Raw genomic sequence first — 45,108 nt, 5'->3', positions numbered from 1 at the left:
GTCCTGAACGGGGAGATGTGCCGTAGTTCGTGCCTCCGTTACGGCCTGTCGAGAAGGGGGTTTTCAGTGTTGCGCGTCGCCATCATCGGAATGGGTCCTATTGGAAACCGCCACGCGGACTGCTATCGCGCCATTGCCGGGTGCGAAGTAGTGGGCGTATGCGACCGAATTGCCGAACGGGCGGATTCCGCCTCGGCGCGGACGGGCGCACCGGCGTATTACGATGCGGAAGAAATGCTCGGGAAGGTTAAGCCCGATGTCTGTGCCATAACCACTGGGGGGTACGAATACGGCAGCGACCATTATGAGCCTACCATGCAGGCTCTCGAGGCGGGATGCCACGTGCTCGGCGAGAAGCCGATCTCGAACGAGATCGCTCAGGCGGAGGAGATGGTCGCCTTGGCGCGCAGGAAGAATTTATGTTACGGCATCAACCTGAACCATCGCTTCACCATGCTGACCCGGATCGCCAAAGAATGGGTCGATAGCGGCAAGGTGGGTCACCTGCTCTTCGTGAACATGGCCATGTGGATCAAGAATCCGGCGGAGAGTTCGCCATGGTTTCAGCTGAAGGCTTTGCACCCTCACACGGTTGACGTCATGCGTCACTTCTGCGGCGACATCGAGGCCGTGCAGTGTTTCGCCGCAAAAGCTCCCGGCCGCACCATCTGGACCACCGCGCACTTCAACATGAAATTCGTGAATGGCGCGGTGGGAGGGCTCACGGGCAGCTACGACATCGAGCGAGGCCACCCCATGGAGCGTTGCGAAGTGGCCGGCACCGGCGGACGGTTCGTTCTGGAGGACATGTTCTCGCAGCTCACCTTTTATCCTGCGGGCAGCATCGAGAAGACGGTCATTACGAATACGGCCTTTGGGGGGATTCCTGAGAAGCGCTTCGAAGACACCTTTATGAACCGGATCAGGCGCTTCGTGGAGCAGGTTCAAGCGGGCGACCGTCCGGAGGATATCGAAGGCGCGGGCGCCGAAGGTTTAGCCGCGCAGAAGGTGCTCGCCGCCGCAATCGAGTCCATCGAACAGGGCACCGTCGTGAAGGTCGAGTGACCGTTTTATTGCGAGCCGCCATTCTCTGCCGGGCTTGAATTCAGGAGGGCACGGGATAGAATCCGCCCCCGCCACGTTCAAACAATCGGGTCAGCATCAACAGCGGCCTTATCGCAACATATCCGTCACGTCGATGTCCTGATGCAGGAACATGCCAGCGCTGAGTTCAATGGGCAAGGAAGCTTCAACGTGTTCTCCCGTACCTGTTCTTACCAACAGTATTCTCAGAACTCCATCGCCTGCCGGTATATCCTCCATACGGTAGAATCCATCGTTTCCAGCTACAGCACAGACTTCTTCCTCGCCGGACGGCGACACGACGCTTAGCGTAGTACGAGCATATTCTATCTGGGCCCAATCATGGAACAAGAGATTACCCTCGAGCACAGCGTCCGCCTCAGGCACATCAAAATGAATCACGCTGGTCTCATTGTTTCTGACATCGACAATCTGTCTCGGGCCACGAGTACATGGATACCAACTGCTGACTCTGATCTGGAGATGGACGGACGCTTCGCCAGATGGAAGCTGGGAGAAACTGAATGAACCGTCAGTCGTGATGTCGGCATACCGGAGAGGAGCATTGAACTGAGGATATCTGACGAATACTCTGCAACTCTCGCGTTCGATACTTTCAGGGAGCGCCACGCCGCCTTGAATCGCGCCGCCATGCTCAAGTGTGATTATCAAGGGGTTAGATAAATCCATCTTGGGGGGTATTCCCACGAGTCTCGTGGCATAAGAAGGGTGCTGGACAGAGATTGACTGGGCGCTATCCGGAAAAGACTGCAACGTAAACGTGCCATCCGGAGCCGTCCTGGCCGCCGGCCCAAAGTTGGCATTGGGCTCTCCATAGAATACACCAGCCCCTCCGATACGCTCTCCGTCTTCATTTCTCACAATCCCGTGCAGGTCATATCCCCGCGCCAGCCGCACGACGACATCCTGCCTTGACTGACCATCATTCGGGACTACAGGCAGCAGAGCGGTCGAATAGCCCACAGCACGAACTGCAAGTAAATACCTCTTCGGAAGCGGCAGGGTAAGTTCGAAGCAACCGTCGGTATCGATGACCTGCTGGAACCTGTTGGAGAGACTGGCATCCAGCATGCTTTCCCGACTGTTTACGAACGCGTACTCAAACTCGCCGAGGGGCTTTGAAGTTTGGGCATCAACCACCTGAACGCCCAGGATGCGCTCTTTGACAACGAAGTCGACGCCTTTACTCCCCGCCCGAACGAACTGTCGAGAAAGGTCGAATTCAATGCCCTTGGATCGGGTATACTTGTGCACAAACACCCCGTAGATGCCATCTTCAAGTCCTGAAAGCACATAACAACCATCAGCATCTGTGACAACTTCATTGTCACTGCCACGCGAATTGCCGCACAACACTTTTGCGTCGGCTATGGGGCGTCCATCTGCGTATGCAACGCGACCCGTGATAGAAAGTGTCCCCCGCTCGTACAGCAAGTCCAGGTTTGAAATCTCCTCATTCGCTGCGAGCTCAAAACGGGCATTACTCACCCCCTCGCCATGTTCACTATGGGGCCATTCGGGCAGATTGAGCACGTAAACCCCCGCGGCGAGTCCATCGAGAGAATAGGTCCCGAGTTCATTGGATGTTCTGTGAATGCCATAGACCCGCTTGTTGCCATTTGGAGATGCAATAATCTCAATATTGGGGACGGGTGCACCCTTGCTGTCAAAGACGGCGCCGCTGACCACCGAGGCGGCGTCAACAATGAGTTCAACATTCCGAAGCCCGTCTTCTGGCAAGGAAAAGAGCTTGTGCGGCGAAACCAGGCCGCTCTCGGTCTTTGCCTGCAGACTCAGACCTTCCGTCGGCCCGAGGTTATGGAAACAAAACGTTCCGTCACGGCCGGATTCAACCGAGGCAGCAACAGGGCGATTGGTGCCACCGTGCAGCATAACCGTCGCCATGGGTACCGCATTACGTTGTGAATCGAGCACAATCCCGCTTAGAGGCACTTCTCTCTCGAGTGGAAAGTCGACGGCGTTGACCTCTTGCCCCGGCTCAAGCGAAACGGAGATTCCTTCGGAAAAGGCGGGTTCTCGATAACCCGCTGGCGTATCGCTGCATGCAATCTGGTAACCGCTTCCAAGGAGGCTAGATATCCGATATGAGCCGGAAGAGTCTGTTGGCTCGCTCAGCACGCGCGTTCCGTTTGGCCCCGATGCGGTTGCTCGTATGACAACGCCGGCAATGCCGCGCTCAGTTTTGGCATCATACACACGACCGCTGACGGTGCCGCCCTTGGGCTCAGGAATTATCATTACTCTGTCGGGAGCTGAAGGAGCGGAGCGGGGTACGCTAGGCGCTTCCTCCGTTTTCGTACTGACGGTCGGTATCGAAATGTCCGGTTTCTCAGATCCTTCGTGTGTGGCAATCCAGAAAACCACTGGGGCCAGAATTACAATGACGGCAACGGCGATCTTTTTCACGAGGATCGTTCCTCCAATCGTATTGACGAGGTCTGCTGCTGCTTGGACCCCTGTCGCTTTTGTACTGTGTGCCAACGCAAGCTTCCCGAGTGAGGCCGCGAGAGATGAGGGCACTGGAGAGGCCTCGGCGAGGTTTGCCGCAAGCATGGAGGCGAGGGCAACGGCGGCCACGCGGATGCCGCGCCGACGCAGGGCCTTTCCCAGCAGATATACGGCGCGCTTTATCCGATGCGATACGGTTTGTGGCGAGACATTCAGACCCTTCGCAATATCAGACTGGCTCTCATTCTGAAGAAAATGCGCAACGATCGGAATGCGGTACTTGTCAGGCAGTTCCGCCAGTGCCTCGTCCACATATTGGTAGATGTCCTGCCACTCGAGCTCGGTATGCGCGCTGCGCTGAGAAGCGAATCGTTTCTCGCGCTCTTTACGTCGACTGTCAGAACGAATGCGTTTGATGGAAATATTGGTCGCGACACGATGGAGCCATGGTCCGACGTTACTGCCAGTCACATTGTCTGACTGAGCAAGAGCCTCGAAACACTCCTGGGTGACGTCCTCAGCCTCAGTGCCGTTACCAAGAATCCGCCAGCACGTGGAGAGTACCATGGCGGAATGTCTCGTAACGATTTCGCGAAACGCCTCGGCGTCCCTGTGAGCAGCCCATCGATCGAGGGCGATTCTGTCAGAATGACCCATTGGGCGTAGCCCTCTGCAAGTTTGAAGACCATTTTACCTATAGATCCCCGCCCGGACACCAATCTCAAAGGAAAAATCCAGCAACCGGACCTGGATAAACGGGGCCAAACGGATATTCCTGGCGAAGCGGTGAGAATCTGGGATGCCCCAGAAAAGACTTTGCTCTCTTTGGAACCTCCATTGCGAGAGACGATCGAGTTCGAAGTTCATTGTCGTACGGGACATACAGGGCTTGGCGCAGTCCCGACGAAATCGAGGCCCCGGGCGCTGAAGGTCTAGCCGCGCAAAAAGTGCTCACCGCCGCGATCGAGTCCATTGAGGAGGGCTTCGTAGTCACGTTTCAAAAGCCGCCGTATTACGCCACTTCAGGATGCAGAACTCCCGCAACGCAGATCGCCGCCTCCCTGAGCCCTGATTCAGGGCGTGGCAATTGGCATCCGCTGTCGATCTGGGAATCTGCCAGCTTTGGAAACAATGGCTCCTCTCGATGCTGACGTGAAACAGCGGGCGCTGGCGGCGCGGCAAACACTGGCACGTTTCGGAACGGTCCGCGCCGTGTATGTGTTTGGCTCGCGTGTATCCGGCTCAGCGGATCAATGGAGCGATATCGACGTGGCTGCTTTCATGGATGGGATCGATAACTGGGATCTCCAACGTCGTGCCCGTGCGATGACGCAGGTCCAACAGGAAGCCGGCCTGAATGTCGAAGCTCACATCTTCCCGGACACAGCCCGTCGCCACCCCCAACGCGGAAGCTTTGCCGAGCACATCTTGAAGCATGGCGTCCATATCGATGAACCTGAATAGCGCGTACAACGCGTTGCGGCACCGACGTTTGGGGTTTTTCAGGGCACGCACAGGAATCACATAGCCGCCCACGGTTGCCGCAGCCATGCCTTTGGTGTGCCCGCATCTGACGGACAGGACACCGGAGCGGGTTTTCAACCCATCTCCGCGGCCAGTTTGTTCAACGCTTCGACGCCGCGCTCGATGGTGGCGTCGTCGGCAGCGAAACTGAGGCGGAAATTGGTTTTCCGCTCGCTGAACACGCTTCCAGGAATGACGAGAATGTTGTTTTTGATGGCCTTGGCCACGAACGCGTCGCCATCGCCCCCGGGGGCTTCGGGGAAGATATAGAATGCGCCTTCCGGCTTGACGACGTTGAACTGTTTGGCCAGACCCTGGTAAATCATGTCACGCTTGCGTTTGTATGCCGCGATCTTCTCGGCGGGATCGGTGCGCAGCGCCGTTACTGCGGCCTTCTGGGCAAACGATGGCGCGCAGACGAAGGTGTATTGCTGCAGAGTGTTCATCTCCTGAATAATGTCAGCGGGCCCGGCCGCAAATCCCACGCGCCAGCCGGTCATGGCGGCCATCTTCGAGAAACCGTTCAGCACAAGGAGATTCTCGCACATGCCTGCCATGGACGCAGGGGTATCTTCATAGAAGAACTGCTCGTAGATCTCGTCTGAAATGGTCAGAATGCCGTATTCTGCGGCCACATCGGCCAGTTTCTTGAGTTCCACCTTGTTGAGCGTGACGCCCGTAGGGTTACAGGGCGAATTGACGATGAGGAGCTTGGTCTTGTCCGTGATGGCTTCCTCGACATCGACGGCTTTCAGCTTGAAGTCGGGGTAAGTGCTGATGGGAACACACACGCCCCCCAGCAGGTTCACGAGTTGCTTGTACATGACGAAGTAGGGATCGCCAAGGATGACCTCGTCGCCCGGATCGACAGTAGCCAGCAGGGCCAGGAACAGGCCGCCCGAGACGCCCGAGGTTATCATGACATTCTCGAGGGGCGTGCCGAAGCGGCGCTGATAGTAGGCCGAGGCTTCCTCGCGCAGTTCATCGAGTCCCCACGTCTGCGTGTATTTGTTCAAGCCGGCCTGAATGGCGGCGATGGCCTCATGCTTAACGGCATCGTCGACATCAAAATCGGGCTGGCCGATGCTCAAGTTGATGGGATTCTGGAGATTGGCCGCCAGGGCGAACACTTTGCGGATTCCGCTCGCGTCAATACGGTTCATGCGCTCGGCGCGAAAACTCATGATTCCTCCTTCGTAGCCGCGGGAGATGGGGCGGATAAACGGGTGCACGTCCCCCGGAGGGCATGTCTATGCGTATTGTATCGCATCGGGATGGACGCCTCAACGGCGCCATGCCCGCCGGAAGGAGAAAACCCCGCGGGCAGGGACTGACGGAAGCAAGAGCAGCGAAAGGCCCCACGGACGGTGTTCTGGCGAGGCCTCCGAGATGGCACGGAAGCCCCCGGTGGGCAATGCCGTTACGCCGCGGAGAAGCCCCTTGATGCGGCAGGAAGGCTGCGTTATCATGAAGATGGAAGGGTCCTTAAGGGGTTTTTATCCAAAGAGACTGAGGCTGCATGGGTTCTTCGAACAACGGCAACGACAAGCGAACTGCTTGGTTCTTTTTCAGACAATTCATTGCGCACCCCAAAGAAGTCGGGGCGTTTGCTGCGAGTTCAAAGCACTTGGCGAACGCAGTGACGAATGCGGCGGGTGTGCCGGACGCGAATGTGGTCGTGGAATTCGGCGCTGGCACGGGCACGATAACGCGGGTCCTGTGCACGAGATTGCGTCAAGATGCAACGTTCTTTGCTCTCGAGATCAACCCGGATTTTGTCAAGATGTGCCGTAACTGCCTTCCTGGCGTCGAGATTATCGAGGGGTCGGCCGAGAATACGCTGAGGTATCTGCAGGAACACGGAAAGAGCGAGTGCGACAGCATCGTGTCGGGCCTGCCGTGGGCTGCGTTCGAAGAATTGTTGCAGGACCGGCTGCTTGATGCGACCGTGGACGCGTTGCGTCCGGGGGGAAAGTTCGCCACATATATGTATCTGAGCAGTGTATTGTTGCCCTCGGGCCGCCGCTTCAAGAAGAAGCTTGAGAGCCGCTTTTCGAAGGTGGGACATTCCCGCGTGTGCTGGAAGAACCTGCCGCCGGCTATCGTACTCTGGGGCGAGAAATAGGGCGAAACGGAACTCGTCCCGTTTCAAGGCCAATCACCAGGAGCAAGCTATGCGCAAGACCGTATTGATGGTGTGGGGCGGTTGGGACGGCCATGAGCCGCGGCAGTGCGTCGAAAAGGTCGCGCCGGTTCTGGAGGCGGAGGGGTTTGACGTTCGGGTATCCGATTCCATGGAAGTCTACGCGGACGCGGCTGTGATGAATGCGCTCAGCCTGGTTGTGCCTTGTTGGACCATGGGGGAGATTGCCCCGGAGCAGGAGAAGGGCCTGCTCGAAGCAGTCAGGAACGGCGTGGGCGTCGCTGGATGGCACGGCGGCATGTGCGATTCCTTTCGCAACAACACGTCATACCAGTTCATGACCGGCGGGCAGTGGGTCGAACATCCCGGCGGCATCGTGGAGTATACCGTCAATATCATCAAGCCCGAGGACCCCATCGTCTCAGGACTGAACGATTTCCGCATGCGTTCGGAGTGCTATTATCTGCATGTGGACCCGTCGAACGAGGTGTTGGCCGCGACAACGTTTTCCGGCGGCGTGTATCCGTGGATAGCGGGGTGCGTGATGCCGGTGGTGTGGAAACGCCGTTACGGGGCGGGACGTGTATTCTATAGTTCACTGGGGCATGTGGCAGCGGACTTCGATGTGCCGGAGGTGATGGAGATAGCCAGGCGCGGCTGCCTTTGGGCGGCACGGTGAAGGAGAGAGGCATGAAGCCAGTCAATGTCGGCTTGATCGGGTGTGGGAACATTTCGGGCACCTATTTCAAGAACGGCGCCGTATTCAACAGCATCGCCATAGTGGCATGTGCGGACATTGTTCGCGAGCGCGCGGAGGCCAGCGCTGAGCAATTCTCGGTCCCGAAGGTTTGCACGGTCGAAGAACTGCTTGCGGACCCTGATATCGAGCTCGTGTTGAACCTGACCATCCCGAAAGCGCATGCCCCTCTGGGGCTTGCCGCGCTCGAAGCGGGTAAGAACCTTCACACGGAGAAGCCGCTCGCTGTCACGCGCGAAGACGGCAAACGCATGGTGAGACTGGCGAAGGAAAAAGGAGTGCTTCTGGGCGCGGCGCCTGACACGTTCATGGGCGCGGGGCTCCAGACGTGCCGAAAGCTCATCGACGACGGGTGGATCGGCGAGCCCGTGGCCGCGACGGCGTTCATGCAGTGCCACGGACACGAACACTGGCACCCCGACCCGGATTTCTTCTACCAGCCGGGGGGCGGGCCCATGTTCGACATGGGGCCTTACTACATCACCGCGCTCGTGACGCTGATGGGCCCGGTAACGCGGGTGTCCGGTCTGACGAGCGCCGCCTTTTCCGACCGTCTGATCACAAGCGAACAACATTACGGCGAGATCATCAAGGTCAACACCGCTACACACGTTGCGGGCACCATGCGTTTTTCCAACGGCGCGATCGCCACCATGGTGATGAGCTTCGACGTTTGGGGCCATCACCTGCCCTGCCTCGAAATCCACGGCACGGAGGGGTCGCTCAGCGTCCCGGATCCCAACTGCTTCGGGGGGGTGGTCCAGGTATGCCGTCCGCGCACCCGCGAATGGGAGACGGTGCCCCTGACGCACCAATATGCCGACAATGCGCGCGGAATCGGTCCGGCTGACATGGCGTGCGCCTTACGGACCGGCCGCAGGCACCGCGCAAACGAGGCGTTGGCGTATCACGTGCTCGATGTAATGCATGCCTTTCAGGATTCGAACGACAAAGGCACGCACGTGACTATCGAGAGCACGTGCGAACGGCCGGCGCCGTTGCCCATGAATCCGGCTCCCGGCGAGATAGACGGGTAACGCATCAGACGAACCGGTAACGTGAACGAACGGGGGAGAGGTCACGATGAGTTTCTGGCGGTGCATGTTCTTAGTGTGGCTGGTTCTCGCGGGCATTGCCAGGCCGGTTCTGGGAGCGGCGGTCGTCACGGGTTCCGGGCCCGCGGGCGCGGAATATGTGCCGGCTCCCGAGAACCTCGAGGCGCGCGAATGGTTTCAGAACGCCAAGTTCGGCATGTTCATCGTCTGGGGCGTATACAGCGTGCTGGAACGCGGCGAATGGGTCATGCACAACGAGAGCATTCCCATCGAGGAGTACGAAAAGCTTCCGGCGCAGTTCAATCCCACCCATTTCGACCCGGACGCCTGGTGCCAGCTCGCCAAAAACGCCGGCATGCGCTACATCACCTTCACGGCCAAGCATCATGACGGGTTCCTCATGTACAACACCAGACTCAGCGACTGGGACGTGGTTGATCGCACGCCGTACGGCAAGGATGTGCTGGCCCAACTGGCCGAGGCGTGCCGGCGGCATGGCTTAGGATTGTTTGTGTACTATTCGCACCTTGACTGGCACCATCCCGACTATTTTCCCCTGGGCAAAACCGGCAAAAAGACCGGACGCCCTGAATCGGGAGAATGGACGCGCTATCTGGACTACATGGATGGGCAGTTGACGGAACTGCTCAGCAATTATGGCCAGATTTCTGGAGTATGGTTTGATGGATGGTGGGACAAGCCCGACGCTGACTGGCGGCTGTCGAGAACCTACAGCGTCATTCATCAGCTCCAACCCGCTGCCCTGATCGGTAACAACCATCACGTGGGAGTTTTCCCTGGCGAAGATTTCCAGATGTTCGAGCGGGGCATGCCCGGACACGATCCTTTCAGCAAGGTGGATGCCGTTTCCGAGTTGCCCCTCGAGAGTTGCGAGACCATCAACGGCAGCTGGGGATATACGGCCGCCGATACGCAGCACAAGAGCCCGCTCGAATTGTTGCATCTGTTGATTCGAGCCGCCGGACACAATGCCAATCTGTTATTGAACGCGTGTGTGAAGCCGGACGGGTCCATTCAGGAAGAGCATGCCGGGCGCCTGGCCGTGATGGGCAAGTGGCTGGACTTGTATGGCGACTCCATCTTCGGTACCCGGGGCGGCCCTGTGCCTCCGCAGAGCTGGGGCGTGACGACCCAGCGCGGAGATGTCGTCTATGTCCACGTCCTCAACACGACGGATCAGACGATTGGCTTGCCAGATCTCGGGCGTGACATAGAGAGCATTACGTTGCTGAACGGCGAGGATGTCGCCTATGTGCCTTCTCCGATCGGGACGCTGCTTGTGCTTCCTGAAGATGACCGTGATCCCGTGGACACCATTGTTGTGATCCAGACGTCGCCGCGAACCGCGGAGGGCGTTCAGCCGCTGGTGCTCAAGAAATAGGGGCGCTCACCAGGGTCTGCCGTTGAGATCTACGGGCGGCCCAGGCCATGGGCGGGCTGTGAGGGGGAGCACCATGGCCTCTTCCTCCCAGTGCGCATCGCCATCGTCCTGGGCAAAGCTCACGGGGCCCTCGCTTTGTCGCCAACCCAAGCGCTGGTAATAATGAAGAAGCTTTGAAGAACAGAAAAGAAACCCGAACTCGAGGTGCAGTGTGTCCCGTATGAAGTCGTGGGCCCGCAACATCGCGGCTCGGGCGTGGCCCTTGCCCTGGTACTTCGGGGACGTCATCACGCCGCCGATGCCACCGACGCGGGCGGGCTCTGAATTCGCGGTCACCGTGCGCTGGGTGATCGCCGCGTGCGCGGCCAGCTCGCCGTCCACGCGGACCAGCACCCGCCAATCCGGCGTCGCCCAATCGTACTCGTCCTCGGCAGCCCCGAAGAGTTCCCGGGTCCACTTTTGAATGATTTCTCGGTCTTCCGGGCGCAGGTCATGCTCTGCGACGACTTCGAGCTGACGAACCATGACTACCTCCCCCGATTGGCCCATGGCATACCCACCGCAGAGTACCCTCGTCTGCGGGCGGTGGTCAAGTTGCAGTCCGGACAGTTGCTGCAGAGCGCGACGGAAACGGAAAAGAGCCCTCGCGCAGTGCAAGGGCTCGAAAAGGCCTCGTGATACCGCTTATTGGCCGGTTGCGATAAGGGTCATCCGGTGCGCGAGGTCTGTCATATATGCTTCGTCGCCGCCGTCAACCTCAGCCGTGCAGAATCCGGTATAGCCCACCTCGGCAAGGGCCTTGCGGACCTCGGGCCAGTTGATTTCGCCTTCGCGCAACGGTTTGAAGGCATTTTCTTTGCGCGAATAATCCTTCAGATGGATCCGGTGAATGCGCGGGCCAAGGGTGCGGATCCAATCCTGAGGATATCCGAATTTCACAACATTGCCGCAATCGAAGTATGCCTTGAGGTTGGGGCTTCCGAACTCGTCGACGTAGCGGGCGAATTCGAGGGGACTCAACAGAAAATCGTTCCACACATTCTCGACCGCGATAGTGACGCCTAATTCTTCCGCGAGAGGCAGCACTTTCCGGATATTCTTCTGCGAGCGCTCGTAAGCGTCGGCGTAACGCACCTCCTCCGTGACTTTGGCCGGCACCAGCAGGACGTTGTCGACGCCCATGGCGTTGGCGCAACGCAATGCGTTCTCGAATGATTTGAGCCCTTTGTCCACGACGGCCTCATCCGGGTCTGAGAACAGGGCGCTCCACCCGCCGTAAAGCAAGCTGTGGATAACGATGCCGGCTTCGCGCGCGACAGCGGCTTGCGCTTTGGCGGCCTCGTGGTCTTCCATGGGATGTGCTTCAACGCCGTCTATCCCACAGCGCTTGGCAAACGCGAACTTCTCCTTGTCAGGCAACTTCTCCGGAAGCATTCCGATAATGACGGAGATGGGGAGTTTTGGATATTCCTGAGCGGCCGCGGTTCCAGACCATGCCGCTGCGACCGCGCCTGCCGCACCGGCAGCCAGGGCGGTGCGTTTTACAAAATCCCGTCGCGAGATGGATGTGTTCTGCATGAGTCGAGCGCTCCTTTCGCAAGATTGCCGGGGCGATATCCACACCTCAGGCGTACCGCATCCCAGCATGGTCCTCGTGTAACGTACAAAGGGCAGTTTCAAGCGTAAGCGTAATCGCGGGACCGCCCGGGATCAAGTCGTGGTTTGACCGGGCTTCCGGTCTTCTCTGCCAGGTGAGATCCGAAAGGAATAAGTTTCATGATCAAGTCCATCGCCCGATTCTTGCTGCTTGCGCGCATTTTGTGCCCCTCAGTTCTGTAATCGCCAGGAATTTGTCTTCATACAACACAATGTCTCTCCCATATTGATGCGGATACTGTTGTTCAGAGGGGCGGCTGGGCAAGCGCAAGAGCATCTTCAGAACGGGCGACGACGTTCATCTGGGTCAACGTCAAGGGTATGTTTTGGGCATAGTAGCGGGTCCCCGGACCTGTGATGCGGAAACGGACAACGGAGCGGGAGGGAAGCCCGGAGAAGGCCCGAACAGCGTCAAACTGCTCGAGCGGGGGAGAGTTTACCACGATGCCGTGAGCGGCGGTTTCAGGCAGGATGCGCCTGCGCTGCGTTTCGCCGCCAGCGAACTCGAATTCGATGAATATGGGGGGGACGCGAAGCGCGGTCTTCATCATGTGGCCCTTCCAGGTCAATTGAAACTGCGGCGCTGCGACCAGTATTCCTTCGGTGGCCGGCACCTCCACCCATTGTTCGAAGGTGACGGTCAGTTCTTTTGAGGGAAGAGGAGAGAGCATGACGGGGACCCCGCGACGGGCAAGCAACAGCAACTTGCGGTCGGTCTCGACGTCCACGAGGCGGTAGTATTTAAGCAGTGTGCGCCATGTTGCCGGGACATCGAAAGGCAGACACCGCTGGTCAAATTCTCGCCAGTCGATAACTAGAAAATCGGGGGCTGAGCCCGTGCTGAAATGGCGAGCGAGGCGCTCGTCCAGGAGTGCGGTATAGGCCAAGTGGGTCTGGACTGTTGGATTGGGAATCCAGGGGATCCCGTTCGCCGGGCAGTACATGATTTCCGAGGGGAGGACGTCCATCGCGCCCCGGTTTTCCTTGATGAGGAGCGTCCATGAATCCGGGAGGCGCACGCTGGCCAGATTCTCCTCAGCCGCTTTCTCGAGCCGATGCCGGGTTTCGGAAAGGTTGGCCATGGCTTTGATATTGGCGAGGCCTTGTTCTCCGGACAGGAGGTCGACGGCGCCTGAGTAACGATAGGCGCTCCGGGCGGATGCAATTGGCGTAATCACCAGCACGGTCCCAAGAAACAACAGACAGACGAGCGCTACTTCGTCATAGCGGCGGCTTACGAGGATGAGAACGGCAACCAAACCGATATAGGGCGCGAAGAAGAACATCACATGTTCGTCCTGGCGCTCGAAGCCGTGTTTGAAAAGGGTAAACAAGGTGGGGAAGAGGATGATGGCGACGACCGACACCTCGGAGCGCATCCTCATCAAAACTATGCTTGCTCCTGCAAACGCAGCAACACAGAACACGCCGGCAATAAGCTCGCTGCGGGGGCCGTCGGTGGCCATGGCCACGGCGTTGTACCTCATATACTCGAGGGTCATGATTACCCACGCCCGGAACGGTTCCCAAGCACCAAAGAAACGCAGCCACAAGGCGGCGCTCAATACAGCGAAAGGCCCCGCCGACCGCAAGAGGACGGCGTAGAAACGGGTGTATCCACGCAGGAACCGCGCCAGTTCGGCCAGGCAGGTCATGGTGACCAGCGAGAGCGCCAGCGCGGGTTCGATGAAAACGCATGCCGCCGCCAGCGCCGCCAGCGGCGGGAGCGAGAAATTGCCCGCTTGCGCGTTCTGAACCGCTATTGCCGCCCATAAAGCGCCGGTAACCACCAGTTGCGACTCGTACTTCAGTCCGAAGAGCGCGGCAAACAGGTAGGCGGCCATGAAGAGCAGGGCAGGGAAAACGCCCGCGATTCGCAGACCTGCGTACGTTATGCCCAGTCCGAAGAGAAGATGGACGAGCAGGCGAAATCCCGCCGTAACCGCGAGATTCGAGGCGATGTCCATCGGATACAGCAGAAACCCCAGCGGACCATACGTGAAAGTTACGTCGCTGCCGTATCGGAGACCGCTGTCAGGCAAGTAGTTCATGGCATAAAACGAGGAAGAATCGAGTCCGGCCTTCAGCGGCAGATAATCTCCCGGGAATGTGAGAAGAAGAAAAAGCAGCAATGCAGGGAACAGAACGACGGCCCTGCGCCCCGGGCCGAAATCAAAAGAGCGGGCCAACTCGCCGTTCACACTCACGTTCTGGTCTTGCATGCTTATGCCTTTGGGACAAAGCGGGTTACAGATCCAAAAGAAGCATGATACGACTGTCGTCGGCGCTTAGCAAGCCAGGGCCGGCGCGCGGATTACTCGGGCGGGGGCGAAACCGTCTCCGGGTTATCCGCGGGTTTGGTGTCCGATGTGGCGCCGCCCGGGCGGATTACGCCGATAAAGCCGCGCGATGCCTCTTCTTTCTGCGCCTGCTCTTGGGCCTTTTTCCGTTTGTCGTACCAGCTTGTCCACGCCTGTGGACTGTTCCCGAGGTTGATGCCAGTGATGCGGGTGAGAGCCATCGCCGCCGTGTCTCGCGCTTCAGGATAGCGGTTCATGGCGTGGATCAACGTCGCGATCGAGCTTGGACCTCCCATGATCCCGATGTAGTAAACAGCACTGCGCCGCGTATGTGGATCGCTTTCCCGCGGGTTTGTGGCCATTTCTTCGATGGCAGACAACGCGACCGGCCCTCCGATTCGCGCAAGTCCAACCAGAGCCGACGCCCGGACCTCCGCATTAGAGTGGCGCGACAGCTCCTGTAAAGCAGGAAGAGCCTCCGGAGAACCAATCTCAACGAGTGCCCGAGCGGCTGCTTTGCTCAACGAAACATGCGGGCCAAGAGCAGCCGAGGAAAGGGCTTGTATCGCCGCCTCGCTGCCCATGCTGCCCAGCGCGCGGGCGACAGCAGTGCGGGTCCCGGTATCCGCGTCGGGCGACTCGAACAGGGACAGCATAGGGGTTTCGACGTATTCCCGAAGCAGTGGCAGTGCCCGTTCCACCGCCGTACGCGCAGCCTCATCGTTCGAAATCAAACGATATACCAGCTCCCTGGTCAGCAGGGCCGCATCCAGCTCGGCAAGTTTGCTCAGGGCCGCGTTACGCACCTCCGGTGCAGGGTCGTCAAGAGCGTATACGAGAATGCTTGTGATTTCAGGCACATCCGCCACCGTCAGGCCGAGAAGTCCTTGTTTACGGGTCTCGGGTTCCGGATCGTTCATCATGGCCATCAAAGCGCTGCTAGCGTCGCCAGCCGCTCGGATACTTGGCCTGGACGGCCATTGGACCTCCATGCCCACGACCGTATCGCGTAACCTATTGATTGGCAATTGATTAGAGGAGGATGGCGACTGCGTTTCGCAGTAGATTCCCAGGGTATCAGGGACGGGAATGAGATCCGCATGCGCATCATAAGATACTGTAAATAAATGGGTTATAATAATGGCTGCGGCAAGGAATGGAAGGCCCCTTGCCAATACCGTTGGGACCAGTGAGTGCCGTTGGCGTATGACTCGAGACGGTCCCGACCCTGCTGGTCGCGGGGTTCCCGCGTACCCGGAGGAAGAATTCAGGATTTTTCTACATCTTTTGCGTTGTCCGGGGAATAGGGTCTGCATAGGGTGTGTTACTATATGCGGCTGCGGCACACGCCTTTCCCCCAGGCAGGCCGCAGAGGCAGTCAGAAATGACTGGTTCCCACCACCGGCGAGTGCGTGAACGGCAGTTCCCCCGCTGCCCGCACTCGCCTCCTTTTTTTTGCGCAAGTCCAAGAGTTCCAAGCGTGTAAATAAGCCCTTGGCCGCGAGAAGACCCCTGGGGAATTCTCCGTGGTGTGCAAAAAAACGCATTATTGGGGAAGTGCGGGTATTTCGACAATTGGATACCTGATTGTACGATTTCGCGCAACTATTGACAATTCGGGCAGAATTCCATAAAATATTTGCGCTCACGCGCCTGAGTTCGGTTATGGTCCAAACAGCCATTACGTCGGACCTATGGCCACCGTAGGTGGGACTCCATTTGTTCTCGTTTTTCATACGCATCACTCAGCATACCACATGTGACCGCGCACAGGAGCGTGGCAATAGGAGAATGAAATGACCCCTAAAATTGCAGCTACCTTGGAAATATTCTCGGGGTCTGCGGACAGGTATTGTCCGAATGGCTACCGCGAACCGCTTCGCATGCAGGAGCGGCTTGCAGCCTTGTCGAAGATCAAGGCGATCAAGGCTATAGAGGTTGCGCAGAGCGACGTGACTCAGGAGCTCCCGGGAAAAGAGTTGAAGCGGATGCTGAAGGATTACGGTCTCGCGTGTTCGGGCGTATCCGCCAATTTGGCGTACGACCGCCGCTTCGCGCTTGCCGCTTTTGGCCACCAGCATCCCAAGACTCGCAATGCCGCGATCGACGAAGGCAGGAAGGCCGTGGACCTCGCCCGGCAGCTTACCGCTACGGAGATTACGTTGCGGCTGTACAGCGATGGGTTTGATTACCCCTTCCACATTGATTATGCGGCCCATTGGAACACGCTCATATCGTCGATCAAGACCATCGCGAAGTACGCTTCGCCGGATGTGAACGTAGCTATCGCGTATAAGGCCACTGAGCCGCGTAAGTTCCTCACGGTCTCCTCTGTGGGCAAGGCCCTCTCGCTTTGTCAGGAAATTGCCATGAAGAACGTGGGAGTCGCCCTGGACTTTTCCCATGCGCTCATGGCGGGCGAGAACCCGGCCGAGGCCATCGCTTTTCTATCACGGTCGAACAAGCTGTTTCAACTCTATTTCAGCGACAGCTACCATAGTCCGGACGACATGCTCGTCTCGGCCAGTGTTCATATGTGGGAAACAATGGAGGCCCTCTTCTACCTCAAGGTATCCAAATACAAGGGTTATTTGACCTTGGACATGCAGCCAAAACGGATCGATCCCGCTCAGGCCTGTCAGATCGCTGCCGGAAACGTTGCGATTCTCTGGAAGAAACTCGAAAAGATCGACACGACAGAGTTGCGGAAAGCACAAAAGACGCTTGACGCCGTTGAGAGCCAGAAGATCATTCGGCGGGCAATGTTGCAATAGGGCACGTTCCTTTCGGCACCTGAGATGCCCGGGCCAGACGAGCGAGGGCTCGGGCATTTCTGTTGGTGGATGTCTCCCGGGGTTCGCTTGCATTGCCCTCGGGCGCTTGCTACCCTGACTCATAGCGCGCACGACCAGTGGCACATAAGCAATTCATCTGAAACAGTCGAGGAACCAGCAATTCACCTCATTGGCAATACCAAGGGTCTAAAGGCTTCTCCTCTCAAACGGTTACAGAAACTGGGCAACCGCAAGACCTCCGCGGAGCATCTTGTCACTGTGGAACTGGCGCGCGCTCTCACGGAGATTTCCGGCGAAATCCAGCGCCAAGTGGGTGTGCTGATCGATCGCCGGGGCCACGTCCGGGCCTGCATCGTTGGAGATGCGCGCTCGGTGTTCTTGCCTGACCTTTCCGCTTATCGCCGGGGACGCGCGCGCCTCTGCGGGCTGCGCTTGGTCCACACGCACCTGAACCACGAACCGCTGGACGATGATGATTTTACAGACCTTGCTCTCTTGCGGCTTGATTTCGTTGCTGCGCTCGAGGTGCTGGGGGACGGGCTTCCCGGCAGGCTGTATGCCGCCCATTTGCTGCCCGGGGGAGGCGATGGACATCCCTGGGAGGTGCTGCCTCCAATTACCGTTCACGAGCTGCAGGACGATTTCCTTGCCGCGGTGGATGCTCTCGAAGATGAGTTTGCCCGTCTTCGCAGACCTCGATTGGCAGGGGATTGCCGCGAGAGGGCCATGCTGGTGCATGTCTCGGACGCCCCACGAAGCGCTGCTGAGGAATCGATTGCTGAATTGGCGGAACTCGCGGCCAGCGCCGGCATCGAAATCATGGAAACGGTGATTCAACGCCGCTTGACCGAGCCCCGGTACGTGGTCGGGAAGGGGCGGCTTACGCAGACCGTTATCAAGGCGATGCAGCTTGGAGCGGAGGCGCTGGTTTTCGACTTGAACCTCACGCCGGCGCAAGTCCAGACCCTTGCGGAACACACGGACCTCAAAATCCTGGATCGCACGCAAGTCATTCTGGATATTTTCGCGCAGCGCGCCAGAACGCGCGAGGGCAAGTTGCAGGTCGAGCTTGCACAGCTTCGCTATATGCTGCCGCGCCTCGGCGCCAAGCAGTCCGCAAGCGCGTTCTCGCGCTTAAGCGGAGGCATTGGGGGCCGGGGTCCGGGCGAAACCAAGCTGGAGGTCGACCGGCGGCGCGTCCAGGACCGCGTGGCGCAGCTGGAGCGGGAAGTCGATAAGCTGGGCGCGCGGCGGAAACTTCGCCGTTCACGGCGACTGCGCAACGAGGTGCCGATCGTCTCGATTGTGGGGTACACCAACGCCGGTAAGTCCACGTTGCTCAACCGGCTGACAGAAAGCGATGTGGTGGCGGAAGATAAGATGTTCGCCACGTTGAACCCCGTCTCGCGCCGTCTGCGGTTTCCCAGGGAACGGGAAGTCGTTGTGACGGAAACGGTGGGCTTCATTCGCAATTTGCCGCAGGAGTTGAAGGAGGCCTTCCGCACGACGCTCGAGGAGCTTGACGAGGCCGACCTGTTGTTGCATGTGCTCGATGCCTCACGCGACAATGTGGAGGAACTTCATGAGGCTGTCATGCAGATACTCGCGGAACTGCATCTTCAGGAGAAGCACGTCGTGACGGTATTGAACAAGACCGATCTCTGCGAACCGGAGCGGGTGGCGGTGTTGGCGCGCCGGTTCCGCGGAGTGCCGGTCTGCGCGCTTGCTCCTTCATCATTCGGTCCGCTGCTGGACGTTCTGGAGGAGCATCTGTGGGCTGGAGAGAGGGCGGCGGCTTGGGAGGCGCAGGCGAGATGAGTAGATTCGGTGGCTGCATGCTCGGAGGGATCGTGGCACTGGCTTTCTGCGCTGGGGCCTCGGAAGAGGCCAGCGCGCCGGCCGGGTCGGGAGTTCTGTGGGAGGCCCGCACGATGGCGGCGCAGGCCCGGCAGCAGCTTCAGGCTGCCGTAAGCGCGGGGCGCGCAGGCAGCGTGGACGCGTATCGTGAGAATGAGGCGAAGGCCAACAAGATGTTTGAGGAAGCCCGGAGGCTGTTCGAAGAGGCCGGCGGCCTCAGCCTGGAGGACGCCGAAGCGCTGGCGGATTTCGCGGGCGTGCTTCAGTCGCTGAACGATTCGGATTTGGCGGCGGATGCCCTTCGGAGAGCCGCGCGTCTCCAGCCCGATCACGCTGGGCTGTGGCTTGCCTTGGGGCGGGGACTGCTGACGCCGTTGTACCGCAGGCCGCAGGAAGCCGAGGGCGCGCTCAAGCGGGCCATCGAGGCGGGCAAGGGAACGCCCGTCGAGGGGGAAGCGCGTGCCGTTCTGGGGCGTCTTTACTGGGACAGGGCACTGACGGATTTCGCGGAACAAGAGTGGGCAGGCGCGCTTGAGGTATCGCCTGATAATGTAATCGCTCAGATAGGAATGGCTGCCCTACTGGCACGGCGCGGCGAAATGGTTGCGGCCTCGCAGCGGGTTCAGCAGGCTGCTCAAGCCTCCCCCGAGGTCCTTGCGATTGCGGCAGAGTTGATAGGTAAGGGTCTGCAGGATTTTGAGCGCTCGGGGCTGTGGTTTGAAGATACGGCGGAAGCCCACTATGCGTACGCGTCGCTGCTGTTGAGGGCAGGACGATATGCGGAGAGCGTGGCGCCTCTCGAGCGCACCGTCAAACTTGCCCCTGAAAACCATGTGGCATGGAACATGCTGGGTTCGGTATGCGCGCAGCTTGGCCACACCGAACGGGCTCGGGAAGCTTTCAAGCGCTCGCTGGAGATAGAACCGGCGCAAGAGCGCACGCGCGAGGCATTGAAGGCCTTGTCCCCAGCGGAATCGCCGGCCGGCGCTGAACAAGAGGGCGGCGCGCAAGGCGGGGGAGAGGCTGGCGCGGCTGAACCTCAGGGTTCGGGCACGGGCGTTTCGTCGGGCGTTTCGAAATAGTCCCGAAACGCCGTCTCGAAATCATCCATTACTTGCTTCATCCCGGGCGGCCGTTGCATTGCTTCGGCCAGGGAACACACCGGCTTATCCTGGATGCCACAGGGCACGATAAGCCGGAAATGGCTCATATCTGGAGCGACGTTCAGCGCGATCCCGTGAAAAGTGACCCAGTTATGCACGCCCACCCCGATAGCGGCCATTTTCGCGCCGTTCACCCATACTCCCGTGAAACCTTCGGCGCGCTCCGCCGGGAGGCCGTACCCCCGCAACAGTGCTATGAGCACGGACTCGAGCGAGCGCAGGTACCAGCGATAGGACTGCTTCCAGGCAGTCAAGGCCAGAACGGGATAGGCGACCAGTTGCCCGGGGCCATGGTAGGTCACGTCGCCGCCACGGTCGGTCTCAACCAGTTCGATGCCCTTCTTTGCCAGCTCTTCTCTTGAAAGCAGCACATTGGCAGGGTCTGATTTTCGGCCCAGGGTAATCACGGGGGTGTGTTCGAGCAGAAACAGCGTGTTCGAGGCGGCGCCTCTCTCAACCGCCTCGCGGCGCTTTTGCTGAAGGGCCATCATTGCGGCGTATGGCACCGGCTGCTCAAAACGGATGGTTTCTATCCAACGTGTCATGGTCGCTCAGGTTCACGTCACGCGGGCCTGCAGGATTGCAGGTCCGCTTCGGCCGGGGATACGGATCGTTCCCGGGGCCGCCGGGCGCCGCCGTCACACCTCAACTGGTTTTCGAGTCTCCAGCTGCATTGCATCGAGCACGGAATCTTCTTCGGCATCGATGGTCGTGGGTTCTTCGGCCGCCTTGATCGCGCTGTCGGGGTCTTTTAGCCCGTGTCCGGTAAGAATGCACACGAGACGCAGTTTCTCCCCCCGGAAGGGGGTGAAATGGTCGAAGTATCCCTTTTCGGCGTACTTGATAACGCCGGCGATGGTGGCGGCGCTGGCCGGTTCGGCGAAGATGCCTTCGAGCGAGGCCAATTTCTTGTACGCGGCGCGGATCTCGTCGTCTGTGACCATATCGATGACGCCGTGTGATTCGTCGCGGGCCGCCTCGGCGGTTTTCCAGCTCGCGGGATTGCCGATACGGATAGCGGTAGCGAAGGTTTGGGGTTGCTCGACGGGGTGGCCGAGAACGATGGGCGCCGCGCCCGCTGCCTGGAACCCCAGCATGCGGGGAAGATTCTGCGATTTCCCTGCCGCATGATATTCCTTGTAGCCTTTCCAATAGGCCGTGATATTGCCGGCGTTGCCGACGGGCAAAACATGGAAATCGGGGGCGGCGCCGTCAAAGTCGTCCACGATCTCGAACGCGCCGGTCTTCTGGCCCTCGATCCGGTACGGGTTGATGGAGTTGACAAGAGCAATGGGATGATGTTCGGTGATGGTGCGCACCAAGCGCAAGGCATCGTCGAAATTGCCGCGTATCTGAATCACTTTGGCGCCGTGAATCATGGCCTGCGAAAGTTTTCCAAGAGCGATCTTTCCCTCAGGGATAATGACGGCGCAGCGCATCCTTGCGCGGCTGGCGTAAGCCGCAGCCGACGCGGAAGTGTTGCCCGTCGAAGCGCAAATGACTGCCTGGAAACCCTCCTCAAGGGCTTTGGTGATGGCCATGGTCATTCCACGGTCCTTAAAAGAGCCTGTGGGATTGAGCCCTTCGTACTTGAGATATATTTCGAGACGCGGGTGTATTGCCGCGCTGAGGTTCAATGCGTGAATCAAGGGCGTCGACCCTTCGTTAAGCGTGATGACGCGGGTATGCCGCGTCACGGGAAGATACTGGCGGTAACGATTGATGACGCCTTCGATAAGCATGGTCTACTCCTGCAAGACGCGGATGACGTGAGTGGGTTCGCGGATGAAGTCGAGTTGGTCGATCTCCACCAAGGCCTTCCGCAGATCGCACTCACGGGTTTCATGGGTCATAAGCACGACGGGCACGGGCTTGTCGCCGCGCACCTCCTGCTGGATGAACGAGGCGATGCTCACGCCGTAATTGCCCAGAATGGTGCATACCTTGCCCAGAACCCCGGGCTTATCGAGCGTGGTCAAGCGAAGGTAGTAACGCGACACAACGGCGCCGATATCAAGCACGGGCCGCCTTTTCGCATACACGAACGGGGGAGCAGGAGCGGCGCCCATGCCCCGCGCGGCATCGATAGCGTCCGCGAGGACCGCGCTGGCCGTGGGGAACCGGCCGGCCCCTCTGCCGTAATAGAGTGTCGCATCGGCAACATCGCTCTCGACGTAGACGGCGTTGAATTCGTTGCGCACGGCGGCCAGTTGGTGCCAATGGGGCACCAGAGTGGGATGAACTCGCGCCTCGATGCCGTCTTCCCGGTCTTGAATGATGGCCAACAGTTTGATGGCGTAGCCCATATCGTGAGCGTATGCGACGTCCGCGTGGGTGATCTTCGTGATGCCTTCGACGTAAAGCGCGTCGTAGTCCACTTCCGTCGTGAAGCAGAGCGACGTGAGGATCTGGCACTTGTGAGCCGTGTCGTGGCCCGCGATGTCGAGGTCCGGCGGGGTCTCGGCGAAACCCAGCGCGGTAGCCTGGCTGAGAGCTTGCTCGAACTCGTGCCCGTCTTCGGTCATGCGGCTCAGGATATAGTTGCAGGTGCCGTTCAGAATGCCAAATATGGCCTTGATCCGGTCGGCGGCGAGACCTTCCCGGATCGAGCGGATAATTGGGATCCCGCCGGCAACCGACGCTTCATAGTGCAGCCCCGCGCGGTTGTCGATGGCGGCTTTGCACAACTCAGGCGCGTGATGAGCGAGCAGCATCTTGTTGGCTGTCACGACGTGTTTGCCGGCTTTCAAGGCATCGAGAATGAAGGTTCGGGCCGGTTCCAGGCCGCCAATGAGTTCGCATACAATCTGAACGTTCGGGTCCTGGATGAGTCGGGCGGCATCATTGCTTACTGTTACCCCGGTGAGACCCAATTCCGCCAGGCGTGCCGGGTCCAATTCGGCGACATGAGCCAGGGCGAGGTCCACGCCGCTGCGCGTCTTGATAACGTGACGATGAGTCAGCAGGGTTTGAATTACGCCGCCCCCTACAACTCCTGCGCCGATCACTCCCACGCCTATGGGCATCTTGACTACCCTTTCTTCACTCATGCTTCCAGCCGCAGTCTTGGCCGGACCTCGTTTCCCCTCCGCTGCAACGGGCTGTTGGGTGTCCCGGAAAGAGAGAAGGAAATAGGAACGTCGCGCCGTTGCGATGCGTACATATTGTCAATAGACTACCGAAAAGAGCGGGTTGAGTTCAATGCGAAGGCTTGATAGTGCTTGCGGAAAAGAGACTGGAGGATACCCTTGGCGGTACTAGAGCTCGTCGAGTTTCTCCTTTGCGTACAAGTGTTCTTGCGCGTCTTCAGGGAATTCTTCGACCATTCTGTTGTAAAGCCATTTGAGTCCCGTGCGGTCTTTTTGGGTCAGGTAGCAGGCCTCGAGCTGCAGGAAGGCCTGGCGGCGGTCGGCTGAATCCGGGAATTCCATAATGATCCGCTCGTAACAGCTCGCGGCTTTTGCGTAATCCCCCAATTTCTGCCGATAGAGGTTTCCCATGGCCATGAGGTAGGCGGGAGTATCTTCGGCGCCGGGCTCGGCTTTGAGCTTCTGCTGGTATTCTTCGATCTGGGTGCGCGCCTTTGCCTGTTCGTCAGGCTTTGTGGCGGATTGAAGAGCGTTGAGGCTTTCCTGTGCCGACGGAAGCTTGGTTACGGTCCCGGTGGTTGCGACGTTGCCGGGTGTTTGCGAAGGAGTCTCACTGGAACCCATGAGGAGTTTCACCGCGGCCAGTGCGGCAAACACGGCAAGGGCCGCGATGAGGTACCAGTTTTTTCGTAAGCCTTGGAGGAGTTCTTCCTTGCTCATACATCCGTGCCCAGTTCTCTCCATGACACCTGCAAGAACGTCAGTATCGGATACGCGCCAATCATACCATACGGGAGGTTATCCGCAAGCGCGGGCACCTGGTAGATATCGGGTACGTTGGTTCCCATGTCGAAGTAATTGGAGACGAACGTCCCCATGACAATGGTCTGCTTCTGGCTCCTGACCCGGTTCTGGGCATAGAACCCGCCCATGATTTTCAACTGAGAGGTCATGCCGACATCCATGTTATTGGAGGCCATGAGGCCGAGGCAATTCGCCGCGGGAAAGCTGCCGACGGTCGTGCCGTTGGCGTTTACGGCGAGCAGATCGGTTTCGATGCTCACGTCGCCATGCACCAGGAGGGCCGCCCGTCCGGTGTAGTTAATCGATTTGTCATTGCCTTGTCCCGTGAAGGAGAGGTTTCCATTTATTTGGACTTGGCCATTGATCTGGAGCAGGTTCGTGGCACAATTGAACAATATGTAGTCGTCCGTGGGTTGGCGGTTTGCGGGGTTGGTGTCTCCTGGCCGGGTTGCGTTGTAATAGAAGTTGGTTGTCTTGGCGTTGATTACGATGTTGCCGGTATAGGGTGTGCTCGAGATTGTAGCAAAGTATTCCGCGTGCGTGTAATTGACGCCCGTATTGGGATTCAGCACTGTCGAGCCCGTAATGGGGTCGCGCCAGTCGCTGGAAAAGAGTGGCAGGGTCACCTTGTCGCCCAGTTCGTATGTGTCGTCCCATCCGTTGTCACTGAATACGGCCGTAGGATCGCCGCGGCCACCGTCGATGACGACACTGTTGCCCGTCCATCCGTCGTTGACATAGGTGCCGTCCATGGTCTCTTTGTACGCATTGCCGAACACGTCGGGTTCGCCGATCTCGGAATTGCCCGACATGCCGACGAGGCCGTTTTTCACCCGCAGTTTGGCGTTAAGGGTCTCGATGGTTTCTCCGTTCCAGGTACGCTGCGGCAGCGCGGGCACGCGGTTTCGGAGGTCCGCTATGAGGGACCCATAGTTGTTGTGAATCAAGCTCGTGCCGCTCAGGTCTATGGCAGCCACGGCGAGCCCGCCAGGCAGGATGTCGGTGCCGAGAAGGTGCACCGACCCGTGTATGCTGACGTTGCCGTTGATGAGGCCGCCGGACTGGCCGGTGCCTCCGAAGATGGCGTTACGCCAGACGTTCACGTCGGTGGCCTTGACCACGACCTCGGCTCGGCGTTGAACACCGGCGTTGTTGGCCAAGAGATGGAGCGTGTAGACCCTATTCTCCTCAATACCGTCAACAATACCGTCGCCGTTATTGTCGATGCCGTCGTTATCCCAGTCCTCGACGGCGGCCATGAACTGCACGCCGGGCATATTGGGGACCTGTACGGGCGCGATGTCGTCCGCATCGAAGGTGGGCAGTGTAAACGGACCTTCGCTGTACGGGTCCCATGTTCCGAGCCCGATCATGCCGTCGTTGCCGAGTTCGAGGTCGACCACGCTCGCTGCGTACGCGGATTCCAGGCCCTGGAAACAGTCCTTGAACTGGACATAGCGGTTCACTTGCGAGTTCTGGGTGACCACACGCGAGGTCATGTACGCGAGGATTAGCATCGCCAGCGCCAGAAAGATCGTCGCGGTGAGGAGGGCGATGCCCTCCCGTTTCGAGCGTTTCGGCAGTCTCATATTCACGCCTCCCACCTGTACAGGCGCGAGGGACCTGCGCCGCGGCGCCGGGCCTTCCTCAGCGGCTGTCCTGTTTTTGGAAGTGTTTGTTCAATGCGCGATTCTCTGTCATTCGCATGTTCACGGGTTCAATTTCGAGGCACAACGTTCTCAGACAGGCTTGTGTGCACCAGCCGGCCCTGAGGCATTGTCGCCTCCTCGGCTTGAAGCGTGACGCGTACGGCTGTTCCTGCCTGTTCAAACCAAAGTCCGTGGTCGAGGACACCGTTTCCGTTGGCGTCTTCGCCCGCATCCAGAACATCGTTTTGGTTGGCGTCCTCGTCGGGAAGCAGTCCATTGGTAATGACGCGGGCCTGTCCGGCCTCCACCAACACGAGCTGGGTGTCGGTTACGCCGTCGCCGTTCAGATCGTTGATGTCCCTGGTCAGGGTGCGGGTGGGTCCCAATTCAAGTTCGACGCCGATGTCTACCGCGGTGCCGTTCCCGTCGAGGTCGGTAGCTGCACGGTAGGCGAGAACCGGGCCGGGCAACGACCCCCAGTCGACACTGGCGGAATCTCCCTGGCGTATGTCGCGAATCATCAACAACATGCCGGTCTTCGCGTTGTCGATGGTGGTTGTCTTGGCCTCTTGTGACGTGGCGGCATGGGTGAGCGTCATCGAGGCGGCATAAAGGGCGCCCGTCACGAGCGTAAGAACCGCGATCGATACCATTAGTTCGAGCAGGGTGAAGCCACGATTGTTCATGTCTATCTCCTCACCAGGACACTCGAACTCTTGGAGTAGGTTCGTCCTTGGTCATCCCGCCATGTAACCGTTACTTCCACCGGCAACGGGTTCGGGAAGGTCGCGCCTACCGTGTCCGGGTCAAAGGGGGTCTGATGGGCGTTGCCGCCGTTGTCATAACACGTTATCTGTATTGCGGTTCCATCTCTGCGCGTTAAATCGGCCGGAGGCACAAAGGCCGCAAGGTCGTCCAGAGACAGCGTCCGGACCTGCTCCAAGACGCTGGAGGCAATGTTGGTGGCCATGACTTGCGTCTCAGAGACCGTGCTCGTCGTGGCGATACTGACGATCGACCCCATGGCAACCACAATGGCCACCAACGTGACTCCTGCCGCGATCATGACCTCGAATAGGGTCATGCCTGCGTCTGCCGGGGGTCTTGGCAGTCTTTCCAGCCTTGTTTTAGACTTCATAGTGGTATCCCTGTTGTTGAGCGATACGCCCACATTTCATCACTTGGGCAACAGCAAAATACATGCCATTTGGTGCCTCATCGTGTCGATTCCCCTCAACACACTGATAATGAATATGTTACGTCAGAAAGTCAATACCTTGGGGAGATTTTGCCCGTCCGGGGTGTGCAGAATTCCTGACAGTAGCGCGGAATTTCACCCACTTGAAGTGACAACGGTTTGTCGTATTCATGTTCTACCCAAACCGGGTTTCTTGAGGCGGTATTTGGCCATTTTGTACCGGATTTGGTCCCGTGACATATGGAGCAGCCTGGCGGCTCTGGTCTGATTCCATCTCGTGCGTTCGAGGGCCTGCTGGAGGAGTTGCTCTTCGATGTCTTCGATATCGCATCCTTCCTCGGGCAACTGCACGGCATATCTACGGCGCTCGGGCCGTTCGGGTCCGGGATGAGACCCGAGCTGCAGGTCGCAGGCATCGACCTCTTGCTCATTGCAGAGGAGGGCGGTCCGCTCGATGACGTTGCGGAGCTGCCGTATGTTTCCGGGCCAATCCAGGCCGGTAAGGCGTTCGAGAGCTTGGGCTGTAAGTGTCTTCAAGGGGCGGCCATGTTCTTCGCAGGCCATGTTGAGGAAGTGGTTTGCCAGCGCGGGGATGTCCTCGCGGCGCTCGCGAAGCGGAGGAAGGAGCAAGGGGATTATGCTGAGCCGGTAGTACAGGTCCTCGCGGAACGTGCGGTTGGCGATGGCCTTCTCGAGGTCGCGGTTTGTTGCGGCGACGATGCGCACGTTCACGCTGACGTCCTTGGTGCCGCCAATGCGCTTAAAGGCCTTTTCTTCGATGACGCGGAGGAGTTTGCCTTGGAGTTCGGCGGGCATGTCGCCGATCTCGTCGAGCAGGACCGTGCCCCCGTCTGCCAGTTCAAAGAGGCCCTTTTTCTGTTTTCGCGCGCCGGTAAACGCGCCTTCTTCGTATCCGAAAAGTTCGGAGTCCAGCAGCGAATCGGGCAGGGCGGTGCAGGTGATATTCATGAAGGGCTTATCAACCCTGGCGGAATCATAGTGGATGGCCAGGGCGAGCATATCTTTCCCCGTGCCCGTTTCTCCCAGGAGCAGGATCGTCGTGGCATCGGTGTCGGCGAGTTTGCGGGCGACAAGCCTGATCTCGCGCATGATGGGGCTGTTTCCAATGAGATTCTGCAAGCCGAACTTGTGGGTCTCTCTCGCGGATGTGCTCGCGCCTTCACTGCGCAGGATATTGTTCACCGAATTAACGAGCTGGCTCATGTCGAAGGGTTTGGCGATGTAATCGTATGCCCCCAGCTTCATCGCCCTTACCGCGGTGTCGACACTCGAGCATGCGGTGATCATGATTGCGGGCAAATCAGGCGATGCGGCGCGCAGCCATTCCAGGAGTTCCAGCCCGTCGATGTCAGGGAACTGCAGGTCCAGGATAGCGAGGTCGGGGGGCTGCTCTTTGAGCTGCTGCATGGCTTGGGCTCCGTTTTCGGCGCAGACACAGGCGTAACCCTCCTGGTTGAGACGTTCGCAAAGCGACAACCGGGACACGTTCTCGTTGTTGACCACGAGGATACGCTTTGGCATCATGCCGCTCCGCGGGGAAGGCCGCCGCCTTTGTCCCCTTGCCCTGAATCGTTTATGCAACTAATCCCCTTCGGGATTGGACACTGCGCTGGCAAGTCGCTTACCCCCATAGGCGTTCGCCGCCGTGTTTGAGCATATCTACAGGCGGAGGCCGGTGGCCACGGACGTGTAACGTGGGCCCTTGCTTTCCGTCGCGAACCCGGGACCGCCGGGCGCATCCAGATTAGCGTTTTCCTCCTGTGATTGTACTTGTATGCTTCTAACATTACACCATAGGCCCATACGAAGACAAGGTTTTGTCTGTATGAGTAGAACCTTGCACCTTATGAGGTCCTACGCGCTGGACTCTCTTGACAACGCCGTGGAGGCCGCTTGACGCTGCCTCGGGGCTCGGTCCGCAAGGGGGGGCGGCGGGAATGCCTCACAACACAATGAGCGGCCCGCAGGTAGACACCTTGTCGCACCTCCGGGCCGCTCTCACCAATGTCATGTTCCCTTACGGGGTCCTGCTGACGCGGTGTACGGGTATGCTTCCACCTGAGCCTATTCCTCGGCAGGGGGCTCCAGTTCTTCCGTTTGCTCCGGTACAAGCTCGATACGGGCCGCGGTCATCGTGTTGTCGGAATAGAGTTCGCCGTAACAGATGACTTCGATGCCGGCAAGCAGGTCGGTCTCGGCGCCTGTTGGAGTTTCCGCGTCGTCCGTGGACAAGAAGATCTCGGTATCCTCCGCGTACGTCACGGCTATCTCACCACCCTCGACGCCAAGCACGAGAGTGTTGGCATCGTAGTCGATGGCGTTTATCACGCCTTGGACGAACGTGTTCTCGACCGACAGGATCTCCAGGCTGGCTCTCAGTTGAGGCGTCAAGTTGTAATCGCCGTTGCCCAGCGGCACCAGATGAATGCCGCCGAAATCGAGGACGAGCACCCGGTTCGTCCCATCTTCGAGATCGAAGTCCGTGGTGATGAAAAGCCGGTCGTTGGCTGTGAGATGGATGTTGGTATACACCGTCTCGGGCTCGGCTTTGAGCACCAGTTCGGGATCCGCGATCTCCAAGCGGATCTTGCTGTAATGACCAGCCGGCACCTCTTGCAGAGAGACCAATTGGGATACGCCGGTAAGATCGAGAATGTTGACGCGCATCTCGCCGGAGAAGACTTCTACCTGCTCCGCGTTATCGTCCTTCTCGGTCGATTCCTCTTCCGCTTCTTCGGCAGGCTCCTCAACGTCCTCGCCGTCTTCCGCTTCGTTGGCGCCCCTGTCCAGCACGATGCGGGTGACCGTGACGGTGAGACTCTCGATGTCTTCGACGGGTACTTCCGCCTTCATAACGCTGAGAATCTTGTTTGCCAGTGCCGTGCCGTCCCCTGTGAAGACGGTGGTGAGTTGTGCTTTGCCTTCGTTGAGACACCCCGACGTGGATACCACGACGAGAACCAGGGATGCCAACAGCAGCGCTGTTCGAAAGTTAATAGGCAATCGCGTCATGGAATGTCCTCCTTAGTAAATAGGGAAACATGCGCAAACACTGCAGCGTGTTTTGCGCACATTTCCCGCCCCCCTGCGTCTGTACAGGAGAGGTGCAAACCTCGTGCCAATCAACTCACGCTCATTTTCAGGGCGATATGCCCGAAATCTTATGACTTGAAGACTGTAAATCATGCACTTAGCGTAGACAAACCCATCACTCGGCGCTCGGATGGCCGACCCGGGTGCTGAAAATTCCCCAGCGGGTTTCTGCATTTTCCGTCATTTCGCCAAATACCTGAAGCACGTGGCGGGTTGAAAGAGCGGTCTGCAGACCGCTTACTCGATGATGCAGAGGACATCGCCCACTGCTACGTCCTCATCTTCGTGGGCTCGGATTTCAGTCACCGTGCCGGAAACAGGGCTGGGAACATTGAAGGCGGCCTTGTCAGTCGTCATTTCAACCAGGTCGTCTCCCTCTTCGACCATGGCGCCTTCAGCGACCAGCCATTGCGAGACGGTTGCAGTATCGGAGGCGTCTTCTCCCAAGGAAGGCAGCGTCACTTCGTATGCCATGCGGCGTTTCTCCTTTCTCCAACGGCAAGGGCCTCAACAACTTGATTCAACAGGTCTCAGGCGCCGCAGCAGTTCGTCCGAGCGGTACGAACTGCGGACAAAGGGCCCGGCCGCCACGAATTTGAAGCCGAGTTCGTATGCGGCGGTCTCATATTCCTCGAACTGTTCGCGCGGGACGAACGCGGCAACACGGCGCTGTCGTGAGCTGGGGCGCAGATACTGGCCGATAGCGACAGCCTCACAGCCCACGCCGAGCAGATCCAGCAGCGTGCGGCGAACTTCGCCGGGACTCTCGCCGTGCCCCACCATCAGGGCGGATTTGATGATGCTCGAAGAACCTTGGGCGGATGCCGCAGCCAGTACCCCAAGCGCTTGACGGTAGCTGGCCCTCGGGCTCCGCAAGGCGTCATAGAGCCGCTCGACCGTCTCAATGTTATGTCCGAACACTTCGGGAGACGAAGCAAGGACGGTCTGAATGGCCATCTTGTCGCCCCGGAAATCGGGGACAAGCACCTCGATGGCCGTCTTGGGATTCGATGCGCGAATGGCGTTGACGGTGCATGCAAAGTGGCTTGCGCCTCCGTCAGGCAGGTCGTCGCGCGTTACAGAGGTGACGACGGCATGCTTGACGCCCAGTCTCCGGACAGCCTCGGCGACGCGTTGCGGTTCGGCAGGGTCGACCGCTTCGGGCCGGCCGCTCTTCACCGAGCAGAAGGCGCAATCGCGGGTACATACTTTGCCGAGAACCATGAACGTGGCTACGTGCCGCTTCCAGCATTCGCCTTGGTTGGGGCAGCGAGCGCTCTGGCACACGGTGTGAAGCCCAAGCTCCGATACGATGGACTTGGTGTATTCCGCATTATCTCCGGAAGCCCATTGACGCTTAATCCAATCGGGAAAGGGCGAAACCATGCGGTATTTCCTTTTTCTGTCTTTGGTGGCTGATGGGCGTCTCTTGCGAGCGGAACGTACGCCCACATCACGTGCGCAAATGGGAACGCCGCGAATAGCCCAACGGCGTTTTGTCGCGCCGCACACGTCAACATACCTGTCTCTTCGGGGCATTTTAGCATGACAGCCGCTTCGGACCAAGTAACGGAGAAGCCGGGCGGCACGAAGAAAAACGACCTCATGCAGATGAAGAGAATGCCGGCCGACCTGTACGGCTGCACGGGGTGAAATTCGCGGTGATTCAGGGATGTCACGCGCCATCCGGGCTGTGGATAAGCCCCATGCAGATGATACGGGTGATGTAGCTGATGTAGCTGATTGACGGGTCAGTCTGGATTATGGTACTTTCAATTCTCTTTGTCCTATATGCTGTGGTATTCGAGGTTTTTCTCAAGGAGATACGGTGCAGCTCATTCAGGAACAAGCAGTTTCGCGTCCACAGCGTGAAGCTCCTGAGATTCTGGTGGTCGGCGGAGGTAAAGGGGGAGTCGGTAAGACCTGCCTTGCCGCGAATCTTGCGGTGGAGGTCGCCCGTCGCGGTTGGCGGGTGACCATTGTGGACGCCGATTTGAGTTGCTCGAACGTGGAAACCGTTCTTGGGACGCGGTCCGAGCGCAAACTGGATGACTTTTTCTATCAGCGGGGCGGCAAAGATCTTCGCTGTATCGTCTGCGACACGCAGTATGAGAATCTGACAATAATTCCGGGCACTACGGGGCTGCTGGATGTCGCGAACCCGAAATACCAGCAGAAAGTTGCTCTGATCAGGGAACTTAAGGCCCTGCAAGCGGATTTGATTGTTGTGGATTTGGATGCAGGGGCACACCTGAACACACTTGATTTTTTCCTGATGACGGAAACCAATGGAATTCTCGTCATCACGCCGGAAAAGACCAGTATTGACAACGCTTTCAAGTTTTTGCGGGCGTCGTTGTTCCGGCGGGTAGAGCGCTTCTACGAGAGTCCGGAGGTGGCGCACCTATTGAAGCGTCTCGAGAGTTTTCGAGAGTTTGTCGAGTGTGTCAGAACATCTGCCCTGTTTGATGGGGAAACACGCGAGGCGATTTGCCGTGAGCTGGTTGCGCTGGCGCGGGCCATGAAGCCCAAGATCGTCGTGAACCGCGCGCGCAACGCCTATGAAGCGCAGATCGCAGCGAATATTCTGTCGAAGCACAGCCGTCAGCATCTCATGATCGAGCCCGAGAATCTGGGGTACATGGTTTTTGATAATCGGGTGTCGGAGACGATAAACTCAGGCACGCCGCTGGTGGTCAGCTATCCGAAGCTGAAGGTTTCGCAGTGCATTGCTGACCTGGCAAGCCGCTTGGGGTATTTCTAACCGCTCAACAGAAGGATACAAGCCCGTGAAGGACACATCGCAACACAGCATGAATCCCCTTGACGAGGCGGGCAAGCCGGACACCTATGAAGAGCTGGCGGAAGCAGGAAAATCGCGCGGAGGGCTTTTCGGGCGCGTGAATCAGGCCTTTCAGGAAGCGCTGACGTCGAGCCGGGGAACGCGGGAGCGCTCGCCGGTCGAGGAAGCCGGGGACGATCCTCATGTTACCGCGGACGACTTGGCGATTCGCCGGGCGAAGTCGGTGAAACCGCAGCGCATGATCATCCCGGAAGGCGTTATTATCGATGGTTCGATGACGAGCGGCTCCGAAACGGAGATATCTGGGCGCGTCGAGGGGGACGTGACGGTCGAAGGGCGGTTGTATCTGGGCGCGAGCGCGCTGGTTTCGGGCAATGTGCGGGCGACTTCGTGCCGTGTGGACGGCCTGGTCGAGGGGCGGATGGAGTGCACCGAGGAACTGGAGTTGGGCACTTCGGGCCGCCTGAATGCGGACACTATGGCCGGCAAACGCATTATTCTTGCAGGGCAAGTCTTCGGCAACGTCTCGACTGGGGGCGTCTTGCGTTTGGTGTCTTCCGGGAAACTGACGGGCGATATACGTGCCCGGCGTCTGGTCATTGAAGAAGGCGCAATCTTTAACGGCGGGTGCGTCATGCGGGCGCCTGCGCAACGGCGTGAAGCTCCAAAACAAGCCTGATCATTCCCGTGGCAATAGCAGATACGACGTCTTAGCCACGTCTGCGGGGTGCATAATGGCCCATACGCACGCAATGTGCTCCCACAAGGTCCTGATAAGGCATCCTGGCGGTGGGGTCAGTACGCCGGTTGCCCGAATTTGGATGCAGTTTCTACTGGCAGCGCCGTCGGTCCCACGTTTCGTTATTATGAGTATCATGCTCGTTTGGGGCTCGGCCTGCTATGCGGGGGAGAGTGCTTCGGGAGTTGTGACGCTTCGCGTTGAGGGAACGGCCCAAGGTACGGACGCAGCGGCTGTTCGAGAGGCAGACGAAAACGGGTTGCTGGCGGCCATGGGCGAGTACCTCGAGCAGTATGTTCCCGATGGCGACCTGTCGGTTTTTCACGAGCTTCTTGAGACGCCAAGGCGGTTCGTGCGCTCGTTTAACCGAGTCGATACCCAAGTGGATGAAGGGGTGACAGTCGTTACCCTCCGCGTCAGCCTTGATGAGGCGGCAATACGCCAAGCGGCCGCTTCAACGCTGTTTCCACGACTTGCCGCGCAGGCGCGCTTTCTTGTTCTTGTCGCGGAGAGAGGGATTGGGGACACGCAATTGAGACTCAAGCGGGATGGGATTGCGGGAGCGTGGGTGGTCCGGGCGTTGCGTGAAGGCGGCCTCAATGACGTCAGGGGAATCGACGCCGTCCTGGATGAAGATGAAGACATGTTATTGACCCAGTTGACGGATGATACGGCGATACGGCTTCTTCTGCGCGAGAACGCCGCCGATGCCGCGGTCGTCGGCCGTGCCTACATTCACTCGGACTTCGCGGCGGCCGGTTCCAATTTGTTGGAGCATCGCGCCGAGTTGGAGTTACGCATTGTTGGGGCGGGAGAAGGCGCCTACACGTTAAGGTCTGAGGCTAAGGTGTTGAGTGGCGAAATCGAGCGCGGCGCCCAGACGGCGTTGAACGATGCCTGCGCGAAGGTGCAGGGGGAGGTCGTGCCGCTGAGCGTGTTAGCCGTTGCTCAAGGCGGGCTCGGAACGGGGGTCTTGGTGGTGATCAGGGGACCTTTAGACGCTGATTCCAAGAGCGCGATCATGGAGCGCCTGAAAGGCGTTCCGGGTATCGGCGAGGTAGAAGTGTTGCGCGAGATGCCCGGTGTACTCAAGCTTCATGCGCCTTATACGGGAGAAGTCGGACCACTCTACCGGCATCTGACCTGGGCGCCGTACACCGGTTTCCGGCTTTCCGCCGAGCAAGTTGTGGCGCGCGAAATACGTCTTGAGGCCATCCCCGGCTCCTGAAAAGAGAATCGCCGGACATCTTGGGGGTCCGGCGAAGAAATCGAGTTTGGAAGGGTTACTTGCCCGCGTTCTGGGGCCTGGTCTTCACATATTTCGTGAACTTTCCGGCTTTGATGTAGCGCGCACATACGCGAACGGTGCGCACCCGGCCGTTTTCATCGACGATGCGGATCTTCTGCAGATTGGGTTTCCACCGCCGTTTCGAGATGCCGGTAACGTTTTGTCCGATACCTCCCTCGCGCTTGGCTTTTCCGCGGCGAACGACGCGTTTGCCAACTTGCGGGCGTTTTCCACTGTAATCACATACATGCGACATGCCGTTCTCCCTTGACTCTATCCCGCGGCGCGTCTGCTTGGCCGGGCACGAAAGCCCGCTGCGAACATTGCGCCGCGCTGCGTATTCACCGTCTCATTTACGTGTGCTTTGCCAGTCTGTTTTCGGATGATATAATCCGGCTGCACACGCAGGAAACGGAGTTTAGCATATAAAGGAAGCGGTTTCAAGGATTTCGATGTTTGTGGGATAGCAGGATGTCACCCATGTGTCCGAGGGATGGAAAGCGGGTTTGCTGAGAAGTGAGCATGACGAGGGAGAATAGATTGCGGCGCGCACGGTTGTTTTTTCTGACGCCGTTTGTGCTGGCGCTGTTTGCTGGGTGTGCTCATGCTCCGGGCAGACTGCTGTGGCGCGGGGCGGCGCCGGTGGATGCGGAGGCGCGACAGGCTCTCGATGCGCTGGCTCGAGCGCAGGACATGCTGGGAAGCCTGCGCGGTCAAGGCACCTGTATCGCAGCGTCTCAGGATGTGATGGGCAAGCGCAAGTTCAATGTGACGCTTCTGTACCGCGCGCCGCGCGATGTAGCCGTTCGCGGCTTTGACTCGACAGGTTTGAGCGGTCAGGTGCTTCGTCTCGTAGCGGTGGACGGCACACTGGAGGTGGCCATTCCAGAGACTGCTCTTGATGTGTCGGAGATGCTGGGGCGGGCCGGGGCGGATTCGATCGCCCGCGAGCTGATGCGTCCCGAGGAATGGGGCAAGCTTGGCGGTCGCGAGGTTAAGGTCGCGAACGTCGAGGAAACCGTAGACGGCCGGCGCCTGACGCTGCTCGTGAACAAGAGATTCGGTTTATTGCGCCGGGTGACGCTCGAGGGCCCCGATTGGAAACTGCGGGAGAGCGAGTTGCTCGATAAGCGTGGAGCGGTTTTGGCGCGGGTGGAGTGGCAGGAATATCTCGAGGTGGGCGGCGTCCGGGCGCCTGTGGCGTTTGCCGCCGCGTTTCCGCAGGAAGGTTTGACACTGCGGTTTTCTCTTGAGGGGTCGAAGGTTGCCATCAATCCCGGCCTCACCACGGCGGATTTCCTGGCGCAACCAGAGGAGATGAAGTGAGTATCGCAATAACGGATTTTCTACCGGAAGAAATCGCCGAGCGTCTGGAAATAAAGGTGTATCACGCGCGGCAGATCTTTCGTTGGATACATGCCAAACAAGTTTTTGACTTCAATGCGATGACCGACCTTTCCAAGACGATGCGCGAAGAGCTTCGTGCTGGCGTGGTTCTTCCTCAAATTCATCCCATCGAGGTATTGAGTTCACGCGAAAGGGAAGCAACTCGGAAATCCCTTTTCGGTCTTTGCGACGGAGAGGCCGTGGAGGCGGTTGCTATTCCCGAGGGGGAACGCCTCACGCTGTGCCTGTCCACTCAGGTGGGTTGCCCGCTGCGTTGCGCGTTCTGCGCAACAGGGCTGTCTGGATTCAAACGCAACCTCAGTGCGGGAGAGATCGTTGAACAGGCGCTGCATTTGTTGGGCGACCGTGACCTGCAAGAGCGGACGCCGAACATTGTCTTTATGGGCATGGGCGAACCGTTCCTGAACTACGACGCCACGCTGAAGGCTATCCGCATGTTCATGCGCAAGGATGGACTCAACATCGGCGCGCGAAAGGTCACGGTGTCGACCGCAGGCGATGTTCCGGGCATCGAGCGGTTTGCGGGCGAGAAATGGCAAGTGCGGCTGAGCATTTCCTTGCATGCTGCCAACGATGCGTTGCGCTCGAAGCTGGTTCCTTTGAATCGCAAGTACCCACTGGCTCGCCTGCTCGAGGCCGTGCGCGGATATGGCGAGAGAACGGGCCGCCAGGTCACCTTCGAGTGGACGCTCATCCGCGGAGTGAATGATTCGGCTCTCAATGCCCGTCAACTGCTCGAGTTGACCCGGGGGCTCAAGGCTTTCGTGAATCTGATCCCGTACAACCGTGTGGAAGAACTGCCTTACGAGCCCTCGCCGCCGGAAACATGCGAGGCGTTCCTTCGGATACTCGAGGAGGGGGGAATGAACGCAACGCTCAGAAAAGAGCGTGGGGGAGACATCAACGCGGCATGCGGGCAGTTGCGGGCGCGCCATATAACGGTTGCGGAAGGAGACGTGCTGGCGTAGCCTATTCGCTCAGCTCTTCTTCGAGTGATTCGTGCAGCCGGTTAAGCGCGCTCTCGACCTCGGTTCGTAGACTTTCGATGGCCGCCGCCGTCTCTTGCGGAGGGGGGTAGATCGGCTCCCCGTAGACGGATACCAGCCGGGCGAATGGTTTCGGGATGATCAACTTGTCCCACGAATGCATGCGCCAACACCGTGTTGCGGCTAGCGCGACGGGGACGACAGGCAGGCCGGTTCGCATAGCAAGCACTGCGATGCCGGGCTTCGCGATTCTGCGGGGGCCTTTGGGTCCATCCAGTGTGAACCCTACGGCAGGCACGACGGCGGTTGCTCGCTCCAGTTGTCTCAGAGCCTCGCTGCCCCCTCGTGAAGACGACCCGCGCAACGCATACAGCCCGAAATGGCGGACTATCCGCGCCGCCAGTTCGCCGTCGAAGCTATAGCTGGTGAGGGTGTGGTAGCCCGTGTTGCGAAAATGCCACGCAGCCAAACCGAGGGTTTCATGCCAGATGGCGAGTATGACGTGCTGCGCGGTCTCGAGGCAGGTGTTGAAACGATCACGGTCACGCCGTTCCTGACGGCAGGTTGCGCACGCCGCTTTGAATGCTCCGGCGATCAGGGGAGAGCTGACCGCCAGGATCACCTGCTGCCTGCGCGTAAAAGTGCAGGGGCTATGGTACGTCAACCCGTCGTGGTTCAACGCGATTCCATGCCCCGGAGGAGTTGGTAGATAACGCGTGTGCGGGGAACCGGCAACGCCGCAATTTGGGCGCGGCGGAGTATCTCCCCGCTCAGGCTTTCGATTTCAGTCCGTTTTCTGGCGCGGATATCCTGAAGCATGGGGGAGACGCTGTGAGGAAACTTGCGGCACGATTCTTCGGTCTCTTCAACGAGGCTGTAAGGAAACCGGTATCCCTCCGTGGATGCCACTTTCACGCTTTCTACAACCAGGTCGCGCATGAGTTGGCGCACTTCCGTAATCTCGAGCAACGCGCCGTTTTGAACATTGAGAAGCGCGGTCAGCGGGTTTATGGCGTTCGAGGCGGACACCTTTTCCCAAAGTGTCTGCCCCGGCGCGGTGGTGACCTCAAAGTGGAACCCTGCAGCATTCAAGGCGTTTTCAGCGGACTGTGTGGGGCACGACGTCCATGAGCCAAATATGGTCTTTGCGGAGGCGGTGTGTGTGACCTGGCCTTCGTTGGTGAGCACGGCGGCTTCGTGAGTGACTCCCGCGAGGATGTTGGCGCTGCCTACGGCCGAACACAAGGTCTCCGTATTTCCAAGACCGTTCTGCAGCGTCAAAATGGGCACGTTTGGGGGGATGCTCAGGGTACGGGTGACATGCGATTTGACGAATACGATGACCAGATCCTGGTCATCGGGTACGGATGTGGACACGACCGGTTTCGCGCTGATGGAGCGTGAGTCCGATTCGACACGGATACCCGACTCATTCAGACGGTTGGCGCGATCGGGTTTATAGTCGACCAGCGTCGTCTGCACGTTGCCGTTTGCAAGCCGCGCCGCGAACAGACAGCCCATGGCTCCCGGACCAATGACCGACACTTTCATGGCTTCCCTCGATTCCCTTCCGCTGGTCTTCCTGCCACTGTGGTTCATTGTGTACCCCGCCGTGCTTCTTGTGGAACAAATATTTTGGAGAACCGTTCCTGCTTCTGCAACTCGCGGCAGGCCTTCAGGGCGGATTCCCGGTCCGCATACCTCCCGACAAACACCCGTATATATTCTCCGTCAGTTGAGGACTCTAATTCTACATCAAGTCCCGCGTTCTCCCGGACTTCTTTCGCATAGGCTTCTGCTTTGGCGCGGTTTGCCTTGGAGAAAGCGATCAGCTGGATGCTGTAGAAAGGCCCTGCGGCGGTTCCGGAAGCGGCGGCGGGCTGGGTCGTTTCCGGGGGAACCTCCATCTTTTCCAACGTAAACGAGGGCTCTTTCTCAGATTTGGCTGCGGAATCCGCCCCAGCTTGGGGTTTCTTTTCGGAGCCGGCAGGAACGGGTTGGGTCTGTTCAGCGCTTGTTTCCTTGGCCGTCTCGGTGGTTTCAGGTCTGTCCTGCGTTTTGTCGGGGCTGGAGACCGCGGATGCTTCGGTGGGGGGCTTGGGGGTTAGTTCGACGGGTTTTGGCCCGCTCGATGCCGTCTTTGGTTTCTGCTCTTTCGCCGTTTCGAGTTGGGCGGCCGTTGTCGTGGAGGTCTCAGCCGGCGCGGGAACGCGGCTTAAAGGAGGGCTATCGTCGGCGTTGGGGCCTTGCGGGGGCGTGGCGGTTAGACTTTGTGCGGGCTGCGATTCTTTCTTGGCCAAAGGAACGACATCCGTGCGCGGAGTGGCCTGGATGCCTTCGGGCCGGACGCTGCTTGACCGCTCACCGCCTGTTGCGGGAGACGGCGTGCCGGGCGCATCCGGGGCGGGAAGAACGTGTGACGCTTGCTGTTGAGCCTGGTTCTCGCTGATCATGGGTTCAAGACGCGAAGTCACCACGCCAAGCAGGTAAAAGAAGAGCGCGCCAATCATCAGCCCACAGACGGCCGCCACCATCTGCCCCCGTGTCAGTTGAATCACAGGTTCGTCATCCGCGGTTCTCGTGTCTGCCTTAGCCCGCTGCCTCATCCGCCCTCTCCCCAGATACGGCTTCTTCTGCCTCGCCCTGTTCACCTGGTCCGGTTTCGTCTTTTCCGGTGCCGGATTCCAGTTCTTGGAGTCTTCTCAAAAGGGCTTGGCGCCCGGTTTCGAGTTCCTCGTAGCTCAGATTGGGATCACCGACCTCGATGAAGCGGTTCCCGATGCGGTCCGCAAACAGAGCGACACGGGCCTCGCCCTCCTCGCTGTCAAATTCCTTAATCAGCCGAAACACTTTTTGTCTGCGGAGCAGCTGCGCCGCCAGATAGGCTATGGCAATATCGTCGCGTGCCGTGGACTCCGCGGATTCGTAGAAGACCTGGCGCAGCGGCGAGAATACCTCAGGGGGCTTTTGCGCCTCGATCTTGGGATCGACGTACGTGGTAGACCATGCGGCGACGGCATCTTGAGCCTTATCGGGTTGCCAATGAGTCTTATCGAAATCCTCTCGCACAAAGGACTGTTCCTCGATTCGCACACGCGAAAAGATCTCTTCGCCATGTTCGAAAGGACGTTCGCAGCCGGAACACGCGCGAGAACTCTTAGTAATCTTGATTTCCATGACTTCCTGTACTACTGGTCACTGTTCTCAGGGGGTTTACGGGCCCCCATGATCCCAGCTCCGATTTTAAACACATCCACGAGGATTTTTCTAGGTAAATCGAGAACTTGAACCACTTGGCTCGTAGTTTCGAGTGCGCCGCTGACCAGGGTGATACTTGGCGAAGGCAGACTGGCCAGTTCGCTCTTTGGCCGCAGCGTAGGTCCCTGGATGTGAAACTCAAGCTCGAGGTCCCGGTTGGCCAGCCGGTAACCTTGAAGGGTGAAGTTGTCTCGAAGCGCGGGGATACGCTCCGCGGTATCGGGGGCGATCGCGAGCTTGATGTCGTAGTCCATGTCCCCGCGGGTAACGTAGCTTCCATCGCCGGTTATCTTGATGCCTTGGGCAAAAAGTTCGATATTCTTTGTTGTCACGACGTCGTTCTTGAAGGTCACTTGAGAGGTCATGCGGTCGAACTGAAGGGAAGGGGGGAGCATGTCGGCGCCTTCCTGCAACTGGTCTTTGAACTGGGCAAAAATGAAATCGGCGTTGAAGCGCCCTTGTCTGATATCGAACCGGCCCTCTCCTGAAAGGGTATGGGGGTCGTCCCGGTCCATGGAATACGTGACGTTGCCGTTGACGGTGCCATCCAGCACCTCGGGGAACTTGAGATGTTTCAGAAGGGGCGCGGCCGGGATTGAGTCCCACACAAAACTTGTCTCATAGGCATTCTGGGCGCGGGACAGCGTATAGTTTCCTTTGACGCGGCCTTCCTGACCGACCTTGGCTTGAAAATCGCGGATACCCACTTCTGCTTCGGTGAAGTAGGCTTCTCCGGAAAACGCCGTGCCTTCCCAGGGGGAAGCAACCAGGTGGTCCGCCTCCAAATGAAACACCCAGTCGCGGGGGACGGAGGGGAAACGGTCTATCAACTCGGGGGGGCATCTCAGCGGGGTAAACCACTTTACGCCGAAGGGCGGGGTCGAAGCGTCTGCTGCATGGAGCCAGAGCTCGCCCGTGGACGGGCTGCCCCGGGTAACTGCCAGGCGCAGGGTCGCATCTTTCAGCAAGTGGGGAGTCTCGATGTCCGTGGGCAACAGCTCCAGCTCGTCGAGCCGGCATTCGAGCAGGGCATGCCACTCGTTAGGCTGGACCTTGTCCCGCGTCCAATCGTAGGAGACCTTTTCGAGGGTTTTCCCGCGAGGCTCGTACGGCAGCCGGAGGCATTTTGCGACCATGGCGATATCGGCCTTGTCCGCTGTCGTCAAAGAATGTTGGAGGCTCCACTTGCGCCCTGACTTGGCCAGATGCATATCAGCGTCCAACAGGGTTTCGGCCGCCTTGACTTGCCCTTTGAGGGTGACCTCTTTGCCTGGTGTGATGTCTGCGTTTCCCTGCAGGGTCACCCCGAGCCCGAACGGTTTGCGGAAGAACCATTTGTAGTCAACTTGCGCCTGGGTAAGTTCGACGGCGAATTCCGCGTTCATGCGTCCGGGTTTGATGTCTGCGGAAGCCTTGAGGGTGGCGCTGCCGGAGAGGACGATGTCTCGTATGGCATTGACCAGGTGCGTATCTTCAAGATTGGCGATAGTCCCGCTGAGCGAGGCGGAACCCGTCTTATCGGCGAAGTTGTAGGACAGTCCGCCGACCATAGGGTTGCCTTGGAACACGAAATTGAGGGGTTGAATCTGAATCGCGCGGTCTTCGAGGCTGACCCGGCCGGAGATGTTCTGGACATCTACGCCGTACGTCTTCTGCGAGACTTTTCCGTCGGCGATGGTGAGGGATGCTCGCGCGATTTGGTCCTGTGAGTCCCATGCGCCCTTGATGTCGTCCAGTGCGATTTCGACCGCAGGAAGGCGTTCGTCGAGCGGCGCAAAGGCCAAGGTTCCACCTGCGGCGGCGGCTTGGGCGGCGATGTGGGGCTCTTCAATGTTGCCTGTGAGAGCCAGTGATATCTGGTAGGGTTCTGCAAGCTTCACGTCAAGCTTGCCCTGCTCCTGCAAACGTCCGGTAACGGCAAGGTCGAGGATTTCCGCCAAGGGCAGGCGCGAACTCTCGATGCGCAGGTCGAATTCCGGGGTTTCCTTTTGAAAAGAAATGGAACCGGAGAGTTTCCCCACGCCAATCTCCGCGGATTCCGCGGAGGCGGAATTGAGGGTCAGCTTGTTCGAAACCGTGTTGTACGAGGCGAGTACTTCGAGTGAGCCGGTTGCCGGGCCGAGGAATGGGGGGTGGTCTCGAATAGTGAGGTTCTCGAAAGCGGATTCCAGCCAGACCATGAGGGTCATGTCCGGGTATGCCACGACGCGCACTTTGGGTTTAGCGGCCCCAGACTGGACGAACTGCTTGGAAGCCGGCAGAAACACGTTGACGTCGGCCGTAGTGAGACGGCTGGACTCGACTTTCAGCTCGAAATCCCGAGGCGACGTATAGATCAGATTTGCATCGAGCTGGCTTTCCGTTCGGCCGTTCAAGGTCCCCGACGCGTTGGCGAGGACCTGTTCGGATTGGGGCAGACGATAGACATCAAAATCGAGGTTCTCGATGGAAAGCGTTGTGTCGCGCACGACGTTTTCCACCTGGAGAGTGCACTGCTTCCCCAATACCCGGAAAGTGCCCTCGGATAGAAGTTTCCCGCCCTTTGGGGCGATGAAGGTAGGGTCTTGGGGATTGTACCAGGCTTCTCCTGGTACTCGGCGCAACAGGAACTGGGCATGGTCGAGCTCAAGGCGATCGATGTTCAATTCGCCGTACAGGAGGCCGATGACGTCGATATAGATATACGTCACGGGCGCCCGAATGCTGGCGAGAGGGCCTCGCTCCGGTGCGAAGTCGATGCGCAAATCATCCACGCGAATCCCGCGTATACCCGCTACGGCAACGGAATCCGCCTCGAGAGCGATACCCAGGTGCGTCTCGGCCGCCTTCAGCAGCATTTGGCGCACGGTTTCAAGGCGGTACTCCACAAACAGCGTAGCCGCGGCCAGCACTCCGCTGAGGACGAGCAACGCCAGAAGCCATATCCGGGCATATTGCCCGGAACGGGCGCCCCGTGGGGGCTTTTCTTGCGAACGGCTTTTAATCGGGGACTTCTGCCTTCTCTTCGGTAGTAGCGGCTTCGGAGCTTTCGAACCACTTGAGTTGTTTGGTCCGCAGGATTTCGTTCGTGAGTTTTTCGACGATTTCGGGGTGGTCTTTCAAGAAGATCCGGGTGTTCTCCCTGCCCTGGCCCAGGTTCTCTCCGTCGAGCGAGAACCATGAGCCGCTTTTCTGAATAAGCTTCTCGGCAATGGCCATGTCGAGCACGTCGCCTTCTTCCGAAATACCCTCATCGAACAGAATCTCGAACTCGGCGGTGCGGAAGGGGGGACTTAGCTTGTTCTTGACGACTTTTGCGCGTACACGGTTCCCGACGCTCTCTTCCTTGTCCTTTACAGAGGAAATACGTCTGATTTCGACGCGCATGGAGGCGTAGAACTTGAGTGCCTGGCCGCCGGTAGTGGTTTCGGGGCTTCCAAACATGACGCCGATCTTCATGCGGATCTGGTTGATGAAGATGACCAGGGTTTTAGAGCGGCTGATGGCGGCCGTGAGTTTGCGGAGCGCCTGCGACATAAGGCGCGCTTGCAGGCCTACATGGGCGTCTCCCATGTCGCCCTCGACCTCGGCCTTGGGGACCATCGCGGCGACAGAATCAATTACGATAATATCGACCGCATTGCTGCGTACCAAGGCTTCGCAGATCTCGAGGGCCTGTTCGGCGGTGTCGGGCTGGGATACGAGGAGATTGTCAACATCGACGCCGATCTTCTGTGCGAACGCGGGGTCCAGGGCGTGTTCAGCATCGATGTAGCAGGCAATACCGTTCTGCTTCTGCGCATTTGCTACTGCGTGTAATGCCAATGTCGTTTTCCCGGAGGCTTCAGGTCCGAATATCTCGACGACGCGTCCCCGTGGAAATCCGCCGACGCCCGTGGCGATGTCCAGCGAGAGACTCCCTGTGGAAATGGCCGGCACCTTCTGGACGAAGTGATCATCGCCAAGGCGCAGTAATGTCCCCCGCCCGAACTGCTTTTCGAGTTGTGCCACTGCGATATCGAGTGCCTTGTTGCGTGCGTCATCATCCGATTTTGCGGCCATAGCGGACTCCTCCCCCCGGTTTTATCTGAAAAAAAATTCACCTACCGCGGGTATGGTGCCAGAATGCCTGGCCCTTGTCAAGGACCAAATCAAAACGTGTCTATTCTATCGCTTTTGGCGATGAAGTCCAATGGTCTTGTTGATGCAATGGGCGGCTTGATGCTCGCAACGCCGGGGCGTTCGTCCGCGAGTGACGGGCAGCCTGTCCGCGAAGTGGTCTCCGGCACCTTTCCAGCTTTGTCCTGCCCGTCAAGGAAGGGTAGAGGACCCGGGGGGAATCTCTTTGAACTGCTCGTTCCTGCGCATCCTTCGAGTATTTCCTTTTCCCGGCCCTGGATAGGGGAAAAGATGGAAACTCGTTGACACGGGATACTGATGGTGATAAACTACGCCTCGTCCGAGCGGGATTAGCTCAGTTGGTAGAGCGCCAGCTTCCCAAGCTGGATGTCGCCGGTTCGAACCCGGTATCCCGCTCCATTTTTTTGTTCTTTCCCGGCCGGGATTCCC

Annotated in this window: 38 protein-coding genes and 1 tRNA gene; 14 read left to right on the top strand and 25 right to left on the bottom strand. The window is 58.8% G+C overall.

Annotation, left to right across the window (positions count from 1 at the left end; all coding sequences use genetic code 11):
- The first annotated feature begins 66 nt into the window (after nt 1–66).
- On the top strand, nt 67–1,065 hold the full coding sequence (locus PLJ71_13725; GenBank protein ID HQM49742.1) for a Gfo/Idh/MocA family oxidoreductase: 999 nt from the start codon (nt 67–69) through the stop codon (nt 1,063–1,065).
- Nucleotides 1,066–1,173: 108 nt separating this feature from the next.
- Here PLJ71_13725 and PLJ71_13720 read toward each other — a convergent pair whose 3' ends face one another.
- The 3 genes from PLJ71_13720 to PLJ71_13710 all read right to left on the bottom strand — a co-directional run bounded on the left by PLJ71_13720 (nt 1,174) and on the right by PLJ71_13710 (nt 6,281).
- Nucleotides 1,174–4,230 carry a sigma-70 family RNA polymerase sigma factor gene (locus PLJ71_13720; protein HQM49741.1) on the bottom strand — a complete coding sequence of 1,019 codons (3,057 nt, stop codon included), beginning with the start codon at nt 4,228–4,230 and terminating at the stop codon, nt 1,174–1,176.
- Nucleotides 4,231–4,815: 585 nt separating this feature from the next.
- Nucleotides 4,816–5,124 (bottom strand): hypothetical protein, encoded by a 309-nt coding sequence (locus tag PLJ71_13715; protein HQM49740.1) that lies wholly within the window; start codon nt 5,122–5,124, stop codon nt 4,816–4,818.
- A 47-nt stretch (nt 5,125–5,171) separates the two neighbouring features.
- Nucleotides 5,172–6,281, bottom strand: a complete 1,110-nt coding sequence (locus PLJ71_13710) for an aminotransferase class I/II-fold pyridoxal phosphate-dependent enzyme (GenBank protein ID HQM49739.1) — start codon at nt 6,279–6,281, stop codon at nt 5,172–5,174.
- Nucleotides 6,282–6,616: 335 nt separating this feature from the next.
- Between PLJ71_13710 and PLJ71_13705 the strand changes: the two genes are divergently transcribed.
- Genes PLJ71_13705 through PLJ71_13690 form a run of 4 tightly spaced genes read left to right on the top strand, consistent with a single transcriptional unit; the run spans nt 6,617 to nt 10,454 of the window.
- Nucleotides 6,617–7,222, top strand: a complete 606-nt coding sequence (locus PLJ71_13705) for a methyltransferase domain-containing protein (GenBank protein ID HQM49738.1) — start codon at nt 6,617–6,619, stop codon at nt 7,220–7,222.
- Between the two features lie 49 nt (nt 7,223–7,271).
- Nucleotides 7,272–7,919, top strand: coding sequence for a ThuA domain-containing protein (locus PLJ71_13700; protein ID HQM49737.1), 648 nt, complete (start codon nt 7,272–7,274; stop codon nt 7,917–7,919).
- Nucleotides 7,920–7,930: 11 nt separating this feature from the next.
- Complete coding sequence (locus PLJ71_13695) at nt 7,931–9,034, top strand: Gfo/Idh/MocA family oxidoreductase (GenBank protein ID HQM49736.1); 1,104 nt, start codon at nt 7,931–7,933, stop codon at nt 9,032–9,034.
- A 46-nt stretch (nt 9,035–9,080) separates the two neighbouring features.
- Nucleotides 9,081–10,454: an alpha-L-fucosidase gene (locus PLJ71_13690; protein ID HQM49735.1), complete on the top strand. Its 1,374-nt coding sequence runs from the start codon at nt 9,081–9,083 to the stop codon at nt 10,452–10,454.
- Nucleotides 10,455–10,460: 6 nt separating this feature from the next.
- Here PLJ71_13690 and PLJ71_13685 read toward each other — a convergent pair whose 3' ends face one another.
- The 4 genes from PLJ71_13685 to PLJ71_13670 form a co-directional block, all read right to left on the bottom strand.
- The gene (locus PLJ71_13685; GenBank protein HQM49734.1) at nt 10,461–10,979 is read right to left on the bottom strand and encodes a GNAT family N-acetyltransferase; all 519 of its coding nucleotides are present in this window, start codon (nt 10,977–10,979) and stop codon (nt 10,461–10,463) included.
- A 159-nt stretch (nt 10,980–11,138) separates the two neighbouring features.
- Entirely contained in the window at nt 11,139–12,032 is an 894-nt protein-coding gene (locus PLJ71_13680; GenBank protein HQM49733.1) for a sugar phosphate isomerase/epimerase family protein, read from the bottom strand.
- A gap of 323 nt (nt 12,033–12,355) precedes the next feature.
- Nucleotides 12,356–14,332, bottom strand: coding sequence for a hypothetical protein (locus PLJ71_13675; GenBank protein ID HQM49732.1), 1,977 nt, complete (start codon nt 14,330–14,332; stop codon nt 12,356–12,358).
- A 92-nt stretch (nt 14,333–14,424) separates the two neighbouring features.
- Nucleotides 14,425–15,339, bottom strand: a complete 915-nt coding sequence (locus tag PLJ71_13670) for a HEAT repeat domain-containing protein (protein HQM49731.1) — start codon at nt 15,337–15,339, stop codon at nt 14,425–14,427.
- 867 nt (nt 15,340–16,206) lie between these two features.
- On the opposite strand from PLJ71_13670, the gene PLJ71_13665 reads away from it, so the two are divergent.
- From PLJ71_13665 to PLJ71_13655, 3 genes are all read left to right on the top strand, one after another.
- Nucleotides 16,207–17,184, top strand: coding sequence for a TIM barrel protein (locus PLJ71_13665; protein HQM49730.1), 978 nt, complete (start codon nt 16,207–16,209; stop codon nt 17,182–17,184).
- Between the two features lie 279 nt (nt 17,185–17,463).
- Nucleotides 17,464–19,023 (top strand): GTPase HflX, encoded by a 1,560-nt coding sequence (gene hflX / locus PLJ71_13660; GenBank protein ID HQM49729.1) that lies wholly within the window; start codon nt 17,464–17,466, stop codon nt 19,021–19,023.
- Nucleotides 19,020–20,144 (top strand): tetratricopeptide repeat protein, encoded by a 1,125-nt coding sequence (locus PLJ71_13655; protein ID HQM49728.1) that lies wholly within the window; start codon nt 19,020–19,022, stop codon nt 20,142–20,144. Before hflX ends, PLJ71_13655 begins: the two co-directional genes overlap by 4 nt.
- Here PLJ71_13655 and lipB read toward each other — a convergent pair.
- From lipB to lipA, 11 genes are all read right to left on the bottom strand, one after another.
- Nucleotides 20,102–20,770, bottom strand: coding sequence for a lipoyl(octanoyl) transferase LipB (lipB, locus tag PLJ71_13650; GenBank protein ID HQM49727.1), 669 nt, complete (start codon nt 20,768–20,770; stop codon nt 20,102–20,104). The genes PLJ71_13655 and lipB overlap by 43 nt on opposite strands.
- A gap of 93 nt (nt 20,771–20,863) precedes the next feature.
- The gene (gene thrC, locus PLJ71_13645) at nt 20,864–21,967 is read right to left on the bottom strand and encodes a threonine synthase (GenBank protein ID HQM49726.1); all 1,104 of its coding nucleotides are present in this window, start codon (nt 21,965–21,967) and stop codon (nt 20,864–20,866) included.
- A gap of 3 nt (nt 21,968–21,970) precedes the next feature.
- Complete coding sequence (locus PLJ71_13640) at nt 21,971–23,275, bottom strand: homoserine dehydrogenase (GenBank protein HQM49725.1); 1,305 nt, start codon at nt 23,273–23,275, stop codon at nt 21,971–21,973.
- Between the two features lie 207 nt (nt 23,276–23,482).
- A complete protein-coding gene (locus PLJ71_13635) occupies nt 23,483–24,034 on the bottom strand; it encodes a hypothetical protein (GenBank protein ID HQM49724.1) in 552 nt (183 codons plus the stop codon).
- A complete protein-coding gene (locus tag PLJ71_13630; protein HQM49723.1) occupies nt 24,031–25,707 on the bottom strand; it encodes a hypothetical protein in 1,677 nt (558 codons plus the stop codon). Before PLJ71_13630 ends, PLJ71_13635 begins: the two co-directional genes overlap by 4 nt.
- A gap of 128 nt (nt 25,708–25,835) precedes the next feature.
- Entirely contained in the window at nt 25,836–26,453 is a 618-nt protein-coding gene (locus tag PLJ71_13625; GenBank protein ID HQM49722.1) for a prepilin-type N-terminal cleavage/methylation domain-containing protein, read from the bottom strand.
- 2 nt (nt 26,454–26,455) lie between these two features.
- Nucleotides 26,456–26,905 (bottom strand): hypothetical protein, encoded by a 450-nt coding sequence (locus tag PLJ71_13620; GenBank protein ID HQM49721.1) that lies wholly within the window; start codon nt 26,903–26,905, stop codon nt 26,456–26,458.
- Between the two features lie 228 nt (nt 26,906–27,133).
- Nucleotides 27,134–28,510 carry a sigma-54 dependent transcriptional regulator gene (locus tag PLJ71_13615; protein ID HQM49720.1) on the bottom strand — a complete coding sequence of 459 codons (1,377 nt, stop codon included), beginning with the start codon at nt 28,508–28,510 and terminating at the stop codon, nt 27,134–27,136.
- Between the two features lie 540 nt (nt 28,511–29,050).
- Entirely contained in the window at nt 29,051–29,998 is a 948-nt protein-coding gene (locus PLJ71_13610; protein HQM49719.1) for a DUF4382 domain-containing protein, read from the bottom strand.
- A gap of 318 nt (nt 29,999–30,316) precedes the next feature.
- A complete protein-coding gene (locus PLJ71_13605; protein ID HQM49718.1) occupies nt 30,317–30,553 on the bottom strand; it encodes a hypothetical protein in 237 nt (78 codons plus the stop codon).
- A gap of 33 nt (nt 30,554–30,586) precedes the next feature.
- Complete coding sequence (lipA, locus tag PLJ71_13600) at nt 30,587–31,618, bottom strand: lipoyl synthase (GenBank protein HQM49717.1); 1,032 nt, start codon at nt 31,616–31,618, stop codon at nt 30,587–30,589.
- 289 nt (nt 31,619–31,907) lie between these two features.
- Between lipA and PLJ71_13595 the strand changes: the two genes are divergently transcribed.
- From PLJ71_13595 to PLJ71_13585, 3 genes are all read left to right on the top strand, one after another.
- Nucleotides 31,908–32,843: a P-loop NTPase gene (locus PLJ71_13595; protein ID HQM49716.1), complete on the top strand. Its 936-nt coding sequence runs from the start codon at nt 31,908–31,910 to the stop codon at nt 32,841–32,843.
- A 25-nt stretch (nt 32,844–32,868) separates the two neighbouring features.
- Nucleotides 32,869–33,561, top strand: a complete 693-nt coding sequence (locus PLJ71_13590) for a polymer-forming cytoskeletal protein (protein ID HQM49715.1) — start codon at nt 32,869–32,871, stop codon at nt 33,559–33,561.
- 247 nt (nt 33,562–33,808) lie between these two features.
- Nucleotides 33,809–34,849, top strand: coding sequence for a hypothetical protein (locus tag PLJ71_13585; GenBank protein HQM49714.1), 1,041 nt, complete (start codon nt 33,809–33,811; stop codon nt 34,847–34,849).
- A gap of 55 nt (nt 34,850–34,904) precedes the next feature.
- On the opposite strand, the gene rpmB is transcribed toward PLJ71_13585, so the two are convergent.
- Nucleotides 34,905–35,165 (bottom strand): 50S ribosomal protein L28, encoded by a 261-nt coding sequence (gene rpmB / locus PLJ71_13580; protein HQM49713.1) that lies wholly within the window; start codon nt 35,163–35,165, stop codon nt 34,905–34,907.
- 266 nt (nt 35,166–35,431) lie between these two features.
- Between rpmB and PLJ71_13575 the strand changes: the two genes are divergently transcribed.
- Nucleotides 35,432–36,235 carry a hypothetical protein gene (locus tag PLJ71_13575; protein ID HQM49712.1) on the top strand — a complete coding sequence of 268 codons (804 nt, stop codon included), beginning with the start codon at nt 35,432–35,434 and terminating at the stop codon, nt 36,233–36,235.
- Nucleotides 36,232–37,284, top strand: coding sequence for a 23S rRNA (adenine(2503)-C(2))-methyltransferase RlmN (rlmN, locus tag PLJ71_13570; GenBank protein ID HQM49711.1), 1,053 nt, complete (start codon nt 36,232–36,234; stop codon nt 37,282–37,284). Before PLJ71_13575 ends, rlmN begins: the two co-directional genes overlap by 4 nt.
- 1 nt (nt 37,285) lies before the next feature.
- Here rlmN and PLJ71_13565 read toward each other — a convergent pair whose 3' ends face one another.
- From PLJ71_13565 to recA, 6 genes are all read right to left on the bottom strand, one after another.
- Nucleotides 37,286–37,981, bottom strand: coding sequence for a lysophospholipid acyltransferase family protein (locus tag PLJ71_13565; protein ID HQM49710.1), 696 nt, complete (start codon nt 37,979–37,981; stop codon nt 37,286–37,288).
- A complete protein-coding gene (locus PLJ71_13560) occupies nt 37,978–38,853 on the bottom strand; it encodes a 2-dehydropantoate 2-reductase (protein HQM49709.1) in 876 nt (291 codons plus the stop codon). Before PLJ71_13560 ends, PLJ71_13565 begins: the two co-directional genes overlap by 4 nt.
- Before the next feature lie 44 nt (nt 38,854–38,897).
- Nucleotides 38,898–39,908: an SPOR domain-containing protein gene (locus tag PLJ71_13555; protein ID HQM49708.1), complete on the bottom strand. Its 1,011-nt coding sequence runs from the start codon at nt 39,906–39,908 to the stop codon at nt 38,898–38,900.
- Nucleotides 39,892–40,479, bottom strand: coding sequence for a hypothetical protein (locus tag PLJ71_13550; protein ID HQM49707.1), 588 nt, complete (start codon nt 40,477–40,479; stop codon nt 39,892–39,894). Before PLJ71_13550 ends, PLJ71_13555 begins: the two co-directional genes overlap by 17 nt.
- Before the next feature lie 11 nt (nt 40,480–40,490).
- Complete coding sequence (locus PLJ71_13545; protein HQM49706.1) at nt 40,491–43,469, bottom strand: AsmA-like C-terminal region-containing protein; 2,979 nt, start codon at nt 43,467–43,469, stop codon at nt 40,491–40,493.
- Between the two features lie 70 nt (nt 43,470–43,539).
- Complete coding sequence (gene recA, locus PLJ71_13540; GenBank protein ID HQM49705.1) at nt 43,540–44,601, bottom strand: recombinase RecA; 1,062 nt, start codon at nt 44,599–44,601, stop codon at nt 43,540–43,542.
- Nucleotides 44,602–45,002: 401 nt separating this feature from the next.
- Here recA and PLJ71_13535 point away from each other — a divergent pair.
- A tRNA-Gly gene (locus PLJ71_13535) sits at nt 45,003–45,078 on the top strand.
- Nucleotides 45,079–45,108: the final 30 nt, after the last annotated feature.

It is taken from the genome of Candidatus Hydrogenedentota bacterium (genome assembly GCA_035416745.1).
Classification (GTDB): domain Bacteria; phylum Hydrogenedentota; class Hydrogenedentia; order Hydrogenedentales; family SLHB01; genus UBA2224.
Note: the sequence above shows the minus strand (reverse complement) of the source record. Positions and strands in the feature narration are given on the sequence as shown.

Bases quoted from the DNA above. Each gene is read 5' to 3' on its own strand.
- PLJ71_13555 (HQM49708.1), bottom strand. From the start codon at position 39,908: ATGAGGCAGCGGGCTAAGGCAGACACGAGAACCGCGGATGACGAACCT.
- PLJ71_13625 (HQM49722.1), bottom strand. From the start codon at position 26,453: ATGAACAATCGTGGCTTCACCCTGCTCGAACTAATGGTATCGATCGCG.
- PLJ71_13675 (HQM49732.1), bottom strand. From the start codon at position 14,332: ATGCAAGACCAGAACGTGAGTGTGAACGGCGAGTTGGCCCGCTCTTTT.
- PLJ71_13680 (HQM49733.1), bottom strand. From the start codon at position 12,032: ATGCAGAACACATCCATCTCGCGACGGGATTTTGTAAAACGCACCGCC.
- PLJ71_13635 (HQM49724.1), bottom strand. From the start codon at position 24,034: ATGAGCAAGGAAGAACTCCTCCAAGGCTTACGAAAAAACTGGTACCTC.
- PLJ71_13715 (HQM49740.1), bottom strand. From the start codon at position 5,124: ATGGCTGCGGCAACCGTGGGCGGCTATGTGATTCCTGTGCGTGCCCTG.
- rpmB (HQM49713.1), bottom strand. From the start codon at position 35,165: ATGTCGCATGTATGTGATTACAGTGGAAAACGCCCGCAAGTTGGCAAA.
- PLJ71_13640 (HQM49725.1), bottom strand. From the start codon at position 23,275: ATGAGTGAAGAAAGGGTAGTCAAGATGCCCATAGGCGTGGGAGTGATC.
- PLJ71_13630 (HQM49723.1), bottom strand. From the start codon at position 25,707: ATGAGACTGCCGAAACGCTCGAAACGGGAGGGCATCGCCCTCCTCACC.
- PLJ71_13655 (HQM49728.1), top strand. From the start codon at position 19,020: ATGAGTAGATTCGGTGGCTGCATGCTCGGAGGGATCGTGGCACTGGCT.
- PLJ71_13700 (HQM49737.1), top strand. From the start codon at position 7,272: ATGCGCAAGACCGTATTGATGGTGTGGGGCGGTTGGGACGGCCATGAG.
- PLJ71_13720 (HQM49741.1), bottom strand. From the start codon at position 4,230: ATGGGTCATTCTGACAGAATCGCCCTCGATCGATGGGCTGCTCACAGG.
- PLJ71_13705 (HQM49738.1), top strand. From the start codon at position 6,617: ATGGGTTCTTCGAACAACGGCAACGACAAGCGAACTGCTTGGTTCTTT.
- PLJ71_13550 (HQM49707.1), bottom strand. From the start codon at position 40,479: ATGGAAATCAAGATTACTAAGAGTTCTCGCGCGTGTTCCGGCTGCGAA.
- thrC (HQM49726.1), bottom strand. From the start codon at position 21,967: ATGCTTATCGAAGGCGTCATCAATCGTTACCGCCAGTATCTTCCCGTG.
- PLJ71_13575 (HQM49712.1), top strand. From the start codon at position 35,432: ATGACGAGGGAGAATAGATTGCGGCGCGCACGGTTGTTTTTTCTGACG.
- PLJ71_13685 (HQM49734.1), bottom strand. From the start codon at position 10,979: ATGGTTCGTCAGCTCGAAGTCGTCGCAGAGCATGACCTGCGCCCGGAA.
- PLJ71_13695 (HQM49736.1), top strand. From the start codon at position 7,931: ATGAAGCCAGTCAATGTCGGCTTGATCGGGTGTGGGAACATTTCGGGC.
- PLJ71_13610 (HQM49719.1), bottom strand. From the start codon at position 29,998: ATGACGCGATTGCCTATTAACTTTCGAACAGCGCTGCTGTTGGCATCC.
- lipB (HQM49727.1), bottom strand. From the start codon at position 20,770: ATGACACGTTGGATAGAAACCATCCGTTTTGAGCAGCCGGTGCCATAC.
- PLJ71_13560 (HQM49709.1), bottom strand. From the start codon at position 38,853: ATGAAAGTGTCGGTCATTGGTCCGGGAGCCATGGGCTGTCTGTTCGCG.
- PLJ71_13620 (HQM49721.1), bottom strand. From the start codon at position 26,905: ATGAAGTCTAAAACAAGGCTGGAAAGACTGCCAAGACCCCCGGCAGAC.
- PLJ71_13710 (HQM49739.1), bottom strand. From the start codon at position 6,281: ATGAGTTTTCGCGCCGAGCGCATGAACCGTATTGACGCGAGCGGAATC.
- PLJ71_13690 (HQM49735.1), top strand. From the start codon at position 9,081: ATGAGTTTCTGGCGGTGCATGTTCTTAGTGTGGCTGGTTCTCGCGGGC.
- PLJ71_13605 (HQM49718.1), bottom strand. From the start codon at position 30,553: ATGGCATACGAAGTGACGCTGCCTTCCTTGGGAGAAGACGCCTCCGAT.
- lipA (HQM49717.1), bottom strand. From the start codon at position 31,618: ATGCCCCGAAGAGACAGGTATGTTGACGTGTGCGGCGCGACAAAACGC.
- recA (HQM49705.1), bottom strand. From the start codon at position 44,601: ATGGCCGCAAAATCGGATGATGACGCACGCAACAAGGCACTCGATATC.
- PLJ71_13665 (HQM49730.1), top strand. From the start codon at position 16,207: ATGACCCCTAAAATTGCAGCTACCTTGGAAATATTCTCGGGGTCTGCG.
- PLJ71_13615 (HQM49720.1), bottom strand. From the start codon at position 28,510: ATGATGCCAAAGCGTATCCTCGTGGTCAACAACGAGAACGTGTCCCGG.
- PLJ71_13670 (HQM49731.1), bottom strand. From the start codon at position 15,339: ATGGCCATGATGAACGATCCGGAACCCGAGACCCGTAAACAAGGACTT.